The 57671-nt window shown below is 63.8% G+C and carries 47 protein-coding genes and 1 tRNA gene (2 of these 48 running past the window's edge); 24 read left to right on the forward strand and 24 right to left on the reverse strand.

Annotated elements, in window-relative coordinates; all coding sequences use genetic code 11:
* The 3 genes from K8U54_RS05960 to K8U54_RS05970 all read right to left on the reverse strand — a co-directional run.
* Positions 1 to 875: the 5' portion of an AEC family transporter gene (locus K8U54_RS05960; protein WP_075933009.1), read on the reverse strand. 67 nt of this gene lie to the left of the window's left edge; the window shows 875 of its 942 coding nt (coding positions 1-875); the start codon lies at positions 873 to 875; its stop codon lies beyond the left edge, outside the window.
* A 118-nt stretch (positions 876 to 993) separates the two neighbouring features.
* Entirely contained in the window at positions 994 to 1554 is a 561-nt protein-coding gene (locus K8U54_RS05965) for a response regulator transcription factor (protein ID WP_070884366.1), read from the reverse strand.
* Between the two features lie 72 nt (positions 1555 to 1626).
* Positions 1627 to 2886, reverse strand: a complete 1260-nt coding sequence (locus tag K8U54_RS05970; RefSeq protein WP_249909286.1) for an ATP-binding protein — start codon at positions 2884 to 2886, stop codon at positions 1627 to 1629.
* A gap of 423 nt (positions 2887 to 3309) precedes the next feature.
* On the opposite strand from K8U54_RS05970, the gene K8U54_RS05975 reads away from it, so the two are divergent.
* Both K8U54_RS05975 and K8U54_RS05980 read left to right on the forward strand, forming a co-directional pair.
* Positions 3310 to 4014, forward strand: a complete 705-nt coding sequence (locus K8U54_RS05975) for an SIMPL domain-containing protein (protein WP_249909287.1) — start codon at positions 3310 to 3312, stop codon at positions 4012 to 4014.
* A gap of 205 nt (positions 4015 to 4219) precedes the next feature.
* Positions 4220 to 5818, forward strand: coding sequence for an ABC transporter substrate-binding protein (locus K8U54_RS05980; protein ID WP_249909288.1), 1599 nt, complete (start codon positions 4220 to 4222; stop codon positions 5816 to 5818).
* A 266-nt stretch (positions 5819 to 6084) separates the two neighbouring features.
* On the opposite strand, the gene K8U54_RS05985 is transcribed toward K8U54_RS05980, so the two are convergent.
* Positions 6085 to 7314 carry a M24 family metallopeptidase gene (locus tag K8U54_RS05985; protein ID WP_249909289.1) on the reverse strand — a complete coding sequence of 410 codons (1230 nt, stop codon included), beginning with the start codon at positions 7312 to 7314 and terminating at the stop codon, positions 6085 to 6087.
* A gap of 362 nt (positions 7315 to 7676) precedes the next feature.
* Here K8U54_RS05985 and K8U54_RS05990 point away from each other — a divergent pair, with 362 nt between their 5' ends.
* From K8U54_RS05990 to K8U54_RS06025, 8 genes are all read left to right on the forward strand, one after another.
* The gene (locus K8U54_RS05990) at positions 7677 to 8243 is read left to right on the forward strand and encodes a cupin domain-containing protein (protein ID WP_249909290.1); all 567 of its coding nucleotides are present in this window, start codon (positions 7677 to 7679) and stop codon (positions 8241 to 8243) included.
* 170 nt (positions 8244 to 8413) lie between these two features.
* Positions 8414 to 10009, forward strand: a complete 1596-nt coding sequence (locus K8U54_RS05995; protein WP_249909291.1) for an ABC transporter substrate-binding protein — start codon at positions 8414 to 8416, stop codon at positions 10007 to 10009.
* 228 nt (positions 10010 to 10237) lie between these two features.
* The gene (locus K8U54_RS06000) at positions 10238 to 11833 is read left to right on the forward strand and encodes an ABC transporter substrate-binding protein (RefSeq protein WP_249909292.1); all 1596 of its coding nucleotides are present in this window, start codon (positions 10238 to 10240) and stop codon (positions 11831 to 11833) included.
* Between the two features lie 69 nt (positions 11834 to 11902).
* A complete protein-coding gene (locus tag K8U54_RS06005; RefSeq protein ID WP_249909293.1) occupies positions 11903 to 12913 on the forward strand; it encodes an ABC transporter permease subunit in 1011 nt (336 codons plus the stop codon).
* Positions 12914 to 13064: 151 nt separating this feature from the next.
* Positions 13065 to 13277, forward strand: coding sequence for a hypothetical protein (locus K8U54_RS06010; RefSeq protein ID WP_249909294.1), 213 nt, complete (start codon positions 13065 to 13067; stop codon positions 13275 to 13277).
* Positions 13274 to 14182, forward strand: coding sequence for an ABC transporter permease subunit (locus K8U54_RS06015; protein ID WP_070884376.1), 909 nt, complete (start codon positions 13274 to 13276; stop codon positions 14180 to 14182). The genes K8U54_RS06010 and K8U54_RS06015 overlap by 4 nt, the downstream gene beginning before the upstream one ends.
* Before the next feature lie 63 nt (positions 14183 to 14245).
* Complete coding sequence (locus K8U54_RS06020) at positions 14246 to 15220, forward strand: ABC transporter ATP-binding protein (RefSeq protein ID WP_074881440.1); 975 nt, start codon at positions 14246 to 14248, stop codon at positions 15218 to 15220.
* Positions 15220 to 16188: a peptide ABC transporter ATP-binding protein gene (locus tag K8U54_RS06025; RefSeq protein ID WP_249909295.1), complete on the forward strand. Its 969-nt coding sequence runs from the start codon at positions 15220 to 15222 to the stop codon at positions 16186 to 16188. The genes K8U54_RS06020 and K8U54_RS06025 overlap by 1 nt, the downstream gene beginning before the upstream one ends.
* A 170-nt stretch (positions 16189 to 16358) precedes the next feature.
* Here K8U54_RS06025 and K8U54_RS06030 read toward each other — a convergent pair whose 3' ends face one another.
* From K8U54_RS06030 to K8U54_RS06050, 5 genes are all read right to left on the reverse strand, one after another.
* Positions 16359 to 18878 (reverse strand): PepSY domain-containing protein, encoded by a 2520-nt coding sequence (locus K8U54_RS06030; protein WP_249909296.1) that lies wholly within the window; start codon positions 18876 to 18878, stop codon positions 16359 to 16361.
* Between the two features lie 241 nt (positions 18879 to 19119).
* Complete coding sequence (locus K8U54_RS06035; RefSeq protein WP_249909297.1) at positions 19120 to 19584, reverse strand: hypothetical protein; 465 nt, start codon at positions 19582 to 19584, stop codon at positions 19120 to 19122.
* A 183-nt stretch (positions 19585 to 19767) separates the two neighbouring features.
* On the reverse strand, positions 19768 to 21102 hold the full coding sequence (gene gdhA / locus K8U54_RS06040) for an NADP-specific glutamate dehydrogenase (RefSeq protein ID WP_249909298.1): 1335 nt from the start codon (positions 21100 to 21102) through the stop codon (positions 19768 to 19770).
* Between the two features lie 195 nt (positions 21103 to 21297).
* On the reverse strand, positions 21298 to 22896 hold the full coding sequence (gene rtcR / locus K8U54_RS06045; RefSeq protein ID WP_249909299.1) for an RNA repair transcriptional activator RtcR: 1599 nt from the start codon (positions 22894 to 22896) through the stop codon (positions 21298 to 21300).
* A gap of 2 nt (positions 22897 to 22898) precedes the next feature.
* Complete coding sequence (locus K8U54_RS06050; protein WP_249909300.1) at positions 22899 to 23492, reverse strand: YiiX family permuted papain-like enzyme; 594 nt, start codon at positions 23490 to 23492, stop codon at positions 22899 to 22901.
* A 496-nt stretch (positions 23493 to 23988) separates the two neighbouring features.
* Here K8U54_RS06050 and K8U54_RS06055 point away from each other — a divergent pair, with 496 nt between their 5' ends.
* From K8U54_RS06055 to rtcA, 4 genes are all read left to right on the forward strand, one after another.
* Positions 23989 to 25215, forward strand: a complete 1227-nt coding sequence (locus K8U54_RS06055; RefSeq protein ID WP_249910406.1) for an RtcB family protein — start codon at positions 23989 to 23991, stop codon at positions 25213 to 25215.
* A gap of 9 nt (positions 25216 to 25224) precedes the next feature.
* Positions 25225 to 25803 (forward strand): hypothetical protein, encoded by a 579-nt coding sequence (locus K8U54_RS06060; protein ID WP_249909301.1) that lies wholly within the window; start codon positions 25225 to 25227, stop codon positions 25801 to 25803.
* A 15-nt stretch (positions 25804 to 25818) separates the two neighbouring features.
* Positions 25819 to 26607 (forward strand): nucleotidyltransferase domain-containing protein, encoded by a 789-nt coding sequence (locus tag K8U54_RS06065; RefSeq protein WP_249909302.1) that lies wholly within the window; start codon positions 25819 to 25821, stop codon positions 26605 to 26607.
* Between the two features lie 134 nt (positions 26608 to 26741).
* The gene (gene rtcA, locus K8U54_RS06070) at positions 26742 to 27767 is read left to right on the forward strand and encodes an RNA 3'-terminal phosphate cyclase (RefSeq protein WP_249909303.1); all 1026 of its coding nucleotides are present in this window, start codon (positions 26742 to 26744) and stop codon (positions 27765 to 27767) included.
* Positions 27768 to 28033: 266 nt separating this feature from the next.
* Here rtcA and ettA read toward each other — a convergent pair whose 3' ends face one another.
* A complete protein-coding gene (gene ettA, locus K8U54_RS06075; RefSeq protein ID WP_070884387.1) occupies positions 28034 to 29698 on the reverse strand; it encodes an energy-dependent translational throttle protein EttA in 1665 nt (554 codons plus the stop codon).
* Positions 29699 to 30091: 393 nt separating this feature from the next.
* Here ettA and K8U54_RS06080 point away from each other — a divergent pair, with 393 nt between their 5' ends.
* On the forward strand, positions 30092 to 34258 hold the full coding sequence (locus tag K8U54_RS06080; protein ID WP_249909304.1) for a sensor domain-containing protein: 4167 nt from the start codon (positions 30092 to 30094) through the stop codon (positions 34256 to 34258).
* Positions 34259 to 34381: 123 nt separating this feature from the next.
* The gene (gene glyA, locus K8U54_RS06085) at positions 34382 to 35635 is read left to right on the forward strand and encodes a serine hydroxymethyltransferase (RefSeq protein WP_249909305.1); all 1254 of its coding nucleotides are present in this window, start codon (positions 34382 to 34384) and stop codon (positions 35633 to 35635) included.
* Between the two features lie 878 nt (positions 35636 to 36513).
* Here the strand turns inward: glyA and K8U54_RS06090 are convergent.
* Entirely contained in the window at positions 36514 to 36897 is a 384-nt protein-coding gene (locus tag K8U54_RS06090) for a hypothetical protein (protein WP_075929268.1), read from the reverse strand.
* 188 nt (positions 36898 to 37085) lie between these two features.
* Here K8U54_RS06090 and K8U54_RS06095 point away from each other — a divergent pair, with 188 nt between their 5' ends.
* Complete coding sequence (locus K8U54_RS06095; RefSeq protein WP_249909306.1) at positions 37086 to 38717, forward strand: ATP-binding response regulator; 1632 nt, start codon at positions 37086 to 37088, stop codon at positions 38715 to 38717.
* Here the strand turns inward: K8U54_RS06095 and K8U54_RS06100 are convergent.
* The 5 genes from K8U54_RS06100 to K8U54_RS06120 all read right to left on the reverse strand — a co-directional run bounded on the left by K8U54_RS06100 (position 38714) and on the right by K8U54_RS06120 (position 43247).
* A complete protein-coding gene (locus K8U54_RS06100) occupies positions 38714 to 39367 on the reverse strand; it encodes a LuxR C-terminal-related transcriptional regulator (RefSeq protein WP_249909307.1) in 654 nt (217 codons plus the stop codon). The two genes, K8U54_RS06095 and K8U54_RS06100, sit on opposite strands and share 4 nt — an antisense overlap.
* 153 nt (positions 39368 to 39520) lie before the next feature.
* Positions 39521 to 40111, reverse strand: a complete 591-nt coding sequence (locus K8U54_RS06105; protein WP_249909308.1) for an acyltransferase — start codon at positions 40109 to 40111, stop codon at positions 39521 to 39523.
* Positions 40112 to 40225: 114 nt separating this feature from the next.
* A complete protein-coding gene (egtD, locus tag K8U54_RS06110) occupies positions 40226 to 41188 on the reverse strand; it encodes an L-histidine N(alpha)-methyltransferase (protein WP_249909309.1) in 963 nt (320 codons plus the stop codon).
* A 2-nt stretch (positions 41189 to 41190) separates the two neighbouring features.
* Positions 41191 to 42474, reverse strand: a complete 1284-nt coding sequence (egtB, locus tag K8U54_RS06115; protein ID WP_249909310.1) for an ergothioneine biosynthesis protein EgtB — start codon at positions 42472 to 42474, stop codon at positions 41191 to 41193.
* 245 nt (positions 42475 to 42719) lie between these two features.
* Positions 42720 to 43247: a BRO-N domain-containing protein gene (locus tag K8U54_RS06120; RefSeq protein WP_249909311.1), complete on the reverse strand. Its 528-nt coding sequence runs from the start codon at positions 43245 to 43247 to the stop codon at positions 42720 to 42722.
* A 95-nt stretch (positions 43248 to 43342) separates the two neighbouring features.
* Here K8U54_RS06120 and K8U54_RS06125 point away from each other — a divergent pair, with 95 nt between their 5' ends.
* Entirely contained in the window at positions 43343 to 43615 is a 273-nt protein-coding gene (locus K8U54_RS06125; protein ID WP_249909312.1) for a helix-turn-helix domain-containing protein, read from the forward strand.
* A gap of 149 nt (positions 43616 to 43764) precedes the next feature.
* On the opposite strand, the gene K8U54_RS06130 is transcribed toward K8U54_RS06125, so the two are convergent.
* From K8U54_RS06130 to K8U54_RS06160, 7 genes are all read right to left on the reverse strand, one after another.
* Positions 43765 to 45804 carry a hypothetical protein gene (locus tag K8U54_RS06130; protein WP_249909313.1) on the reverse strand — a complete coding sequence of 680 codons (2040 nt, stop codon included), beginning with the start codon at positions 45802 to 45804 and terminating at the stop codon, positions 43765 to 43767.
* 193 nt (positions 45805 to 45997) lie between these two features.
* Positions 45998 to 46768: a nuclease-related domain-containing protein gene (locus K8U54_RS06135; protein ID WP_249910407.1), complete on the reverse strand. Its 771-nt coding sequence runs from the start codon at positions 46766 to 46768 to the stop codon at positions 45998 to 46000.
* Between the two features lie 306 nt (positions 46769 to 47074).
* The gene (locus K8U54_RS06140) at positions 47075 to 47707 is read right to left on the reverse strand and encodes a CHAP domain-containing protein (protein WP_249909314.1); all 633 of its coding nucleotides are present in this window, start codon (positions 47705 to 47707) and stop codon (positions 47075 to 47077) included.
* A gap of 37 nt (positions 47708 to 47744) precedes the next feature.
* Positions 47745 to 48251: a hypothetical protein gene (locus K8U54_RS06145; RefSeq protein WP_249909315.1), complete on the reverse strand. Its 507-nt coding sequence runs from the start codon at positions 48249 to 48251 to the stop codon at positions 47745 to 47747.
* Between the two features lie 74 nt (positions 48252 to 48325).
* Positions 48326 to 49357: a hypothetical protein gene (locus K8U54_RS06150; protein ID WP_249909316.1), complete on the reverse strand. Its 1032-nt coding sequence runs from the start codon at positions 49355 to 49357 to the stop codon at positions 48326 to 48328.
* An 11-nt stretch (positions 49358 to 49368) separates the two neighbouring features.
* A complete protein-coding gene (locus K8U54_RS06155; protein ID WP_249909317.1) occupies positions 49369 to 49896 on the reverse strand; it encodes a PAAR domain-containing protein in 528 nt (175 codons plus the stop codon).
* 306 nt (positions 49897 to 50202) lie between these two features.
* Positions 50203 to 50279: transfer RNA gene (locus tag K8U54_RS06160), tRNA-Ile, on the reverse strand.
* Positions 50280 to 50563: 284 nt separating this feature from the next.
* Here K8U54_RS06160 and K8U54_RS06165 point away from each other — a divergent pair.
* The 5 genes from K8U54_RS06165 to argE all read left to right on the forward strand — a co-directional run bounded on the left by K8U54_RS06165 (position 50564) and on the right by argE (position 55790).
* The gene (locus K8U54_RS06165) at positions 50564 to 52051 is read left to right on the forward strand and encodes a GGDEF domain-containing protein (RefSeq protein WP_249909318.1); all 1488 of its coding nucleotides are present in this window, start codon (positions 50564 to 50566) and stop codon (positions 52049 to 52051) included.
* 168 nt (positions 52052 to 52219) lie between these two features.
* Positions 52220 to 53521 (forward strand): flavin-containing monooxygenase, encoded by a 1302-nt coding sequence (locus K8U54_RS06170; RefSeq protein WP_249909319.1) that lies wholly within the window; start codon positions 52220 to 52222, stop codon positions 53519 to 53521.
* A complete protein-coding gene (locus K8U54_RS06175; protein WP_070884426.1) occupies positions 53521 to 53946 on the forward strand; it encodes a RidA family protein in 426 nt (141 codons plus the stop codon). Before K8U54_RS06170 ends, K8U54_RS06175 begins: the two co-directional genes overlap by 1 nt.
* Positions 53947 to 53956: 10 nt before the next feature.
* A complete protein-coding gene (locus tag K8U54_RS06180) occupies positions 53957 to 54634 on the forward strand; it encodes a DUF1028 domain-containing protein (protein ID WP_249909320.1) in 678 nt (225 codons plus the stop codon).
* Complete coding sequence (argE, locus tag K8U54_RS06185) at positions 54627 to 55790, forward strand: acetylornithine deacetylase (protein WP_249909321.1); 1164 nt, start codon at positions 54627 to 54629, stop codon at positions 55788 to 55790. The genes K8U54_RS06180 and argE overlap by 8 nt, the downstream gene beginning before the upstream one ends.
* Before the next feature lie 104 nt (positions 55791 to 55894).
* Here the strand turns inward: argE and K8U54_RS06190 are convergent, their stop codons facing one another.
* A complete protein-coding gene (locus K8U54_RS06190; RefSeq protein WP_249909322.1) occupies positions 55895 to 56728 on the reverse strand; it encodes a MurR/RpiR family transcriptional regulator in 834 nt (277 codons plus the stop codon).
* A 229-nt stretch (positions 56729 to 56957) separates the two neighbouring features.
* Between K8U54_RS06190 and K8U54_RS06195 the strand changes: the two genes are divergently transcribed.
* Positions 56958 to 57671, forward strand: the 5' portion of a protein-coding gene (locus K8U54_RS06195; RefSeq protein WP_249909323.1) for a polyamine ABC transporter substrate-binding protein. The gene runs 324 nt beyond the window's last position; only the first 714 of its 1038 coding nucleotides appear in the window; it begins with the start codon at positions 56958 to 56960; the stop codon falls past the right edge of the window.

Here is a 57671-nt window from a genome sequence, read left to right on the forward strand (position 1 = left end):
GTGATGACGATGATCGCCGCGGCAAGCCGGTAATTGCCGTTGACCGCCTTGGCCATGACGAAGCTGGAGGCGGCCGTGGGGCTGACGAAGTACAGGAACAGGATCGCCAGGTCCGCGCCGCGAAAGCCGACGGCCCAGGCGCCGAGGGTGGAGAGCAGCGGCAGCCAGACCATCTTCATCAGGCTGGAGCTGATGGCCACGCCGCTGCTCTCGCGCAACGAGGCCAGCGACAGGGTGCCGCCGATGCAGATCAGCGCCAGCGGCAGGGTCATCTGCGCAAAGTATTCGGCCGACACCATGGTCCAGTGCGGCAGCGGGATCTGCCAGTAGGCGAAGGGGATGGCCGACAGCACGCCGATGATCAGCGGGTTGGTGAAGATGCTCTTGCACAGCGTCCAGGGGTCGGCCTTCATGTCTGGCGCGTAGATGGCCAGCACGATGGCCGACAGCACGTTGTAGCAGAGGATCACCACGCCGCCGAGCACCGCGCCTACCGACAGGCCGTAGTCGCCATACATGCTGGTGGCCAGCGCCAGGCCGACGATGCCATTGTTGCCGCGAAAGGCACCCTGGGTGTAGATGCCGCGGTCGACCTTGGGGCAGCGCCAGATCGCCCAGCCCCAGGCCAGGGCGAAGCTCACCAGGGTGGCGAACACGAAGTAGCCGATCAGCGCCGGCTGCAGTGCGGCGCTCAGGTCCGCCTGGACGATGCTGATGAACAGCAGCGTCGGCATGGTGCCGCGAAACACCAGGGACGAGGCGGTATCGATGAAGGGGTCGTCGATCCAGCGCAGCCGCTTGAGCAGCACGCCGAGAAACAGCATGGCGAAGACGGGCGCGGTGATCGCGAGCGTCTGCTGGAGTACAGCGAGCATGAGAGCCCCGGGAGGTGGAAGTGCCTTAGGACGCGCCGACGTGCCTGGTGCTCAGGCACGTCGATAGCCTGCTAATGATAGCAAGGCTTTGCCCTCCCGGAACGGGCGGCGGCTCCCGTTAGCGACGAACCGGGCGCTTCTGCAGCTTGCGCTGCAAGGTACGGCGGTGCATGCCCAGGGCGCGGGCGGTCGCCGAGATATTGCCCTCGTGCTCGGCCAGCACGCGCTGGATGTGCTCCCATTGCAGGCGGTCCACCGACATGGGATTTTCCGGCACCAGGGTGTCGAGGTCGGCGTGCTGGGTCAGCAGCGCGGCGAGCACGTCGTCGGCGTCGGCCGGCTTGCACAGGTAATTGCAGGCGCCACGCTTGATGGCTTCCACCGCCGTGGCGATGCTCGAATAGCCGGTGAGGATCACCACGCGCATCTCGGCATCCAGCTCCAGCAGCTTGGGCAGCAGCACCAGGCCGGAGTCGCCTTCCATTTTCAAATCGAGCACGGCGTAGTCCGGCAGGTCCTGGGTGGCCAACGCCAGGCCTTCCTCGGCGCTGGCCGCGGTGGACACGCGCAGCCCACGGCTGCTCATGGCGCGGGCCATCACGCGGGTGAAGGTGGGGTCGTCGTCGACCAGCAACAGGTGGGGCTGTTCTTCGCTTTCCAGCAGCGTTTCGTCACTCATGATTCACTCCTCAATACATGCTCGCGGCCTGCCGGCTCGGCAGTGCGCTGCATCGACAAGCCCGCGTCGGGCTCACACCCGGACGTAGGCGCGCGGCAACTTGAGCTCGGTGAGCGTGCCGCCTTCTTCATGGTTATACAGCTTCACCGTGCCGCCGGCGCGGGTCACGCTGGCCTGGCTGAGAAACAGGCCGAGGCCGAAGCCCTTGCCTTTGCCCTTGGTGGTGAAGAACGGCCGGCCCAGTTGCTCGGCGATGGCCAAGGGTACACCCGCGCCGTAGTCGCGGATGCACAGGCGCACCCATTGGTGATCCCAGTCCAGGTTGATTTCCAGGTTGTCCGGGCAGGCATCGGCCGCATTGTTGAGCAGGTTGAGCAGCGCCTGGGTGAGGTCCGCCGGCGGCATCAGTTGCGGCGACTTGCCCACGCCGAGGCATTCGTAACGATAGCTGGCTTCGGGGCGCATCAGGTGCCAGCGATTGAGGGTGGTTTCCAGCCAGCTGACCGCCGGCATCTCCACCACGGCCTGGCGACGATCGGCTTCGGCGGCGCGCACCAGGTGCTGGAGGGTTTCCTTGCACAGCTTGACCTGCTCCTGCAGCAGCGCCAGGTCTTCCTGCAACAACGGATTCTGGTGTTCGCGGCGCAGCTCCTTGATCAGCACGCTCATGGTCGCCAGCGGCGTGCCCAGCTCGTGGGCGGCACCGGCGGCCTGGGTGGCCACGGCCAGCAGCTGCTGGTCGCGCATGCCCTCCTCGCGACGTTCGGCGCGCAGCTTTTCCTGCTGGCGCAGCTCCTCGGCCATCTTGGCAACGAAGAAGGTGATCAGCCCCGCCGCCAGGGCGAAGCTCAGCCACATGCCGTAGACCAGCAGGCTCTCGCGCGGCCCCACCGGCAGTTGCAGCGGGTGCGACCAGACCAGCAACAGGGTGTAGGACGCCAGCGCCATGCCGCCGAGAATCATGGTGAACAGCCACGGCAAGGTCGCCGCGGCGATGGTCAACGGCACCAGGTAATAGGACACGAAGGGGTTGGTCGAGCCGCCCGAGTAATACAACAGCACGCTGTGGATGATCAGGTCGAAGCCCAGGTGGATGCCGTACTCGGCCTCGGTCACCGGCCAGGGCCCGCGCAGGCGCAGGGCGGTCAGCAGGCACAGCACCAGGGAGGCGCCCAGGGTGATGCTCAGTTGCAACCAGGGCAGCGGCAGCAGCTCGGATTTGTAGGCCAGGCCAACCGAACCGGCCTGCGCAGCCAGCACCAGGAAGCGGATAAGGGTCAGCCGCCAGAGGTTCTGGCGGCTGGCCGAAAGCAGTTGTACGGGGGCGAGCATCGATACTCCTCTATGGGCGGCTATAAAAACGTTGGCGAGGCAGTCAGCACAAGGCAAAAACAGGCGAAGAGGCCGAGTTTACGAGTGGTAAATGAGCATTTTGATGGGGGCGCCCAGCCTGGACTCGCATCCGAGCCTGTTTTTAACGCGGTGATGGCAACGCAGGTAGTTTTTAGAGTTGCCCTATGCTCGTTGGCGAGCCCGGCGAGTATAACCAAGGCTGCCGCCGGCCTGATGCGGCAACGCGCCGCAGTCGTACGACGATCGCCCGTCAGGTGCCGGATCAGCGCAGTCACTTGCCTATCCCCGTGGTCAGAGGTGGGGTGAATTTTTTTCGATTCGCTTAACCCGAATACCCAGATCGCCTCGTCCAATCCCATGAACACGGTCTCCATCCGTGCCCGCTATCGATAAGGAATCGCCATGCTGCCACTGTCCCGCCTCGCCACCGCACTGGCTTTCAGCACCGCCGGCCTGCTCAGCATCGCCGCACACGCCGATGAGCCGCGCTACAACCAGATCTCCCTGAGCACCCAGGTCAGCCACGAGGTGGCCCACGACCTGATGCAGGTCACCCTGTACACCGAAGCCCAGCAGAAGGACCCCGCGGCGCTGGCCGCCGAGATCACCCGTACCCTGAATGCCGGCCTGACCCAGGCCCGCGGCGTGAAGGGCGTGACCGTTTCCCAGGGCAGCCGCAACAGCTACCCGGTGTACAGCGAGAAAGGCGAGGAAATCAACGCCTGGCGCGAGCGCGCCGAAATCCGCCTGGAAAGCGCCGACTTCGCTGCGCTGTCCAAGCTCACCGGCGAGATGCTGAAAACCCTGAAGATGGGCGGCATGAGCTTCAGCATCGCCGACGCCACGCGCAAGAAGGAAGAAGACGCGCTGATCAAGGACGCCGTAGCCGCCTTCAAGGAACGCGCCCAGCTGACCACCGAAGCCCTGGGCGGCAAGAGCTACAAGCTGGTCAGCCTGAACCTCAACAGCGGCGGCTTCGTGCGCCCGCCGATGCGCATGGAAGCCATGAAGGCCTCGGCGTTCTCCGACAGCGCAACGCCAGAAGTCGAGGCTGGCACCAGCCAGGTGACGATGAATGCCGATGGGGTGATCGAGGTGCAGCTGTAAGCAGCCTGCCGACACCACAAAAGAGGAGGCTGCGACCCTTGTCGCAGCCTCTTTTTGTTTTTACGGACTGCTCCAAGGTTTTCGGCACAGGCCGTGCATAGCCTCAAACAAGGTCTAGGCTCAAGGCAGGCTCGTCACCATCCGACACGCCCCGCTTTGCCGCAGCAGACCCCTCAGGAAAAATCACAATAGACATGAGGTAACCATGCACAAGAACGCCTTTATCCAGGCTTTTGTCGTCGCCGGCCTGATTGCCAGCGCCCCCTTCGCACAGGCCGCCGGCAATCTGGTGTACTGCTCCGAAGGCAGCCCAGCGGGCTTCGACCCCGGGCTCTACACCACCGGTACCGACTTCGATGCGGGCGCCGAAACGGTCTTCAACCGCCTCTCGCAATTCGAGCGTGGCGGCACCTCGGTGATCCCCGGCCTGGCCAAGAAATGGGACATCAGCGACGACGGCCTGACCTACACCTTCCACCTGCGCGAAGGGGTCAAGTTCCACACCACCGATTACTTCAAGCCGAGCCGCGAATTCAACGCCGACGACGTGCTGTTCACCTTCAACCGCATGCTCAACAAGGACGACCCGTTCCGCAAGGCGTACCCCACCGAGTTCCCGTACTTCACCGACATGGGCATGGACAAGAACATCGCCAAGATCGACAAGGTCGACGAGCACACCGTGCGCTTCACCCTCAACACGGTCGACGCCGCCTTCATCCAGAACATGGCCATGAGCTTCGCCTCGATCCACTCCGCCGAATACGCCGCCCAGCTGCTCAAGGCCGGCAAGGCCTCGGACATCAACCAGAAGCCCATCGGCACCGGCCCGTTCGTGTTCAGCCGTTACCAGAAGGACGCGCAGATCCGCTACAAGGGCAACAAGGAATACTGGAACCCGGATGACGTGAAGATCGACAACCTGATCTTCGCCATCAACACCGACCCCTCGGTACGCATGCAGAAACTGCGCGCCGGCGAATGCCACGTCAGCGTGTTCCCGCGCCCGGCGGACCTGGAAACCCTGAAGAAGGATCCCAAGCTGCAGATGCCCGAGCAGGCCGGCTTCAACGTCGGTTACCTGGCCTACAACACCGAGCACAAACCGTTCGACCAGCTCGAAGTGCGCCAGGCCATGGACATGGCGGTCAACAAGCAGGCGATCATCAACGCCGTGTACCAGGGCGCCGGCCAGGTGGCCGTGAACGGCATGCCGCCGACCCAGTGGTCCTATGACGACACCATCAAGGACACCCCCTACAACCCGGAAAAGGCCAAGGAACTGCTCAAGGCCGCCGGCGTGAAGGAAGGTACCGAGATCACCCTGTGGGCCATGCCGGTGCAGCGTCCCTACAACCCTAACGCCAAGCTGATGGCCGAGATGCTGCAGGCCGACTGGGCGAAGATCGGCATCAAGGCGCGCATCGTCAGCTACGAATGGGGCGAGTACAACAAGCGCGCCAAGGCCGGCGAGCACGATGCCCTGCTGATCGGCTGGACCGGCGACAACGGTGACCCCGACAACTGGCTGAGCGTGCTGTACGGTTGCGACGCCATTGGCGGCAACAACTACAGCCGCCTGTGCAACAAGGAGTTCGACGCGCTGCTGAAGAAGGCCAAGGCGATCAACGACCGCGAAGAGCGCACCGTGCTCTACAAGCAGGCCCAGCAGTTGCTCAAGGCCGACGTGCAGAACACGCCGATCGCCCACTCCACGGTGTACCAGCCGATGAGCACCCGGGTGAAGGACTTCAAGATCAGCCCGTTCGGCATCAACTCCTTCTATGGTGTGAGCATCGAGTAACTTAACCCCTGAATGAAAACGCCCGGCCAATTGGCCGGGCGTTTTCGTTTCCAAGAGCCTGTTCACGATCGTGCGGATCGACTTCAGCGCGTTGCCTGCAAAGTGGCGCAAGTGGCCTTTCGTAGGGTGGACGACGCTTTACCCGTCCACCGCTCTGCGATCGCAATGGTGGACAAAAAGAGCGTTGTCCACCCTACGCTGGGAGCGGCCGCTTCTCCTTGTAGCAGTCTCTTTATGTTGCCTAAAAGATCGACTCCAGGGGCGGCTCAGGCATTCAACCCGAACGGGTCGTCCACCGAATGGCTGGGCTGGGTAAACCAGCGCGGGCCTTCGGCGGTCATGTAGAAGTGATCTTCCAGGCGGATGCCGAACTCGCCCGGCACGCAGATCATCGGCTCGTTGCTGAAGCACATGCCCTCGGCCAGCGGCGTGTCGTCGCCGCCGACCAGATACGGGCCTTCGTGGATGTCCAGGCCGATGCCATGGCCGGTGCGGTGCGGCAGGCCCGGCAATCGGTAGGCAGGCCCCAGGCCCGCGGCTTCCAGGCTGCGCCGTGCGGCGGCATCGACACTGGCGCAGGGCGCGCCAAGCACGGCAGCATCGAAGGCGGCCTGCTGGGCAGCCTTCTCCTTGTTCCAGTACTCGCGCTGGCGCTCGCTCGGCGTGCCAAAGACGTAGCTGCGGGTGATGTCCGACAGGTAGCTGTGCACCTGGCAGCCGGTATCGATCAGCACCATGTCGCCGTCCTTCAGGGTCTGCGCATGCTTGACGCCGTGGGGGAAGGCGCTGGCCGGGCCGAACAGCACGATACAGAAGATCGACCCCGGCGCGCCGACCTTGCGGTGCGCCTGGCGGATGAATTCGGCCACCTCGGTAGTGGTGATGCCTTCATGGAGAATGCTCGCCGCTGCCTTGTGCACTTCCAGGGTCATGTCCTTGGCGCGTTGCATCAGGGCGATTTCGGCCGCCGATTTACGCTGCCGGCAGGTGGTGGTGATCACCCCGGCATCGACGAAACGGTAACCGCCGGTCAGCTTGCGAAGGCCCTCGAACATGAAAAAAGGCAAGGAAGAACAAAGACCTACCTGAGGCGGCGCACCATCATTGGGCGTCACACCGAGGCGGCGCAGGCAGCGCAGCAGCAGCGCATAAGGGCTCTCGTGCTCTTCCCAGGTATTGATGGCGCCAGGTACCACCTGGAAGTCGCGCACCGTGCCCTCCTCGAAGGCCGGCGCCAGGTATTCCACGGCGCCACTGGCCGGCAGGATGGCGCCGACCATGCGCTCGCTGGGGTTCCACTTGACCCCGGTGAAGTACTGCAGGTTGCTGCCCGCGGCGACGAACAGTGCCGTGATGCCCTGTTCGCGCATCAGTGCCTGGGCCCGTTCGATACGCGCCTGATACTCCGCCTCGCCGATCGGCTGCGCGCCGGCGGTCATGTCCTGCAGGCGCGCCAAGGCCTGCTCCGGCGTGCTACCGCCCACTCCCAGTGTCATCTGCACATCCTCGTCTGGCGACGGCAACGGATATCGCTGCCGGGTCACTACTGGGCACCTCTAAAAACTATCTGCGTTGTCAGCGCGGCGTTAAAAACAGGCTCGGATGCGAGTCCAATCAAAATGCTCATTTACAACACGTAAAGTCGAGCGCGACCCCGGTCGCTTTTTCGCCTGTTTTTGCCTTGCGCTGACTGCCTCGCCAACGTTTTTAGAGGTGCCCTACTGCGGCAAAATTTAAGTGCAACTTAAATTACCGTCAAAACTTTTTTCAGTGACACTTAAAAAAGGCCACAATCTTCCGGCTGAAGTCCCTACCCTCCATCGGTATACTGCGCCTATTCGAACAGCGAACCTTTCCCATGACCGCAGATCGCATTGGCGAACGCCTGCGCCGCTACCGGCGGGCCGCCGGCAAGACCCTCAACCAGGTGGCCGCCGACGCCGGCCTGACGGCCAGCTTCCTGTCCCAGGCCGAGCGCAACCTCACCGGTGTGTCGATCTCGTCCCTGGCGAGCATCGCCAAATCCCTCGACGTGCCGCTCAACGCGCTGTTCGATCAACCCGCCCAGGCCCAGCCCGACTCCCACGTCGACCAGCGGGTGCGCTACACCGTCGGGGGCCAGCTGCTGGCCTACGAGCGGCTGTCCAGCTCGTTTCCCGGCAATTCGATCAATGCCGTGAAGATGAACATTCCGGTGGGCTACGAATCGGAACTGATCGCCCATGAGGGCGTGGAGTTCTCCTACGTGCTGGCCGGGCACATCGTCTACACCATCGAGGGCCGCGACTATCCGCTGGGCCCCGGCGACTCGGTGCATTTCGATGCCGGCAAGCTGCACCGGCTGGTCAACGCTGCCGATGAGCCCGCCGAAGTGCTGACCATGACCACCATGGCGTTGTTTGGCGATCAACCCACTACCGAGTGATTTGCGCCCCAATTCAGGGCAAATATGCGCAATGTTAGTGCTGCTTAATTTTTGTTGACCGAAATTTCAGCATGACTTAATTTCGAGCCCGACCCGGTGGGCTATCCGCTTTCACCGCATTCCGAGCTCGCGCTGAACCCAGGCGCGAACAAAAAGAAAAAGAGGTTCGCATGCGCATGTCTCTCCTGTGCAAGGCTCTGCTCACCGCAGGTCTGCTCTCCAGTGTTTCGCTCGCCCAGGCCAGCAATCTGGTGTATTGCTCCGAAGGCAGCCCGGGTGGCTTCGATCCGGGCCAGTACACCACCGGCACCGACTTCGATGCGGCCTCGGAAACCATTTTCAACCGCCTGGCCGAATTCGAGCGCGGCGGCACCAAGGCCCAGCCGGGCCTGGCGACTTCCTGGGACATCAGCGAAGACGGCCTGACCTACACCTTCCACCTGCGTGAAGGGGTCAAGTTCCACACCACCGATTACTTCAAGCCGAGCCGCGAATTCAACGCCGACGACGTGCTGTTCACCTTCCAGCGCATGCTCGATCGCAACCACCCGTTCCGCAAGGCCTACCCCAGCGAGTTCCCGTACTTCACCGACATGGGCCTGGACAAGAACATCGCCAAGGTCGAGAAGACCGACGACCACACCGTGGTCTTCACCCTCAAGGAAGTCGACGCCGCCTTCGTGCAGAACCTGGCGATGAACTTTGCCGCCGTGCACTCGGCCGAGTACGCCGACCAGTTGCTCAAGGCCGGCAAGGCCGCGCAGATCAACCAGCAGCCCATCGGCACCGGCCCGTTCGTGTTCAGCCGCTACCAGAAGGACGCGGCGATTCGCTACAAGGGCAACAAGGAGTACTGGAAGCCGGGTGACGTGAAGATCGACAACCTGATCTTCTCGATCAACACCGACGCCTCGGTACGTGCCCAGAAGCTGCGCGCCGGCGAGTGCCAGATCACCCTCAATCCGCGCCCGGCCGACCTCAAGGGCCTGCAGGCGGACAACAACCTCAACGTGCCGACCGCCCCGGGCTACAACCTGGGCTACATCGCCTACAACGTGACCCGTGCACCGTTCGACAAGCTCGAAGTGCGCCAGGCGCTGGACATGGCGGTGAACAAGCAGGCGATCATCGACGCCGTCTACCAGGGCGCCGGCCAGCTGGCCGTCAACGGCATGCCGCCGACCCAGTGGTCCTACGACGAGTCGATCAAGGACGCCGCCTACAACCCTGAAAAAGCCAAGGAGCTGCTCAAGGCTGCCGGCGTCAAGGAAGGCACCGAGATCACCCTGTGGGCCATGCCCGTGCAGCGTCCGTACAACCCCAACGCCCGCCTGATGGCCGAGATGCTCCAGGCCGACTGGGCCAAGGTCGGCGTCAAGGCACGCATCGTCAGCTACGAGTGGGGCGAGTACATCAAGCGTGCCCACGCCGGCGAACACGACGCCATGCTGATCGGCTGGACTGGCGACAATGGTGACCCCGACAACTGGCTCGGCACCCTGTACGGCTGCGCCTCGGTGGACGGCAACAACTTCTCCAAGTGGTGCAACGCCGAGTACGACAAGCTGGTGGTGGCCGCCAAGCGCGTGACCGACCAGAACGAGCGCAGCGAGCTGTACAAGCAGGCTCAGGTGGTGCTCAAGCGCGAAGTGCCGATCACCCCGATCGCCCACTCCACCGTCTACCAGCCGATGCGCGCCAGCGTGAAGGGCTTCCAGATCAGCCCGTTCGGGCGTAACAGCTTCATCGGTGTCAGCAACGACTGATGGGCGCACCGGCCGTTTCGCGGATCCCCCGCGGGGCGGCCAGCCGGCCGATGAACATGAAGCGGGCCTGGGGGCATGGCGTGAAGCCGTCCACTTCGCCCCCTCGTACCTGTCCACTGGCTGCGCGCCGCCTACCGACAGTGCGCCCGACATTCTCTGAACGACGGCTCGCGGCCTGCCTCTTGCAGGCCGTACGTCTATGCTGACCTGATTCGCGGGGGATATCCGATGAAGACACTACCGCTACGTGCAGCGCTGGCCGCCCTGGTTTTCGGCGCCGCCGGCAACCTCGCAGCCAAGCCGCTGGTGGTGTGTACCGAAGCGAGCCCCGAGGGCTTCGACATCGTTCAGTACACCACCGCGGTGACGGCCGATGCCTCGGCCGAGACGGTATTCAACCGCCTGGTCGACTTCAAGGCCGGCACCACGGACATCCAGCCGGCCCTGGCCGAGCGCTGGGCGGTCAGTGACGACGGCCTGACCTACACCTTCCACCTGCGCCAGGGAGTGAAATTCCACACCACCGACTACTTCACGCCGAGCCGCGACTTCAATGCCGACGACGTGCTGTGGAGCCTCAATCGGCAGCTCGACCCCAAGCACCCCTGGCACGCCAAGGCCAGCGTGGGCTATCCCTATTTCGAGAGCATGGCGTTCCGCCAGTTGCTCAAGTCGGTGACCAAGACCGACGACCACACCGTGGTCATCACCCTGAACCGCCCGGAGGCGCCCTTCCTGCGTGACCTGGCCATGGCCTTCACCTCGATCTACTCCGCCGAGTATGGCGATCAGTTGCTCGCGGCCGGCAAGACCGCCGAGCTCAACAGCAAGCCGATCGGTACCGGGCCCTTCGTCTTTCAGCGTTACAACAAGGATGCCCAGGTTCGCTACAAGGCCAACCCCGACTACTTCCGTGGCAAGCCGCCCAGCGACCCGCTGATCTTCGCCATCACCACCGACAACAACACGCGCCTGCAGAAACTGCGCGCCAACGAATGCCAGGTGGCGCTGTATCCCAAGCCCGACGACGTGCCGGCGATCAAGGCCGACGCCAACCTCAAGGTCGACGAGATCGAAGCCATCGTCACCGGCTACATTGCCATGAACACCGAGCACAGGTACCTGAGCGACGTGCGCGTGCGCCAGGCGATCAACCTCGCCTTCGACCGCCAGCGCCATGTCGAGCAACTGTTCGGCAAGGGCAACGCGCTGGTAGCGGTCAACCCGTACCCGCCGACCCTGATCGGCTACAACGACGACAATCGCAACCCGCCCCGCGACCTCGACAAGGCCCGCGCCCTGCTCAAGGAAGCCGGCGTGGCGGAAGGCACCGTGATCACCCTGTTCACCCGCAGCGGCGGCGGCCAGACCAACCCCAACCCGCGCCTGTCGGCAGAGATGCTTCAGGCCGACCTTGCCGAGGTCGGCCTCAAGGTCGATATCCGCGTGATGGAATGGGGCGAGATGCTGCGCCGTGCCAAGAAGGGCGAAGGCGATCTGGTCTCCTCCGGCTGGGCCGGCGACAACGGCGACCCGGACAATTTCCTGACCCCGCTGCTCAGCTGCGATGCGGCGAAAAACGGCGAGAACTATGCGCGTTGGTGCAACCCTAAGTTCCAGGACCTGATCACCCAGGCCCGCGGCGTGACCGACAACGATCAACGTGCCGGCCTTTACCGCCAGGCTCTGGAGATCTACGCCGAGGATCAACCCTGGATCAACGTGGCCCACCCGAAACTGTTCACCGCCATGCGCAAGAACGTCGAGGGCTATCACATCAGCCCACTGACCAATAACAACTTCGCCACCACCCAGGTGAAGTAGATAAAAACACACCGCCGGCGGTACACACGCCGGCGGGCTGCCTGACCGGCCAATGAGGTACCTCCCACGATGTTGAGTTTTATTGCCCGGCGCCTGGGCCTGCTGATCCCCACGTTCTTCGGGGTTACGCTGCTGACCTTCGCGCTCATCCGCATGATCCCCGGCGACCCCGTGGAAGTGATGATGGGCGAGCGGCGCGTCGACCCGCAGATGCACGCCGAAGCCATGGAGCGTCTGGGTCTGAACAAGCCCCTGTACGCCCAGTATTTCGATTACATCGGCCAGCTGGCCCAGGGCGACCTGGGTGAATCGCTGCGTACCCGCACCCCGGTGTGGACCGAGTTCACCACCCTGTTCCCTGCCACCCTGGAGCTGACCCTGGCCGCGCTGCTGTTTTCCGGCACGCTGGGGCTGATCGCCGGGGTGATCGCCGCGCTCAAGCGGGGCTCGCTGTTCGATCACGGGGTGATGGGCATCTCCCTGACCGGCTATTCGATGCCGATCTTCTGGTGGGGCCTGCTGCTGATCATGTTCTTCTCGGTATGGCTGGGCTGGACGCCGGTATCCGGGCGCATCGACCTGCTCTACGACATCCAGCCGGTGACCGGCTTCATGCTGATCGACACCCTGCTGTCCGACGAGGAAGGCGCCTTCGTCAACGCCCTGCGCCACCTGATCCTGCCGGCCATCGTGCTCGGCACCATTCCGCTGGCGGTGATCGCCCGCATGACCCGCTCGGCGATGCTCGAAGTGCTGCGTGAAGACTACGTGCGCACCGCCCGCGCCAAGGGCCTGTCGCCGACCCGCGTGGTATTCGTGCATGGCCTGCGCAATGCGCTGATTCCGGTGCTCACGGTGTTCGGCCTGCAGGTCGGCACGCTGCTCGCTGGCGCGGTACTGACCGAGACCATCTTTTCCTGGCCGGGCATCGGCAAGTGGCTGATCGAGTCGATCGGTGCCCGCGACTACCCGGTGGTACAGAACGGCATCCTGCTGATCGCCTGCCTGGTGATCCTGGTCAACTTCGTGGTCGACATCCTCTATGGATTGGTGAACCCACGTATTCGCCACCAGCGCTGAGAACCGGCCATGACCTGCTGCGCGTCGGCGATGCCGCGTCAAAATCCCTCTCGAGATGCTCATTGGCTACAGCCAACTCCGCTCTCTCGACGAATTTTTCCTTGCCTCGCGCTAGCTCGCGAGGCCATGAACCGATTCTCCGGAGTCATGAATGGCAACTGATATCAACACAACCGTAGGGTGGATGACGCTTTTCTCATCCACCATGACCGCGCCGCGGGGGACGGATAAAGCGTCGTCCACCCCACAAACTACTTCCGTAGCCTGGGTTGAGCAGCGCGATACCCAGATCGCTCTTTCCCGGGTGTCGCTGCGCTCGACCCGGGCTACGCCAAAATCAGATATCCATGAGGTGCGAGCATGACCTCGACCACTACCACGCCGCTCGACCAGAGCCTGGTCTACCCCTCGCCGCTAAAGGAATTCTGGCGCGCGTTCAGTCACAACAAGGGCGCCGTCGCCGGCCTCGGCTTCATGCTGCTGATGGTGTTCTGCGCACTGTTCGCGCCGTGGATCGCGCCCTACTCGCCCAGCGAGCAGTTCCGTGATGCCCTGCTGACCCCGCCGGTATGGCTGGATGGCGGCCAGTGGCGCTTTATCCTCGGTACCGACGAAGTCGGCCGTGACCTGCTGTCACGCCTGATCCACGGTGCGCGCCTGTCGCTGCTGATCGGCCTGGCCTCGGTGGTCATCTCGCTGATTCCCGGCCTGCTGCTGGGCCTGGTGGCGGGGTTCTTCCCGCGCCTGATGGGCCCGTCGATCATGCGCCTGATGGACATCATGCTGGCCCTGCCCTCGCTGCTGCTGGCGGTGGCCATCGTCGCCATCCTCGGCCCGGGCCTGATCAACACCGTGATCGCCATCGCCATCGTGTCGCTGCCCTCCTACGTGCGCCTGACCCGCGCCGCGGTGATGGGCGAGCTGAACCGCGACTACGTCACCGCCGCCCGCCTGGCCGGCGCCAGCCTGCCGCGGCTGATGTTCATCACCGTACTACCCAACTGCATGGCGCCGCTGATCGTGCAGGCGACCCTGAGCTTTTCCTCGGCGATCCTCGACGCCGCCGCCCTGGGCTTCCTCGGCCTGGGCGTACAACCGCCAACCCCCGAGTGGGGCACCATGCTGGCCTCGGCACGCGACTACATCGAACGTGCCTGGTGGGTGGTGACCCTGCCTGGGCTCGCCATCCTGCTCAGCGTGCTGGCGATCAACCTGATGGGCGACGGCCTGCGCGATGCGCTGGACCCGAAACTCAAGAACGCGATCTGAGGAGGCCGCCATGAACCTGTTCCGCACCACGGCCGCCCCCTGCCATTCGATGGAGGCCGCCCGATGAGCCTGCTGGAAATAGACAACCTGAGCGTGCGCTTCGGCGACGCCAACGCCGTGCCGGTGGTCGATGGCCTCGACCTGAAGGTCGACAAGGGCGAAGTGCTGGCCATCGTCGGCGAGTCCGGCTCCGGCAAATCGGTGACCATGATGGCGCTGATGGGCCTGATCGACGCCCCGGGTATTGTCCGTGCCGACCGCCTGGTCTTCGACGGCACCGACATGCTCAAGCTCAAGGGCCGCCAGCGTCGCCACATCGTCGGCAAGGACCTGTCGATGATCTTCCAGGACCCGATGACCGCCCTGAACCCCAGTTTCACCGTCGGTTTCCAGATCGAGGAAGTGCTGCGCCAGCACCTGGGTCTCAAGGGCAAGGCCGCGCGCCAGCGCGCCCTGCAACTGCTCGAGCGCGTCGAGATCCCGGGCGCGGCGAGCCGCCTTGAGGCCTTCCCGCACCAGCTCTCCGGTGGCATGAGCCAGCGCGTGGCCATCGCCATGGCGATTGCCGCCGAGCCCAAGCTGCTGATCGCCGACGAGCCGACCACCGCCCTGGACGTGACCATCCAGGCGCAGATCATGGAACTGCTGCTCGACCTGCAGCGCGAGCAGAACATGGGCCTGGTGCTGATCACCCACGACCTGGCCGTGGTCGCCGAGACCGCCAACCGGGTCTGCGTGATGTATGCAGGGCAAGCGGTGGAGCTGGGCCAGGTGCCGGCGCTGTTCGACGCGCCGACCCACCCCTACACCGAAGCGCTGATCAAGGCGATTCCCGAGCACAGCCTGGGTGCCACGCGCCTGTCGACCCTGCCCGGCATCGTCCCCGGCCGCTATGACCGGCCCCACGGCTGCCTGCTGTCGCCGCGCTGCCCCTACGTGCAGCCCAAGTGCCGCGAGCAACGCCCGGCCCTGGAACCCCACGAGCGCGGCGCGGTGCGCTGCTATTTCCCGCTCAATCTGAATGCCGAGGTGGCGTGATGACGACTGTCCTGACCGCACGCCAACTGACGCGCCACTACGCCGTGTCCCAGGGGCTGTTCAAGCCCAGCGCCACGGTGCAGGCGCTCAATGGTGTGTCCTTCGAATTACAGGCCGGCAAGACCCTGGCCGTGGTCGGCGAATCCGGCTGCGGTAAATCCACCCTGGCGCGTGCGCTGACGCTGATCGAAGAGCCCTCATCGGGCTCGCTGCAGATCGCCGGCCAGGAAGTGAACGGCGCCAGCGCGCAGACCCGCAAGCAATTGCGCCGCGACGTGCAGATGGTGTTCCAGAACCCCTACGCCTCGCTCAACCCGCGGCAGAAGATCGGCGACCAGCTGGCCGAGCCACTGCTGATCAACACCAGCCTGTCGCGCGCCGAACGCCGCGAAAAGGTACAGGCGATGATGAACCAGGTCGGCCTGCGCCCCGAGCATTACCAGCGCTACCCGCACATGTTCTCCGGCGGCCAGCGCCAGCGCATCGCCCTGGCCCGCGCCATGATGCTCACCCCCAAGGTGCTGGTGGCCGACGAGCCGACCTCGGCGCTGGACGTGTCGATCCAGGCCCAGGTGCTCAATCTGTTCATGGACCTGCAGGAAGAGTTCAGTACCGGCTACGTGTTCATCTCCCACAACCTGTCGGTGGTGCGCCACGTGGCCGACGACGTGCTGGTGATGTACCTCGGCCGCCCGGCGGAGATTGGCCCCAGCGAGCGGCTGTACGAGCGCCCGCTGCACCCCTACACCAAGGCGCTGCTGTCGGCCACGCCGACCATCCATCCGGACCCGAGCAAGCCGAAGATCAAGATCGCCGGCGAGCTGCCCAACCCGCTCAACCCGCCATCGGGCTGCCCCTTCCACAAACGCTGCCCCTACGCCACCGAGCGCTGCCAGACCGAGCTGCCGCTGCTGCGCCCGCTCGATGGCCGTGAAGTGGCCTGCCACCACGCCGAGCAGTTTCTCTGACCGCCCGCCGGGCGCAGCTCAAGCTGCGCTCGGCAACTCAGGCAGCCCGAGTGACGAATCCAGCAGCGGATCGGAAGGTCAGCTGTATTGTGGGAGCGGGCCATGTCCGCGAACTCGGCCGCATAGACCACACAAATCTTTGCACCTGCTCATAAATCCAGTGCAAGCCCTCAGTACACATCCCGCCGATAACGCCCCTGCTCCACCAGCCCCTCGACAACGGCGTCCCCCAGCACCTCGCGCAACACCTGATCCACCCCCGCTGCCATCCCCTGCAGACTGCCGCATACATAAACCGCGGCCCCCTCGGCAATCCACCCCCGCAGCTCATCCGCCGCCTCGCGCAAGCGATCCTGCACATAGAGGCGCTGCGCCTGGTCGCGGGAAAAGGCCAGATCCAGTCGCTCCAACCGGCCGCCGGTGAGCCAGGCCTGCAGCTCGTCCCGGCAGTAGAAATCGTGCTCGGCATTGCGCTCGCCGAACAACAGCCAATTGCGCATATGCCCGGCAGCGATGCGCGCCTTGAGCAGGCTGCGCAGGCCGGCGAGCCCGGTGCCATTGCCGATCAGGATCAGCGGCCGATCATCCTCAGGAGCATGGAAACCACTGTTACGGCGTACCCGCGCCAGCAGTTGCTCGCCAAGCGGCAGGTGCTCGGTCAGCCAGCCGGAACCGGCACCCAGCTCGCCATTGCTTAGGTGCTGCTGCCGCACGATCAGCTCCAGCAGGCCGTCTTCGGGCAGCGAGGCGATCGAGTATTCGCGGCTGGGTAATGGCACCAGCGCCTCGAGCAGCGCCTGGGCATGCAGGCCGACCAGGTGACTGGTGCTGTACGGCAGTTGGCGGGCGGCCAGCGCCTCGCCGAGTGTATGGCCGAGCGGCTCGATGACGACGGACTCCAGCGCCTGCAGGCCATGGGCATGCAACCAGCGCTGCACCTGTGCTTTGCCGTTGCGCGGGAGGATCTCCAGGATATCGCCCGCCTGCCACAGCGCACCGGCCGGTGGCTGCAGGCCGACCAGCCAGGTGCCCGCGCCCTGGCTGCCCGGGTTGAGGCGCGCGCGTGTACGCAGCACCCAGCCGTCGAACGCCACCGGCTGCGCGGCCAGTGGCTGCACGCCGGTCAGCTCGGCCAGTTGCCGCTGCCAATGCTGCAGCGCCTGCTGATCGTCGCCATCGACCTCGATACGCTCACCCAGGCGCTGGGCGCCGCGGCTGGTCAGCCAGTCGTCGAGGCGCCGGGCGAAGCCGCAGAACTGCGTGTACCGGCGATCGCCCAGGGCCAGCACCGCGTAACGCAGGCCGGGCAGATCCAGGGTCGCCGCCAGCCATTGGCGCTCGACCCCGCGCGCGCTGTCCGGCGCCTCACCATCGCCAAAGGTGCTGAGCACCAGCAGCGCCCGGGGCGTGGCGCTGAGCCTGGTGGTGTCGATACGCGCCAGCGGCTGCACTTCCACCGCCATGCCGGCGGCCTGCAACTGTCCGGCGGTTTGCCAGGCCAGCTGTTCGGCAAAGCCGCTCTGGCTGGCGAACCCCACCAGCCAGGACTCACCGCCTTCGCCACCATCGAGCGCCTGACGGGCGGCCAGCGCCGCGCGCTTCCTGCGGCGTCGGTCCAGGTACAGCAGCAGGCCGGTGACGAAGAACAACGGCATCAGCAGGCTGGCGACCATCATCAGGATGCGCCCGGTCATGCCGAAGTACTCGCCGGTGTGCAGGGCATAGACGCTGGCCAGCAGCCGCGCCTTGAACGACTTGTCGGCGTAGCGCTCAACCTGCCTGGCCTCGCCAGTGAGCGGGTCGAGCTGCATCTGGTTGAAGGCGCGCGCGTGTTCGGCATCGCGCAATATGAAGAACACCCGCGCCGGCTCGCCGGCGGCATTGGGCAGTTGCAGGCTGTAGGCGCTGAGCCTGTCGCCCGCCGTGCGCTGGATGCCCTGCCAGAGGTTGGTGTAGTCCACCGCCGGCATGGGCTGGCCTGCTACCGGCGGGCTGCGCCGGCCGCGGCCTTCACCGGCCGCCCGCGGCGCATCGCTGAGCAGGCCTTCCAGCCCGCTGCGATACCAGTCATAGGACCAGTACAGGCCGGTCAGCGCCGCGCACAGATACAGCGGCAGGCACCAGGTGCCGACCACCGAATGCAGATCCCAATTGAACGCGCGGCCCTTCTTGGCCCAGTCGAAGGTCAGCCAGGCGCGCCAGCTCCACACCTGGCGCGGCCAGCGCAGGTACAGCCCGGACAGGCAGAAGAACACCAGGGCGATGGTGCAGGCGCCGGTGATCTGCCGGCCGCTCTGGCCCATGGCGAGGAAGCGGTGCAGCTGCAGCATCAGGCCGAAGAACTGCAGGCCCCGCGGCTCGCCCAGGGACTCCCCCGTATAGGGGTCGACGAAGCGTATCCCGCCACGCCGTTCACCGGGCGGCGGGGTCAGGAACACCCGCGTCGGCTGGGCGCCCTTGGTATCCAGGTAGAAACCGGAAACACTGAGCCCCTGCGCCTGCAAGCGCTCGATCAGCTCGCCCGGCTCGAGCACGGGCCCCGGCTGGCTGAGCACCTGATGCGGATTGATCGCCTGCAGAATCTCGTCCTGGAAGCTGTACAGCGCGCCGGTCACGCCCATCAGGGCCAGCACCAGCCCGGCGCTGATGCCGAACAACCAGTGCAGTTGGAAGAGAACTTTCTTGAACACCGCAATCGACTCTCGGACTACCTGCTGCGAACGGGAGAACCAACTGCGCAGTGGCGCGTGCTTCGACCCTGCCGCCAGGCATGCGCCGCGCGTAGTGCGGGTGGCCTTGCAGGATGAGACGGGCACGGCAGAGCGAGCCGGTGGCGCGGGAGTCTATTCGATAACGATTGTCATGTACTAGTAGTTCGCATCTTTGTCCACGTAACGATGCGAAAGCGAACCAGCTGCGGCGGCGCTGCGCTCAACGCAACCGCCAGACCTCGAACGGCCTGGCCAGCACGAACAGGTCGCGGGCGACGCTTTCCGGGTACTGGTCGACCGGCGGCGCATCGGGCAGGCACAGCGCGGCGGCGTCAAGGGTCGACAGCGAGAACTCCAGTTCCACCCCGGCGGCCTGGAACAGCTGGCTCACCGCCTCGACTTCCGCTGCGCCACTGCAATTGACCCGGCGCCCGGCCAGGAAGGCATTGAGCTGGTCGCAGACCTTGCCAGCGGCCAGGCCGGTCGCTTCGGCTTCGAGCAGCGACAGGCCCAGGTGTTCCTCGCAGGTGGCGTCCAGCGCGACGGGGCTGGCAGCCGGCTTGACGATGGCGGACATGCTCGTGCCCGACACCGCGGCACCGATTTCGATGGGGAAAGGCCCCTGCACGCTCTGGTAGAAGCGAACGGCCATGGCGCCTTCGAGCATTCCTGGAATCTGTTTCATGACACGACTCTCGTTGTTCCGGTGATGTTCCAACACGCGCGGCGCCATCCTGCGCCACGACGGGAGGGCATTGTCGGCACCTTGTGTGTAAGCGTCGTGACAGTGAGAGGGTGTTGCCGACCAGCCGTCGGCAAGACGGCTGGTCGGCGGCGCAGCCGGATTGCCCGGCCGCGCGGGCGGCCGTCAGACCACGCCCTGGGCCAGCATGGCGTCGGCCACCTTGACGAAGCCGGCGATGTTGGCGCCCTTGACGTAGTTGATGCCGCCATTTTCCTCGCCGTGGCGCACGCAGGCGTTGTGGATGGACTGCATGATGCCGTGCAGCTTCTCGTCCACCTCGCCTTCGCTCCAGTGCAGGCGCATGGCGTTCTGCGACATCTCCAGGCCGCTGACCGCCACACCGCCGGCGTTGGAGGCCTTGCCCGGGGCGAACAGGGTGCCGTGCTCGACGAACAGGTCCACCGCGTCCAGGGTGGTCGGCATGTTGGCACCCTCGGCCACGCACACGCAGCCCTGGTCGAGCAGCGCCCGGGCGTCTTCCAGGTTCAGCTCGTTCTGGGTGGCGCAGGGCAGCGCGATATCGCAGCCCAGGCCCCAGGGGCGTTGATCGGCCTGGAAGCGCAGCGCGCCGCCGTCGAGTTCGCTCAGGCGGCCGCGCTGCTGGTTCTTCAGCGCCATCACGTCCTGCCAGTGCTGCTCGCTGAAGCCCTCTTCAGCGTACAAGGTGCCTGCGGAGTCGGAGAAGGAAATCACCTTGCCGCCCAGGTCCATGACCTTGCGTGCGGCGTATTGCGCCACGTTGCCGGAGCCGGAGATGGCCACGCGCTGGCCGTCGAAGGTGCGCCCGCGGGTCTTGAGCATTTCCTCGGCGAAGTACACGCAGCCATAGCCGGTGGCTTCCGGGCGGATCAGGCTGCCGCCGTAGGTCAGGCCCTTGCCGGTCAGCACCGAGGAGAACTCGTTGGCCAGGCGCTTGTACTGGCCGAACATATAGCCGATCTCGCGGCCACCGACACCGATGTCGCCGGCCGGTACGTCCAGGTTGGCGCCGATATGACGGTACAGCTCGGTCATGAACGACTGGCAGAAGCGCATCACCTCGGCGTCGCTCTTGCCCTTGGGGTCGAAGTCCGCGCCGCCCTTGCCGCCGCCCATGGGCAGCGAGGTCAGGGAGTTCTTCAGGGTCTGCTCGAAGGCCAGGAACTTGAGCACGCTGAGGTTCACCGAGGGGTGAAAACGCAGGCCGCCCTTGTACGGGCCGATGGCACTGTTCATCTGGATGCGGAAGCCACGGTTGACCTGCACACGCCCGGCGTCGTCGACCCACGGCACGCGGAACAGCACGGCACGCTCCGGCTCGACCAGGCGCTCGACGATGCCCGCCTCCAGGTAGCGAGGGTTGGCCTGCAGGAACGGCCACAAGCTGCGCAGCACTTCCTCCACCGCCTGGTGGAATTCAGGCTGGTGGGGATCGCGTTGTTTCAGGCGTTCGAGGAAATGGTCGACGGACATGCTCATGGCAGGCTCCCTGGCGTCTTGCTGCGCCGCGCAATGAAAAGTGGCGGGACTCTAGCAAGAACAGAGCGCCCTTAAAAAGGGCAAAATGACGCCTTTATGAAACTTTTTGGTGCTTTACTGTAAATAGACCCTCGGAAACAGGGCTTTCATCAGCCCACGCAACGCACCAAGTCAGCATCTTCTCGCACCAAAACGTCACTCGCGGCGCACGGACTGCCAGCTCAAGCCGAAGCGCGCCAGGTACTTGCGCAGGCGGTCGGCATCGTTGGCCTGCGCCTTGGCCTGACGACTGACATCGAACAGACGCCGGCCCGCCTCGGACAGGCTGCCCGCCTGCCGACAGATGCCGATCACCGCCTGCAGCTGCAGACGGTCGAACAGGTCGATATCACCGGCTGCCTCACCCAGCAGGCTCGACAGCCCATCCGGCACGAAACCCCAGGCGCGCCGCAGCCGCTCGATCTCCTCCTGCACCTGCGCTTCGTCGATACGCCCGCTGTCGGCCAGGGTCGCCATGCGGGTGATCGAGGCGGACAGCTCACGGAAGTTGCCCTGCCAGGCGGCCTCGCTGGAACTGGCGAAGGCCAGGTAGCGGCGCCGCGCCTCCAGGTTGAAGCGCACCATCCGCCCCTGCTCGCGGGCGTGGCGCTCCAACTCGAAATCGATGTTCGGCTCGATGTCCTCGCGGCGCCCGGCCAACCCCGGCAGCTCGAAAGTCCACAGGTTGATGCGCGCATACAGGTCTTCACGAAACAGCCCTTCGGCGACCCGTGCACGCAGGTCGCGGTGGGTACCGGCAATCAGCAGGAAGTCGCTGCTCACCTCCTTGTCCGCGCCCATGGGAAAGAAGCGCTTCTCCTCGATGGCCTTGAGCAGCATGGCCTGCTCGTCCAGGCCCAGCTCGCCGATCTCGTCGAGAAACAGCATGCCGCCATCGGCGGCGCGCAGCAGGCCATCGCGGGCGTTCTGGGCACCGGTGAAGGCGCCCTTGATATGCCCGAACAACGCCGACATGGCGCCGTCGCCGCGCAGGGTCGCGCAGTTGACCTCGACGAAGCGGCCATCGACCAGATGACGGCTGCGCTTGAGCTCGTAAACGCGGCGGGCCAGGAACGACTTGCCCGCACCGGTCGGGCCGATCAGCAGCATCGGCGCCGAGGAGCGGACGGCGACCCGCTCGATCTGCTCGATGGAACGGTTGAACGCCGCGTTGCGCGTGGCGATGCCGGACTTGAGAAACGCCAGCCCCTCCAGCCGCTCATGCTGGAAGCGCGTGGCGATACGGTCGTAGCGCGACAGGTCGAGGTCGATCAGCGCGTGGGTGCCGGTCACCGGCGCCTGCTCATCACGCTTGCGCGCCGGCGAGGTCTGCACCAGCCGCGCCGGCAGGTAGCGCGCCTCGGTGAGCAGGAACCAGCAGATCTGCGCCACATGGGTACCGGTGGTGATGTGCACCAGGTAGTCCTCGCGCTCGGTATCGAAGGCATAGCCGCTGGTGAAGTCATGCAGCGCGCCGTACACCTCCTCGAAATCCCAGGGATTGCGCAGGTGCAGCGGCTGCAGGCGCACTTCGGTCTCCGGGGAAATCTGCTCGATATCGGCACGAATGCGCTCGGCCAGGCTGATATCCCGTGCATCGACGCCATGGATCAGCTCCAAGCGATCGATCAGCAAGTCCGGCTGCTGGCACAGGCCGATGCTCGGCCGCCATTTGTTCCAGCGATTGGCGCCCTTGCCGACCCGATCCAGGGTGGCGCCGATAAAGCCGATGGCGACGGTACGCTTGCGGGTCATGTTCAGCGCTCCCGTACGGTGAACAGCAGCGGTGATTCGAACATCGCCAGCGGCGAGATCACCGGTTCATCCAGTGGCACCTTGTCGCCATAACGCTCACGCATCTTGACGCGCACCGCCGGCGCCGCCAGGTTGAAGTCACGCACCCGCTGCAAGGCGCCGATCTCCACGCCCAGTGCGCGCTGGTAAGCCTTCCAGACCAGTTCGGAGCAATACAGGCGGCTGTCCGACCACTCGAAGGTCAGATCATAACGGGCTCCGCTGAACCGTTCGGCCTCATGCTGCAGCTTGATCAGCCCCGCATCATCGATACCAGCATGCAGGCGTTTGACCACGTAATGACCACCCTCGCCCCGCGCCACCCATTGCGGCAAAGGCGTGTAGCGTACCGTGGCGCTGGCTTCGAACACCTGTAGCTGGCCGTCCTTGCGCAGCAGCATGCCCATATGGCTGTAGCGCGAGCCGGTGGCCAACTGCACGGCCAGGCTTTGCGAGGAGCGCGATTGATGGAAGATCAGGTCGCCTTCACGCAGCGACGGCTCGGCATGGGCAAAAGCCGCCCACAGCATGGCGAGCAGGACCGACAGAACACGCATGGCTCCTCCTTGAGGCGCTGTCTGATTTATCCAAAAAGATAAATAACGATATCAAAAAATATACATTTTCTTGAAGCTGTTCACCTTAGGCTGCCCGGGAGATGCCCGGATAAAATTTAAAATCCTTTAAATTCAATAACTTATAATTATTTTGAAACCTCGAATAAAAACCTGGCATAACCGCTGCAATTGCTCTGGTAACAACGGACAACACAGCGAGACGCCACGATGGCCAACTTCAACCTGTTCACGATTACGGCTGTAGCGCAATTGGTAGAGCAAATGTGCCCATCCACTCATCGCTGCACGGGGGCCTGCCCCTGCCTTTTTGATCGACCCGGCGAGCGCCGGTGGAACTACAGGACGTGAAGGTTGCGGGTTCGACTCCCGCCCCGGCGACGGGTAGCTCAACTGGATAGAGCAACGCATGTTCCACCAACGATTGTCGCCGCACTGCAAACGCTGGCACGGCCAGCCCGAATACGAGTGAATGATGATGCAAACCAAAACCTACAACCTGCTGGAAGTCGCCAACGGCAAGCCGATCAAACTGTGGACGCAAGGCGTTCCGGTCGAGGAAGACGCCAAGCAGCAGTTGATGAACACCGCGAAGATGCCCTTCATCTTCAAGCACCTGGCCGTGATGCCGGACGTGCACCTGGGCAAGGGTTCGACCATCGGCAGCGTGATCCCCACGGTCGGTGCGATCATCCCGGCAGCGGTCGGGGTGGATATCGGCTGCGGAATGATCGCTGCGCGCACCTCGCTGATGGCCCATGACCTGCCGGATAGCCTGGCCGGCCTGCGCGCCGCCATCGAGAAGGCGGTACCGCACGGGCGTAGCAATACCCGCGGCGGCCGAGACAAGGGCGCCTGGGAAAACGTGCCGGACATGACCGACCACGCCTGGTCGGCCTTGAGTGGTCGCTTCAAGGCAATCACCGACAAGTACCCGCGGCTGGAAAAGACCAACAACCGCAAGCACCTGGGAACCCTGGGGACCGGCAACCACTTCGTCGAGGTGTGCCTGGACGAGGCGAACCGGGTCTGGTTCATGTTGCACAGCGGATCGCGCGGTGTGGGTAACGCCATCGGCAACCTGTTCATCGAACTGGCCCAGGCCGATATGCGCCAGCACATCGCCAACCTGCCGGACCGCGACCTGGCCTATTTCGAAGAAGGCAGCCAGCACTTCGCCGACTACGTGGAAGCGGTGGGCTGGGCCCAGGACTTCGCCAAGCAGAACCGCGCGCTGATGATGCACGCGGTGATCGCGGCGGCCCGCGGGGTAATCGCCAAGCCGTTCGAGGTCGCGCTGGAAGCGGTGAATTGCCACCACAACTACGTGCAGAAGGAACGTCACTTCGGTGAAGAGGTGCTGGTAACCCGCAAAGGCGCGGTGTCGGCGAAGAAAGGCGAGCTGGGCATCATCCCCGGCTCCATGGGCGCCAAGAGTTTCATCGTGCGCGGCCTGGGTAACGAGGAGGCGTTCTGCTCCTGCAGCCATGGCGCCGGGCGCACCATGAGCAGAACCCGCGCCAAGAAGCTGTTCACCGTGGAAGACCAGATCAAGGCCACCGCCCACGTCGAATGCCGCAAGGACGCCGACGTCATCGACGAGATCCCGATGGCCTACAAAGATATCGACCAGGTCATGGACGCCCAGCGCGAGCTGGTGGAAGTGGTGCACACCCTGCGTCAGGTGGTGTGCGTTAAAGGATGAGGTGAGGCCATGCTGCAACCGATGCAAAGCCAGCGACTCGATGAACTGCGCACCCGCCTGGAGGAGGCTGGCTGCGTGTTCGATTTCGTGGTGACCACGCTCGACTCGACCGCCACGCCTGGCGAGGCGGAGCATCGCCAGGCGCTGGGGTTGCTGTTCGAGAGCATTCAGGAGCGCGCACGGATCTGGCAACAGAAGCTGATCGCCCAGGATGCCCGTTACGCGAAACATCGCTGGCCCGAACTGACTGCCGATCTGGCTCAGGCCCGTCCGCAGCCACTTAGCGCCGATGCCGTTCGGGAGCTGGCCAGCGAGGACGGTCTGCTGTGCCGCGCCTTCTGCGCCCCGCCCTACGGCACCCAGTTGCAGGCGGCGGACTTTCGCGAATGGTTACAGACGCTGCGGCTGTATCCAGACGAAGGCATGCAGGTGCTCGATTGGGTCGGCAATGCAGACGCCGAGCCACAGCGCAGCACCTGGAGCAGCTACTTCGACGACGGCAAGCAATGGTGGGGTATCTGGTGCCTCACCCTGTACAACCCGCGTCGCCGGACATTGTCCGCGCTGACCGCCAGCGCGACAGACTAGACAAGGATGGAAGACATGGACATGCAACAACGCCACCCCCTCAGCGACGCCATGCGCGCACGGGTGCTGGCTGAACTCGAGCGGGTCGAACGCGAGCGCAACGTCAAGGTGCTGTATGCCTGCGAGTCGGGCAGCCGCGCCTGGGGCTTCGCCTCGACGGACAGCGACAACGACGTGCGCTTCGTCTACGTGGAAAAGCCGGACTGGTTCGTCCAGGTCGATACGGGGCGCGATGTGATCGAGCGGCCGCTGGATGACGAGTTGGACGTCAGTGGCTGGGAGCTGCGCAAGACCCTGGGCCTGCTGCGCAAATCCAACCCGACGCTGCTGGAGTGGCTCGACTCGCCCCTGGTGTACCGCCAGGAAGATCAGGCCACGGCGCGCCTGCGCGAGCTGGCCGAGCACTTCTACAGTCCGCCGGCGGCGCGCAATCATTATCTGTCGATGGCCAGGAAAAATTTCCGTGGCTACCTGCAGGACGAGACGGTGCGCTTGAAGAAGTACTTCTACGTGCTGCGCCCGCTGCTCGCCGTGCTGTGGATCGACCAGGGCCGTGGCCGGCCGCCGATGACCTTCGCCGACCTGCTGCAGACGGTGGACGACCAGTCGTTACTGGCCGAAGTTGACCAACTGCTGGCCCTCAAGCGCAGCGCCGACGAGTCCGCCTATGGCCCGCGCCGCCCTGCCCTGCACGCCTTTATCGAGGCGCAGCTGGAACGGCCGGTGCCGGCGCTGCCACGCACCCAGGCGGACAGCGGCCTGCTCGACGATTACCTGCGTGAGATGGTCGGCCGTTACGCCTGAGCCGCATTCGTAGCCCGGGTCGAGCGAAGCGACACCTGGGCTACGAATGCGGGCCACAGTCAAGAGGGACGCGGAGCGCCCTGATGGACATTCCCACGCAGCGCGTGGGAACGATCACGATCAAAGGATTCACCATGAACAAGGACATTCTCGAACTGGACGGCGCCATCGGCGGCGGCCAAGTGCTGCGCACGGCGCTGAGCCTGTCGATGATCACCGGCACGCCGTTTCGCATCGTCAACATTCGCGCCAGGCGCAGCCGGCCGGGCCTGTTGCGCCAGCACCTGACCGCGGTACTGGCCGCGGCCGAAATCAGCGGCGCCGAAACCGAGGGCGCCGAGATGCATGCGACCACCCTGGTGTTTCGCCCCGGCACGATCCGTGGCGGCGAGTACCGCTTCGCCATTGGCTCGGCGGGTAGCTGCACCCTGGTGTTGCAGACCATTCTGCCGGCCCTGCTGCAGGCCGCCGAGCCGAGTCGCGTACAGATCAGCGGCGGCACCCACAACCCGGCCGCGCCGCCCTTCGACTTTCTCGACCGGGCCTGGCTACCGTTGCTGCGGCGCATGGGTGGGCAGATGGAGCTGCAACTGCACCGCCCCGGCTTCGTGCCTGCCGGTGGCGGCGCGCTGGAGGCATTCATCCAGCCCTCGCGGTTGACGCCCCTGCACCTGCCCGAGCGCGGCACCGTGATCGAGCAGCGTGCCGAGGTGCTGCTGGCCGGTATTCCCGGCCACGTCGGCGAACGCGAGCTGGCGCGGGTCGGCAAACGCCTGCAGTGGCCGGACGACCAGTTGCACTGCACCTGGCTGAATCAGGAACATGGCCCGGGCAATATCCTGATGCTGACGGTGGCCTGCGAGCACCTGACGGAACAGTTCTGTGCCTTTGGGCAGAGCAGCGTGCGGGCCGAAGCGGTCGCCGACCAAGCCATCGAGCCGCTGCAACGGTGGCTGGCCAGTGGCGCGGCAGTGGCCGAGCACCTGGCCGACCAGTTGCTGCTGCCGATGGCCCTGGCAGGCGGAGGCAGCTTCACCACCACGCACCTGAGCGAACACCTGCAGAGCAACATCCAGGTGATCGAAGCCTTCTGCCCGGTGGCCGTGCGCTGCACGCCCATGGGCAAGGGATTGCGGGTCGAGGTGGGTGGCAGGGCCTGAGACCTGATCGCGATCGTTGTGTACCAGCGAACGCGTATCTCATGAACCGGCGGCAATAAGGCAGAAGCGGCCTTTCGTAGGGTGGACGACGCTTCACCCGTCCACCACCTGAGGATCGCAATGGTGGATGAGAAAGGCGTCATCCACCCTACGGCCGCTTGCGCCCCTTCGCAGTCATCGAAATGCAAGCAATCCGAAAGCTCGCAAAGGAAAAAACAGCCATAAAAAAACGGAGCCCTGAGGCTCCGTTTTTTCTACAGCAGCGCTTACTGCGCCAGCTTCTTGTGCCGTACCCGGTGCGGCTGGGCGGCGGCGTCGCCGAGGCGCTTCTTGCGGTCGGCTTCGTACTCGGTGTAGTTGCCTTCGAAGAAGATCACGCCGTCGTCCTCGTAGGAGAGGATGTGGGTCGCCACGCGGTCCAGGAACCAGCGATCGTGAGAGATCACGATGGCGGCGCCGGGGAAGTCCAGCAGCGCGTCTTCCAGCGAACGCAGGGTTTCCACGTCGAGGTCGTTGGACGGTTCGTCGAGCAGCAGGACGTTGGCGCCCTCCTTCAGGGTCAGGGCCAGGTGCAGACGGCCACGCTCACCACCGGAGAGGTCCTTGACGAACTTCTGCTGGTCGGCGCCCTTGAAGTTGAAGCGGCCCACGTAACCCCGGGACGGGACTTCGTAGTTGCCGATCTTGATCATGTCCAGGCCATCGGACACCGCTTCCCAGACGGTCTTGCTGCCGTCCAGGTCCTCGCGGCTCTGGTCGACGCAGGCCAGCTGCACGGTTTCACCGATCTCGATGCTGCCCGAGTCCGGGGTTTCCTTGCCCATCAGCATGCGGAACAGGGTCGACTTACCGGCACCGTTACCGCCGATCACGCCGACGATGGCGCCCTTCGGCACGCTGAACGACAAATCTTCGACCAGTACGCGGTCGCCGTAGCCCTTGGTGACGTTCTTGAACTCGATGACCTTGTCGCCCAGGCGCGCGCCGGCCGGGATGTAGATCTCGTTGGTCTCGGCACGTTTCTGGAATTCCTGGGACTGCATTTCCTCGAAGCGCTGCAGACGCGCCTTGGACTTGGACTGGCGGGCCTTGGCGCCCTTGCGCACCCACTCCAGTTCTTCCTTCATGGCCTTCTCGTGGGCCGACTGCTGCTTGGACTCCTGGGCCAGGCGCGCCGACTTGGCCTCCAGCCAACCCGAGTAGTTGCCCTCGTACGGGATGCCCGCGCCGCGGTCGAGTTCGAGAATCCAGCCGGCGACGTTGTCGAGGAAGTAACGGTCGTGGGTGATGGCCACCACGGTACCGGGGAAGTCGTGCAGGAAGCGCTCCAGCCAGGCAACCGAGTCGGCGTCCAGGTGGTTGGTCGGCTCGTCGAGCAGCAGCATGTCGGGGGCCGACAGCAGCAGGCGGCACAGCGCCACGCGGCGCTTCTCGCCACCGGACAGGTGCTCGATCCTGGCATCCCAGGCCGGCAGGCGCAGGGCGTCGGCGGCGACTTCCAGCTGACGCTCCAGGTTGTGACCGTCGCTGGCCTGCAGGATGGCTTCGAGCTTGGCCTGCTCGGCGGCCAGCTTGTCGAAGTCGGCATCGGGCTCGGCGTAGGCGGCGTAGACCTCGTCCAGGCGCGCCTGGGCGTCCTTGACCACGCTGACCGCCTCTTCGACCACTTCACGCACGGTCTTGGCCGGATCCAGCTGCGGCTCCTGGGGCAGGTAGCCGACGTTGATGTCCGGCATCGGCCGGGCTTCACCGTCGAATTCCTTGTCCACGCCCGCCATGATGCGCAGCAGGGTCGATTTACCGGCACCGTTGAGGCCCAGCACACCGATCTTGGCGCCCGGGAAGAACGACAGGGAGATGTTCTTGAGGATCTCGCGCTTCGGCGGCACGACCTTGCTCAGCCGATGCATGGTGTAGACGTATTGAGCCAAAATTCAGACCTCACTAATAAATGGCGACGATGGCGCGCACCCTATGCCAAGACGCCGCCTCACGCAAACGGATAAATGCCGCGCCCGCAGGTGCGCCAGGCCATACCGCACGCCCGTACTTAACAGAGATGAGCTGCCCGGGTGAGGGTACAGCGCTGACCGGGCATTTTCGGCGATCTGCGCCAGACTAGGAAGAGTAGCAAGTGTGCGACATTCGTCGCCTGGGCTGGCACTTCGCCACATTTGTGGCATGCTAGCCGCCCTGGGAAGCGGACGCCCCTGAACACCCTTTTTTGCAGCACCACCTGCCTACTCGACCCCGCCGTTGCAGGACGTCATCACGTGTCAGCCGCCGAAACCAATCGCCCCCAGCGCGATACCACGATCATTCCCATGCGTCGTTCCCTCAAGGGCGCGCTGGTCGTGCTGGTACTCGGGTTACTGGTGCTGCTGTTCTGGCAACTGCAATTCGAGTTCCGCCAGTTGAAGGACGACCAGCGCGCCCTCAACCTGGCGGTCAGCGAACAACTGGCCAAGCAACTGAGCCTGAGCATGGCCTCGATGGCCAACGCCGGCTCAGCGGTGCTGCACGCCACCCGCGAGCCGCTGGATTCCGTCGACCAGCAGCAACGCTACCTGGACAACCTGCGCGTGGTGTTCCCGACCCTGCGGGGCCTCGCCCATCTGGATGCCAGCGGGCAGCCGCGGCCAGGCAGCAGCCTGGCGCAAGCCGAACAGGCGCTGCTCGCCGAGTTGATCGGCCGCAGCAGCAAGCACAGCTATTACTACGTATTCGACCCGATCGATGGCGGCCATCTCGACCTGCTGCTGCGCGTCGACGACGGCTACTGGGCGCTTCAGCTCGATGCCAGCGCCCTTAGCGGCTGGCTGCTCAAGGCGCCTCAGGAAGACGTTTCCTGGCAACTCGAGGACGCCACCAATCAGCGGGTGATCGCCGACTCGCGCGGCGTCAGCGCCGAGGAGCGCAATTACCCGTCGGTCACCGCGGCCAACCAGGCGCAGACCATCGTGCTGCAAGACCTGCCCGGCTCCGACTGGCAACTGCGCGCGATGCTCGATGAAAGCAAGGTGCAGGCCCAGGTGCTGCCGGAGATGCTCGGCAAGATCCTGCTGTTCACCCTGTGCAGCCTGCTCACCCTGTTCGCCCTCTACCGCCTGGTGCGTGAACAGGGCCAGTTGCACGCCCTCAACGCCGCCTCGCGGCGTTCGCTGCATCAGGCCGCCAGCGCCTTGAGCGCCATCGAGGAGCGGGTGCTGGTCACCGACGCGACCGGCCGCCTGACCTATCTCAACCCCCAGGCCGAAGCGATGTTCGGCCTGACCACCCAGCACGCCCGCCAGTGGCACCTGCTCGAACTGCTGCCAGGCCTCGACCCGCTGCTGCTGCACGCCACGGCCTTTCACAGCGACCAGGGCCCGGACGTGGTGGAAATCCGCCAGAATGGCCAGACCCGCCTGTTCACCATCACCCGCAGCGACCTGCGCGACGCCTCCCGCCAGCTGGGTTTCGTCTGGGTGCTGCGCGACGTCACCGAGCAGCAGCAGGCCACCCGCGTGCTGCAGGAAACCCGTCGCCGCTACCAGGACATCTTCGACGGCACCGGCACGGCGCTGTGCGTGCTCGACCTCGCCAGCCTCTATCACTTCCTGCGCGATCAGGGCCTGAACAGCGGCGCCGAACTGAAACCCTGGCTGGACGCCAACCCGCAGCGCCATGGTGAGCTGCTGCAGCACATGCGCTTCACCGAAACCAACCAGATCGCCCTGCGCCTGCTCGGCGTGAGCACCACCGAACAGGCCTGGGAGCAACTGATCAACCGCGGCGCGGTGCGCGCCGACGGCTTCCGCGCCCAGCTCAGCGCGGCCTTGCTCGATGGCGGCGGCCACCTGGAACTGGAAAGCCACATCGAAGGCGCCAACGGCATCACCCGCCACCTGTGGCTGGTGATGCGCCTACCGGAAAGCCCCGAGGACCTGCACGCGGTCGCCCTGAGCATCAGCGATATCACCAGCCGCAAGCGCATGGAGCTGTCGCTGGTCGAACGCGAGCGTTTCTGGTCCGAGGTGGTGCGTGCGGTGCCGGACACCCTGTACGTCACCGACCTGCCCACCCGCACGCTGCTGTTCAGCAACCACGACTTCGCCAGCCGCCTGGGCTATGACGACAACTCCGTACGCGGCAAGGGCGACGACTGGTGGAGGCTGATCGTCCACCCCGATGACCACGACCTGCACGAGCGCGTGCGCAACCAGCAGCGCGTGCTGGGCAACGGCGTGCTGCTCGAATCGCAGCTGCGCGTGCGCCACAGTGACGGCTCCTGGCGCTGGTTCAGCATCACCGAGCAGGCCCTGGCGCGTGACGCCAACGGCTGGGTGAGCCGCCTGATCAGCGTGGCCAAGGACATCACCGGGCAGATCGCCCGCAACGAATCGCTGCGCGAGAACGAACACCGCTACCGCATGCTCGCCGAGAGCATCAGCGATGTGATCTTCTCCACCGACAGCCAGTTGAACCTCAACTACGTCAGCCCCTCGGTGCAGACCGTGCTGGGTTACTCAGCCGCCTGGGTGCAGACCCACGGCTTCGGCGGCCTGGCCACCAACCCGCAGCAACTCGCCGCGGTGTACGCCCTGCTCGAACGCATCCGTGGCGCCCTCGGCGTGCACCAGCAAATGCACGAGCTGCGCCAGACCCTCACCCCGCAGTTGTTCATCCTCGACTTCCTGCGTGCCGACGGCCGCAAGATTCCCGTGGAGCTGCGCCTGGTGCCGATGTGGGACGACAACGGCAAGTTCGAAGGCCTGCTCGGCGTGGGCCGCGACGTGGCCCAGCAGCGGCGCGCCGAGAAGGACCTGCGCATGGCCGCCACGGTGTTCGAGCACTCCACGGCGGCGATCCTGGTCACCGACCCGGCGGGCTACATCGTGCAGGTCAACAATGCCTTCAGCCGGGTCAGCGGCTACAGCGCCGAGCAGGTGCTCGACCAACTGCCGGGCATGCTCACTGCCGACAGCCAGCAGAGCACGCACCTGCATTACGTGCTCAACCAGCTGCACCAGCGCGGCACCTGGGAAGGCGAAATCTGGCTCAAGCGCCGCGACGGCGAGAACTTCCCGGCGTGGGTCGGCATCACCGCCGTGCACGATGAGGAAGGCGACCTGGTCAGCTACGTGTGCTTCTTCAGCGACATCAGCGAGCGCAAGGCCAGCGAGCAGCGCATCCATCGCCTGGCCTACTACGACGCCCTGACCCAGCTGCCCAACCGCACGCTGTTCCAGGACCGCCTGCACACCGCCCTGCAGCACGCCGAGCGGCACCGCGAGTGGGTGGTGCTGATGTTCCTCGACCTCGACCGCTTCAAGCCGATCAACGATTCCCTCGGCCACGCCGCCGGCGACCGCATGCTCAAGGACGTGGCCGTGCGCCTGGCCGCCTGCGTGGGCGAAGACGACACCGTGGCACGCATGGGCGGCGACGAGTTCACCCTGCTGCTGCGCTCCAGCGCCAGCCGCGACACGGCCCTGCACCGCGCCATCCACGTCGCCGAGCAGATTCTCGCCAGCCTGGCCCAGGCCTTCGTGCTCGAAGGCCGCGAGTTCTTCGTCACCGCCAGCATAGGCATCGCTCTCGGCCCGCAGGACGGCAACGAGCCGAGCCAGCTGATGAAGAACGCCGACACCGCCATGTACCACGCCAAGGAGCGCGGCAAGAACAACTTCCAGTTCTACCAGGCGGACATGAACGCCAGCGCCCTCGAGCGCCTGGAGCTCGAAGGCGACCTGCGCCACGCGCTGGAACAGGGCCAATTCCTGCTCCACTACCAGCCGCAGTTCTCCGGCAACGGCAAGCGCCTGACCGGCGTCGAGGCGCTGCTGCGCTGGCAGCATCCCACGCGCGGCCTGGTGGCGCCCGATGCGTTCATCCCGGTGCTCGAAGAACTCGGCCTGGTGGTGCAGGTCGGCGACTGGGTGCTGGCCGAAGCCTGCCGCCAGCTGAGCATCTGGCACCACAACAAGATCCGCGTGCCGAAAGTGTCGGTGAACCTCTCGGCCCGCCAGTTCAGCGACGGCGACCTGCGCCAGCGCATCGAACGCATCCTCACCGACAGCCGCATCCCGGCGGCGTGCCTGGAGCTGGAACTGACCGAAAGCATCCTCATGCAGGACGTCGGCGCCGCGCTGCAGACCCTCACCGACCTGAAGAACCTCGGGGTGTGCATCGCCATCGACGATTTCGGCACCGGCTACTCGTCGCTCAACTACCTCAAGCAGTTCCCCATCGACGTGCTGAAGATCGACCGCAGCTTCGTCGACGGCCTGCCCCAGGGCGAGCAGGACGGACAGATCGCCCGGGCCATCATCGCCATGGCCCACAGCCTGAACATGTCGGTGATCGCCGAGGGCGTGGAGACCCAGGAGCAGCTCGACTTCCTGCGTACCCACGACTGCGACGAGGTGCAGGGCTACCTGCTGGGCCGGCCGATGGCCGCTCACCGCTTCGAGGCGCAATTCTGCGGGCGCAGCCTGTTCACGGTTTAGCGAGGCGCGCGTCGTGAGCGCCACTTGTCCCGCTCATGATCACGCTTCATATGCCTGGTCAGCTCGGATGCGGTAGAATCCGCCCCCTATTTCTTCCGCCCAGCTGACTTTCAGGGGATTGCCATGTTCAGCCGTGATTTGACCATTGCCAAGTACGACGCCGAGCTCTTCGAAGCCATGCAGCAAGAAGCTCTGCGCCAGGAAGAGCACATCGAGCTGATCGCCTCGGAAAACTACACCAGCCCAGCGGTGATGGAAGCCCAGGGCAGCGTACTGACCAACAAGTACGCCGAAGGCTACCCGGGCAAGCGTTACTACGGTGGCTGCGAGTACGTCGACGTGGTCGAGCAACTGGCCATCGACCGCGCCAAGGAACTGTTCGGCGCCGATTACGCCAACGTTCAGCCACACGCCGGTTCGCAAGCCAACGCCGCCGTCTACCTGGCCCTGCTGAGCGCCGGTGACACCATCCTGGGCATGAGCCTGGCCCACGGCGGCCACCTGACCCACGGCGCCAGCGTTTCCTCCTCCGGCAAGCTGTACAACGCCATCCAGTACGGCATCGACGCCAACGGCCTGATCGACTACGACGAAGTCGAGCGCCTGGCCGTCGAGCACAAGCCGAAGATGATCGTCGCCGGTTTCTCCGCCTATTCCCAGGTGCTGGACTTCCCGCGCTTCCGCGCCATCGCCGACAAGGTTGGTGCTTACCTGTTCGTCGACATGGCCCACGTGGCCGGCCTGGTTGCCGCTGGCGTGTACCCCAACCCGGTGCCGTTCGCCGACGTGGTCACCACCACCACCCACAAGACCCTGCGCGGCCCGCGCGGCGGCCTGATCCTCGCCCGCGCCAATGCCGACATCGAGAAGAAGCTGAACTCCGCCGTTTTCCCGGGTGCCCAGGGCGGCCCGCTGGAGCACGTCATCGCCGCCAAGGCAATCTGCTTCAAGGAAGCCCTGCAGCCCGAGTTCAAGGCTTACCAGCAGCAAGTGGTGAAGAACGCCCAGGCCATGGCCGAAGTGTTCATCGAGCGCGGCTTCGACGTGGTGTCCGGCGGCACCCAGAACCACCTGTTCCTGCTCTCGCTGATCAAGCAGGAAATCTCCGGTAAGGACGCCGACGCTGCTCTGGGCAAGGCCTACATCACCGTCAACAAGAACTCGGTCCCGAACGACCCGCGCTCGCCGTTCGTCACCTCGGGCCTGCGTTTCGGCACCCCGGCCGTCACCACCCGTGGTTTCAAGGAAGCCGAGTGCCGCGAACTGGCCGGCTGGATCTGCGACATCCTCGCCGACCTGAACAACGAAGCGGTGATCGACGCCGTTCGCGAGAAGGTCAAGGCCATCTGCGCCAAGCTGCCGGTCTACGGCAAGTAAGCGTCAGCGCAGCAATGAAGAGCCCGGCTGATGCCGGGCTTTTTTTATGCCTGCGGGAAAATGTGCTGGCGACAAGCCCGCTCCCGCGTAGAAGCCCCGACCATGGACGAAAGGCAGTCACGCCACAATATCCCTGCGTACCAACCATCGCTTCGTGCCGCGGGCGACGCTCCCACAAGGGCCGCGACAACCACACCCATGTGGGAGCCCCGACCCTGGGCGAATGGCAGCCACGCCACAATATCCCTGCGTACCAACCATCGCTTGGCGCCGCGGGCGACGCTCCCACAAAAGCAGCGGCGACACCCCCTCGCGTAGGAGCCCCGACCCGGGGCGAATGGCGGCCGCGCCGCAATATCCCTGCGTACCAACCATCGCTTCGCGCCGCGGGCGACGCTCCCACAAAAGCAGCGGCGACACCCCCTCGCGTAGGAGCCCCGACCCGGGGCGAATGGTGGCCGCGCCGCAATATCCCTGCGCGCCAACCATCGCTTCGCGCCGGGGGCGACGCTCCCACAAAAAGCGGCTATACCCACCATCGCGTAGGAGCCCCGACCCGGGGCGAATGGCAGCCACACCGCAACATCCCTGCGCGCCAACCATCGCTTCGCGCCGGGGGCGGCGCTCCCACAAAAAAGCGGCTACATCCACGATCGCGTAGGAGCCCCGACGCGGGGCGAATGGCAGCCACGCCACACTATCCCTGCGTACCAACCATCGCTTCGCGCCGGGGCGGCGCTCCCACAAAAGCCGCGCTAACCGCCCTCGCGTAGAAGCCCCGATCCGGGACGAATGTCGGCCGCAACGAAAAAACCGCGCAATGGCGCGGCTTCTTCGGCGGGTCTTTCCAACGGGGTTGCGCGGCTAGGCCGCTTCCATCAACGCGATGCCGCGGCCGGTGCAACTGCCGCGGTGCAAGGCGAACCTGCGCCCAGGCCGGCGGTCATGCTTTCGACGTTGTTGAGCACGTCGTTGCCCTGGTTGACGCGCTGAGCCTTCTCGGCGGCATCCATACGCTGGGCATAGGTAGTGGAGTTGCCCTGCATGCTCTGCTGGGTTTCCAGCACGGAGTTGGCGATGCTCAGCAGGCTGCGGCCCGTGGAGATCAGGCTGTCGGAGGTGCTCGGCGTGCACGGTGCGGCGCCATTGGCCACCTGGGAGCTATGCAGCCCCTGGCTTTGCGTGTTCTGCGGCAGGCACCCGGCGAGTGTGGCCAGTACTGGGACAAAAAGCAGAGCCCCAAGCGTTCCTTTGATACTCATGTCTGTTCCCTCGATCACTGGGCTCCGGCCTGGTGCCGAAGCGATGGCGGGGATTCTAGGAAGCGTGCCTGCGCGGCGGAATAGTACGGGTGTGCTAGAGGCACTTTGCACCCCACGCGCGCCTTGCACCACCGAGCGGCGGCGGCCTATGGTGGGCGGATATCCGCGTTAGCGCACAGGGAACCGTCATGCTGGCCACCGCATCTCCACAATACGATGTCGAACGCGCCCAGGCGGTGGTACGCCTGATCATCGCGCCGATCGCCATCGGCTACACCCTGCTGATGCACCTGCGCTCGGCCATAGACCCCACGCTGGCCGGTTGGATCCTGCTGCTCGAGTGCCTGTTCCTGGCCGCGTCCCTGGCCCTGTGGATCGATATCCGCCGGCGCCCCGGCAACCACCCGGTGCGCCGCGTGCTGACCATGCTCAGCGACTACACCTGCATCACCCTGACGATCGGTATCGGCGGCGAACCGATGCTGCCGGTCTACGCCATCCTGATCTGGGTCACGGTGGGCTACGGCCTGCGCTACGGCTCCAGCTACCTGCTGCTGGCGACCGTGCTGGCCACCCTGTCGCTGCTGATCATTGCCAGCATCTCGGCCTACTGGCAGTCGCAGCCTTACCTGATCGTCACCTTGCTGCTCACCACCCTGATGGTGCCGGCTTACATGCACGCCCTGCTCAAGCGCTCGCGCCTGGCCGCCGAAGCCGAGCAGGCGGCCAACCGCGCCAAGTCGCAGTTCCTCGCCCAGGCCAGCCATGACCTGCGCCAGCCCATCCACTCCATCAGCCTGTTCACCGCCTGCCTGCGCGACAGCAGCCTGGACGGCGAGCAGCACCGCCTGGTGGAGAACATCGACAAGTCCCTGAACAGCGTCGCCCGGCTGTTCCGCACCATCCTCGACATGTACTCGCTGGACAGCGGCAAGGTGGTCGCCCATATGGAGCCCCTGCCGCTGCAGGGCCTGCTGCGCCAGTTGATCCAGCAGAACCTCGAGGCCGCGCGCTGGGCCGGCGTGGAGATCCGCCTGCACTGCCCGGACGTCCATGTGCACGCCGACCAGGGCCTGTTGACCACCATGCTGCAGAACCTGCTCACCAACGCCCTCAAGTACGCGCCGGGAAAGCCCATGCTGATCGGCTGCCGGCGGCGCGGCGCGCATCTCTCCATCGAGCTCTACGACAAGGGCCGTGGCATCGCCGAGGCGCACTTGGACAACATCTTCGAGGAGTTCTACCGGGTACGCCAGGCCCGCGACAGCGACGTGGAAGGCATGGGCCTGGGGCTGACCATCGTGCGCCGCCTGGGCACGCTGATGAACCTGCAGGTGCGCATCCGCTCGGTGGAGGGCAAAGGCACCCTGGCCGCCATCGACGGCCTGCAGCTGGTCAGCGCGCCCGCCCGGCAGACAGCAGCACCACCGACCAGGTCCCAGGCGCCGAGCATGCTCGACGGCCTGCGCGTGTGCCTGATCGAGGATGACCACAACGTGCTGCTGGCCACCGCCACCCTGCTGAAGAAATGGGGCTGCGTGGTCGACACCCATACCTCGCTGCCCGACGTGGCGGCGGATATCGACCTGGTGGTGACCGACTTCGACCTCGGCCTGGAGGCCTCCGGCGCCGACTGCATCGCCCATGTGCGCGCCCTCGCCGCCCGCCAGGTGCAAGCCATCATCATGACCGGCCACGACGTGCGCCGGGTGCAGGAAGCAGTGGGCGACGAGCAGATCCCGATCCTCTCCAAACCCGTGCAACCGGCCGAACTGCGCTCCCTGCTGGTAGCGCTGAAACTCAAGGCGCGGGCGGCCTAGCGCAGCCCCGCCTTGGCCGCCATGGCCGCCGCCGCGGCGCGGCTGCTGACATCCAGCGTGCGCATCAGCGCCGACACATGGATGCGCACGGTAAAGGGCGAGATATCCAGCTCGCGGGCGATTTCCTTGTTGGCCAGGCCGCGCACCAGCAGGCGCAGCACGTCCTGCTGCCGCGGCGTCAGCTGCTCCAGCAGGTGCCGAGACTCGGCAAAAGCCGGCACGCCGGCCGGCCCCAGGGTCAGCACGAATTCCCCGTCACGCACCGCCTGCAACGCCTCGGCGATCTCGTCGGGCGGCGTCGCCTTGCCGATAAAGCCATCGGCCCCCGCCGCCATCACCTCGTCGATCAACCCGCGGTTGTCGACCATCGACACGATCACGATGGAGCTGCGCGTGAAGCGCTGACGCAAGGCACCGATGGCCTCCGGCGATTGCCCGGGGAACAGCAGGTCGAGCATGAACAGGCTCGGTGGCGCCCCGGCAGCGGCGAGGGTCAGCACCTCGTCCATATCCCCGGCCTCGAGAATGCAGGCATGGGGAAACACCCGCTGCGCGATACGGCTCAAGCCGTCGCGGAACACCGGGTGATCATCGGCCACGATGATGCGTTCTTGCGCGGATCGTTCGAGGATGGGAGGCGTGTGGGTCATGGGCTCAGACTAAGGTCATCTAGCCAAGCGCGCCAGCACTGGTTCACAGACTGGCGCGATAAGGCGCGGGACCGTTCGCTGCGGGCGTAGTGCTGGCGGCCTGGATACGCCCCGGCGAACCATGGCAGCGACGCCCCCGGTTCACTGGCCGCCTTACCAGCCCATATTGAAATGGATACCCGGGCTGAAGCTGAACCTCGGATCGGCGACGATCAGCTCGTCCTTGCCCTTCTCCCTGGCCACGCGCACGTTGAAAGATTGCGGTTCGACAATTTTCTCAAGCGACGCACGGCTCGCCGCCTCGATGATCGCCGGGTTCTTGACCCACTCATCGACGCTGGCCGGGGCCAGGGTGAAGCTCACGGTCCAGGCGCCGGACAGGGCCGGCGGCAGGTCGCCCTCGGCATCTTCGCCGATGACCTCGATGTCGCTGATCTGGTAGCTGTCCGTGTAGCAGAAGCCGGAGCGTTCGGCGTCGTACTCGGCCTGGCCCTTCTCGGTCAGCTGGTAGCCATCGGCGCTCTGCGCGATAAAGCCGATGTCCTCGAATGGCCGGGTAATAGCGCCGTTGCTGCTGGCCAGGGAGGGCGGAATCGGGAAGCTCTTGAACAGTGTCGAGGTGGCGCAGCCTTTGCGGGAAATGCTGTCGGCCAAGGTTTTGGATATTTCCGACTCCGACGGCGCGCTTTGCCCACAGGCGGCGATCAGGGCGGACAGGGTGACGAGGGTTAGCAAGCGTTGCAAAGTTGGCATCCTTTTCGAGTGTATGTGCAGTCGGCGCAGCGCCCGAAGGTGACCGGGCCCGCCGTGCCGATGCTTACAGACACCATCGCCGCGCATTGGTTGCCGACGCGCCCCTCACTCGCGACGCAGAAAATGCACGCTGAACAGCTGCGCCGGGTCGCGCCACATGGCCACCGAGGCAAAGCCGCATTCGCCTGCCAAGGCACAGAAGCCGCTCGGCGTGTACTTGTAGGAGTTCTCGGTGTGCAGGGTTTCGCCGGCGGCGAAGTCGAACACCTGATCCTCGATGCGCACCTGCTGCGCCTGCCGGCTGACCAGGTGCATCTCGATGCGCGAGGCCTGCTCGTTGTAGAACGCCCGGTGCTCGAAGCGCCGCGGGTCGATATCGCTGTCCAGCTCGGTGCGGATGCGCTCGAGCAGGTTGAGGTTGAACAGCGCGGTGACCCCGGCCGCATCGTTATAGGCACGCTCCAGCACCTCGCGGCTCTTCACCAGATCCACGCCGATCAGCAAGCCACTGCCGGCCGGCAACGCCTGGTGCAGATTGCGCAGAAAGCCGCGCGCCTCATCCGGGTCGAAATTGCCGATGCTGGAACCCGGAAAGAACGCCAGCGGCCGCTGCCCCAGCGCCTCGGCGGGCAGCTTCAGCGGCTGGCTGAAGTCGGCGCACAGCGCATGCACGTCCAGCCAGCGGTAGTCGGCGGCCAGGCGCCGCGTGCAGATATCCAGAAACTCGCGGGAAATATCGATGCCCAGGTAGCGCGCCGGGCGCAGGGCCTCGAGCAGCAGGCGAATCTTGCGGCTGGCGCCACTGCCCAACTCCACCAGGCTGGCGTTGCGCCCGGCCAGTTCGGCGATGGCGCCTGCCGACAGGCGCAGGATGATTTCCTCGGTGCGCGTCGGGTAGTACTCCGGCTGCTGGCAGATCAGCTCGAACAGCTGGGAGCCGCGGTGATCGTAGAAGAACTTCGGCGACATCGCCTTCGGGCTGGCCGCGAAGCCGCGCAGGGCTTCCTCGCGCAGCGCCTGTGTTTCCGGGCTCAGGGATTGTGCTTGGGTACGGATTGCCAGTGCCATGCTCAGAGCTCCTTGGCCAGGCGCAGGCCGGAGAACTGCCAGCGCATGGTGGGGTAGAAGAAGTTGCGATAGGTGGGCCGCACATGGTCTTCCGGCGTGGCGCAGCAGCCGCCGCGCAACACCATCTGCCCGGACATGAACTTGCCGTTGTACTCGCCCAGGCTGCCGCCCAGCGGACGAAAGCCGGGGTACGGCCGGTAGGCGCTGGCGGTCCATTCCCACACATCGCCATACAGCTGCTGCAGGCCATCGCCCTGCCCCGCCGCCACCGGCTGCAGGTGATCGTTCTCGACGAAATTGCCCCACAGCGGCTCGTCCTGGGCGGCGACTTCCCACTCCTCCTCGCGGGGCAAGCGCGCCTGGGCCCAAGTGGCGAAGGCCTCGGCCTCGAAGTAGCTGAGGTGGCAGACCGGCGCAGCCAGATCCAGCTCGCGGGGCCCGCCCAGGGTCAGTTCCAGCCAGTCATCACCCTCGCGCTGCCAATACAGCGGCGCCTGCCAGCCGGCGCGCTGGATATGATCCCAGCCGTCCGCCAGCCACAGCGCCGTGCTGCGATAACCACCGTCGCGGATGAACTCCAGATACTCGCCATTGCTCACCGGCCGATTAGCCAGCTGAAACGCCTCGAGGAACACCCGATGCTGCGGCCGCTCGCAGTCGAAGGCGAAGCCCTCACCGCTAAAACCGACCTGACGCAGCCCGGCGGGAAACTCGGTCCAGCGCAGCTCGCTGGCCGCCGCGCCGCCCGGTTTGAGGTCATGCCGGTAAACCGGCCGCAGCGGGTTCTGCGCCAGGATGTGCTTGATATCCATCAGCAGCAGCTCCTGATGCTGCTGCTCGTGCTCCAGCCCCAGCGCGACCCGCTGCAGCACCTCGTCGGGCAGCTCACCTCCGCGCTCGCTGAACAGCTGCTCCATGGCCAGATCGACATGGCTGCGATAGGCATACACCTCGCTCACCGTCGGCCGCGACAACAGCCCCCGCCGCGCCCGCTCGAAGGGCGTGCCGTGGGTCTTGTAGTAGGAGTTGAAAAGATGGTCGTAGCGCTCGTCCAGTGGGCGGTAGCCCGGCAGGAACGGCTGCAGCACGAAGGCCTCGAAGAACCAGGTGACATGGGCCAGATGCCACTTGGGCGGGCTCACGTCCGGCATGCTCTGGATCACATAATCCTCGGCCTCCAGCGGCTCGCAGAGCCGCTCACTGGCGGCGCGTACGCGCTGGTAACGCTGCCATAACTGTTCGACGTGCAGTGGTGAGGTGGCGATCCTGCTGGTGCGGTCTCGCATAACACGCATCCTGTGTCGGCGCCGCGAAACGCGACGGTTCTAGAGCCGACTGGATGGGGGTGGGAAAGGTTCAGGGAAACTGACGTGCTCGATGGCGAGCACGAAAACGATCAGCAAATGCATGTCGATCTGTTGACGGCTATAAGGCGTGCGGCTGAAGAACTGTCCACGGTTCGGCTAACGAACCGGTGCCTATCTGTATGCAGGCGAGAGGTAATCGAGGCCCATGCCCCGATAGGTGGCTGTCAGCCCGCCGTCCTGGCTCGGAAACGTCCACGCCACCAGCGCGCCAACCATGATGGAAACTCGCGTGGCGCTAGGTGTGCCTGCCGATGAAAGCGAGGTAACTCGTGCAGCGCGATCCACAACTGCCCCTGCCACTCCAGCAGATTGACCTGCTGGTTCCCCCAGACCATCAGGCATCGGGATGGCCCTTGATCCGCCCTCGCCTCACTGTCGCGCAGCGCCGGTAACGCCACCTGGCTAAGCCAACGGCGTAGGTGCCGATTTTCCGGATGCGAAAAGCGCCACAACGCCCGGTACATACCCGACTCGCTAAGCACCTCCACCGCCTCCAGCTGCCCACTGGCCAGCTGAAAATGCACCACCCGCACTTGGTCGGCATCCATCAACCGACAGATCCGTTCCGGGTGGCGATGCCCCAGCAACCGCGCGAACTCGCGGGCACAGACCCAGGGCTGGCGATCGATCATCACACCGCGCAATGGGCGGCGATGGCGCATCAGTACAGTGGGGGTAAGGGCTTCTTCCATAAGGCCTCCATTGGCTAAAGCTAAATATCTGAAAATCAGATAACTGAAGATTAGATATACCGTACCTGTCCTGTCAACGGACGGATGCGCCTCCTGTGGAAAAGTCGGTTTACCGAGACGAAAACCTAGTTTTCTTGAAATTGCTCAAACAGTGCCGGGTCGAGGCGGGGCTGACCCAGGGCGACTTCGCCAAAGCGCTTGACCGCCCACAGTCGTTTGTCAGCGACGTAGAGCGCGGGCTGCGCCGGTTGGACCTGATACAGCTGCGGGATGTTTGTCAGGTGCTGGGCACTAGCTTGAGCAGCTTTGTGCAGCGCTTTGAGGATGAGTTGTCTGATGATAGTGATGGGGACAAAGGGAAGAGCTAAGGCATCGGGAAGTGGCGCATCCAGAGCGGTGTAGCACTACCAGAGGAAAATAAATCTGTTTCTCGATTCCGCTGATTGTCGATGGATAGACCACAGCTTACGGCCGTAAACCGTGGTCTGTCCCTGATTATTCCTGATTATTCTAATGACTATAGCAGACCTGGAACTTTACTCAGCCTCGTGTAGAACCATGAATAGCTATTCAGGAACTCGTCTCTATCTATTACAGGTACGGGTTTAGCGTGCGCTTCATAACGCCTAGCGATATTTATAGTGTCCATATTCATATCAAATCGATCTAGTTTTTTTTCGAAAGTTGGACCAAAGTCTTCCCAGTTAGCCTTGAAAATAGGTTTAAGATCCGATAGAAAAAGCTCGTTTATTGCATCTTGAGGCCTCCGGCCTACAAAAAGCTGGCTGTTGTCCAGCTTTCCGGGGCGCGTCTTCAAACAGGAAATTATTCGATCGGAGATAAGCTTGTCATCAAATCCATACTTAAAGCCTAAGAGCATTAATATAAATTTTCTGAGCCCAACTTCGATTTCGGTTCGCTTTTCGAAGAGTAGCGAAAGATCTTCCAGGTTTGCTTGTTCAGGTAAGGCTTCTAACGGCAAATCCCCTCTTTTGAATGGGGAAATTGCTTTTTTATACTCATCACCATAGGTGACCAAAAAGTCTTTGAGGTCACGAATGGCAAATTCGCCGCTATGTTGATGAACCAGGCCGTACCTCACAAAAGGTATAGCTTTTTCAGGTGTTTCTTTAAGGAAATCCAAAAAGAATTCCTTATTACCTTCAGCTAGAAGATGTAGTAAATCATACTCGTCGGTGTGCCACCATACGAGTGACAATAATATATCTTTTATCGGCTGGGAAATTCTATTTCGGATGGTTTCATGTTGCGTCTTAAAGTTATCTTCCGTGACTTCTATTTTTTTATCAACGGGGACGTCTCCTAGGCTTCTTTCAACCTCGCTACATGCTAGCCGTATTAAATAAGGATGACCGCCATAAATTTGCTGCAGATGATCATAGCAACTTTCATTAAATGTGAGACCAGAGTATTTTCCTATTGATCGCACCATATCCCTTACATCTGGTCGGCCGAGAGCTTCAAGATAATAGGGGACTGCTAGCTGAAATATAGGGTTTTGAATGTGGTCAAAATGGGAGTGTTCGACACTTGAAGGGTTAACCCCGGCAACAATAAAGACTAGAGCCCCTTCAGTTTCCTGAGATACAGAGCGAATCGTTTGCCAGAACGGGACAAAATCTTCATCCCAGTGCTGGCCAAGGCTATTGCTAAGTCCGGGAGTTATAAATTCAACCTCATCAAAAAGAAAAGTAATCTGGCTGAATAGCTTGAATCCAAAAAGTCGCTTAATCAATCTATTAAAATCATTGGCCGCAAAGTTTTTAGTGTAACCTCCTTCGTCTATTATTTTTTTGCCATATATTGATAGCATGCTTTGACATAGGCGATAAGATAACTCTTGTAAAAGCTGCCACCAGCGCATTCCATATATACCAGGCCCATGGCAGTCGATGTACTCCACTAAATAATCTTTTCCGGCAAGTCTTCTTTGAAGAGCGTAGAGAACAGACGTTTTCCCTGTCTTGCGAAGACCGAAAATACCTGAATTTTCTCTTCGCGATATGCGTTGCACCACTTCTTGAACAAGCGGGTCTCTGCCATAGAAATACTTATCATTCTTTATTGGGGACGACATGCCGAAAAGATCGAAGGTACCTATTCTCTCAGCCAGCCTTGACCTAATAAAGAAATCTCCACGCTGTGGGTTTTTAAGCTCCTCTGCCTGAATCGCTACAATAATCCAATCGTTCGTCTGCTTCAAAAGATCAGCAGTCGCTTCAGAGTCACCCTCATGGATAATTAACGCTACAACTTTGTCAACCCTGTGGCGAAAGTCTGGGGACTTTGAGATATTCTCAAGATTTGTTAATGTTCGAGCATCGGTTTTAGAGTGAGGAGAATACAGAAGAATAACTTCTTTTTGTAGACCGAAACGCTCGCCTACACTTTTTTTTGCAGCACAGAGCCACATATATTGGCCGCCATGCTGATTTCCAAAAGTGATGTCGAATGCTTCATTTAGTGCATTAGCTAGTTTTTGCTGCTCAGGATATTGAACAAAAAAGCGCTCCTGCGCTTCAGTCTTTATGCTCATGCCATAATCCTTTAATAGAAGTAAACAAAGTCGAATGGTGGCTCTTAATTCCCAGCATGAGTGGGACGCCATCTGGCGCTAAATTCCATAACACTGTTATGACTCTCGTGCAGTTAGATTTTGGCTTATCAGGAAATGGGGGGCAGATTTATTTACGAGCGCGTGCTTAACGCTGGTCCCTTGATTCTATCTCTCAAAGACTTTGCATCGTCCGACACTTTGGAAACCCCGAACACTCCCAAAGCTGCTGTCCCGACTTCGGCCCCGTCTTCACCGTGCCAATCCGCAGAGTATTACCGCATTTCGGGCATTGCCGCTCGGCATTCAGGTCGTTACGACGCTTCAGGCTCTGCACGTGCTCGCGGTGCGTTGCGAGCGTCGGCACGCGGCGGCCGGTTTGCAGGGCTTGCAGCATGGCGTCGACTTCAGCCTCGCTGAATAGCGGCTGCTGGAATGACTTGATATAGCGGATAAAGCCGATGCCCTGGGTCACGTTAGCCGGAATTTCGGTTTTGAAGCTGCTGCCGCCAACGAAAGTGATGACCGAGTGCAGATGCTCGGGGCTGACGCCTAGGGTGGCTTCCAGTGCTTTGAGGTGTTTGTAGTTCTGCCGCAGTGGGTTCTGGAATTTGAAGCTGCGCTTGCGAAATCTCTGCGTCCACTGCGCCTGCTTCTCGCTACCGAAGATCCAGCCGCTCATGTTCTTCGTTTCCAGCACGAAGATGCCGTAGGGCGAGAGAAAGACGTGGTCGATCTGCGTGGTGCCGTCAGGCGTATTCAGGGTGACGTTATGCAGGCGGCGGTAGGTGCGCTCATCCAGTTGCCTGTGGGCGAAGAAACGCACCAGCAGCTCGCCGATATGGCCCTTGGCCCATGGCGATTTGAGCAGGCCGATCAGCAGGGCCGCGGGGATGAACCAGGCCAGCATGCCCCAGACCTGGCCGATAATAGGGCTGTAATCCATTTTCTTCCTTGAGCCGAGCGACTTGCAGAGCGCCCGGTTGCAGGGCGTGCAGCTGTGCCGAAATCCAAAAGCCTGGCACTGGCGCGGATAATGGCTAATTGCCGTCAATGACTCAAGGGGGTTGCGACCATAGTTCTAGGGTCGATGGCTCCGGCTCTATCACTGCATGAGCCGATTAGGCGCGTTATTCGGCTCATTCAATGAGCCGAAGAAACCAACACGCAGCAACAAAGGGAGACATTAGGCGCCCCGTCAAGGTGACGTAGCCCCAATGGTGCTGCTCGACTCGTTATTAAGCGTTTGGGTTCACAGAGATGTAGGCAGTACTGCTTGCTCTGCGGGTGGCAGGCGTAGCCAGCCGAGTACCCGTGCCTGTTCGATATACCAGCGGCCGTCACGCTGGACCAACGGTAAGTCTTCCCTTGAGCTGGCAAAGGGGCCAGGGTTTTGTTGGGCGATTTGCAGGGTGCCGCTGCCGACGCTGGCGATGATCGCGACGTGGCCGTAACGGTTAAGCAATGACGGAGCGAATACCAGCAGGTCTTCAGCCTGTGGTGGTTCGCTGCTGCCATTATGGAACTGCTGCATGGCGCGTTTGGCGTTCAGGCTGCCATCGTCAAGGCGGGGGTCGAAAAAGTCCTTGGCGTGGCCGTAGGTGTCGGGCATACGGTGGCCGTGGCGCTCGAAGTAGTAGCGTTTGACGAACTCGACACACTGGTAACGCAGGCCGAGATTGTAACCGTCCGCGCTCAGGTTTCGGCCTTGGACGCTATTGACCCCGCCGTTGTAGTAAATGGCCACGCCATTGAGCGCATCCAGTTGCTCGCCGACTGCATGTTGGCTGTTAGGATTTACGCGAGTGCCTGCGGCATACAGTGACAGGGCTAGCAGCGGTAGCAATGCGGCGATAGCGAGCAGCGTAAGTCGGCGTTTGTTCATGCTGAGCCCTGTCCCTGGGTGATGGTGCTGAGTGCGGTCAGCGCGCTTTACGTTCGCGCGCGTCTATCTCGGCAAAGGCTTGCCGGTGTATGGCCTGCGAAGCGTAATCGCCGACTATTTCCTTGGCACTCTTGCCGGTGAGATTGCCGCCCGTCTGGGCGTCGCGCGAAAACGTGATGGCAAAGCGTCTGCCCGCTAGCTCCAGATAGAGGTAGTAGTAGTCCTCGGGCTTGTTGGGTTCGGCGAATGCACTGAAGGCATAGCGAATGCGCTGGCTGAGGTCGGGAGGATTCAGTATCAGTGCTTGGGTATCTATGCCCTCAAGATGGCCTTGGTCAAAGGCCTCGGCTGCAGCATAAGGAAGCTCGGCCACCTGTTCGCGAGTGAAGGGCTTAGGCTGACTGCGCAGCATGGTGACATTGCTGGCGCTGCCATCTGCTTCGATATTGCGCGGTTTGTACATACCACTAAGAAACCACTGGCTAGCGTCGAACATTTCTTCGATTTCAAAACCACCGTAATACATCTGGATTTTCTTGGGCATTTCGCCCTCCTTGGCATGTAGATAGAACCCGGTCGCCAGGCTCGCGAGCAGGACCATGCTCCATATCACACGCTTCATTGCGGTTTGTATTCCAACAGAGTGGCCGGCACACCAGTGGGTGAGTCGCCAGCTCGCACGGGGCGGACCGCGCCCTCTGCATCCAATGGGTAGCCGATGGACTGAGCATACTCATCACGACTATTGGCGTGGCGTGTAAGTGCCTCATCTTCCTTACTGGCAGTTTTGATAGGTGGTGTGGGAGCGGGCTCATTCGGAAGCTGAGCGCTAGCATTATTGCTGGCCTGCCGGTGTGCGACCAAACGTCTGTGATAGTCGTTTAGCCTGTGCCTGTATGCTCTCATTGCCTGCGCGTCGGCGTTTACTTTGTTGCGGGCGTTAGTTAGCCCTGCCCGATCATTAGCATCTCCATAGGTCTGGTCATAGTTGCTGCGCCGTGGGAACGCCCACACCGTGGCCCTGCTCGTGTTGGCGATAAGTTGAGCCAGGCTTTGTTCGTAACATGGGTCTTCACCCTCAGCCACATAGACGTCTGCATTGATGCCGAGGCCGGTCCGGCAAGCGTATGAGTAGATCTTGGCCCTCAGGTCGAAGGCTTCGGGGTTGAGCATTCGGGCCTGAGCATCGCGCATACGATAGCTGTCGGCCTTGCCCAACTCATAACCAAACTCGATGGCGCCCACCAGACCATGGGCAAACAGGTCGAGCTGCTTGATCTCGCGATTTTTGCTGATGCGTAAGTTGATGAAGTCGATCAAGTGGGCGATGGAGTCCAGCTCGCGATATTTAGCGCCATAGCGTGTTTCAACCAACTCTTTTACGGCATCGAGCAAGGAACGTTCGTAGTCATCGGTGAAAATCAGAAAAATACGCTGGATGGCGTCGTTTGCGCTTGCGGGTGGGTAGTGGCGAATTTGCCGAATACCCTGGTTGATAAAGCGCATCTTGTTGCCTTTCTGGCCACGCAGCTTCTCCATCAGGGTCATGTGCGAGGCGCCGACTACGGTAATGAAGTCTTGCTGAAGAGCAACCGGGATTTGCTGTATTCCATGTTGGGCGCTGGTCTGGCCCTGGTGGGGTGCTGTCATCGCATCTGTCCTTAGAAGCTAATGCCCTTTTGCCTGAGGTAGGTGGCTGCGTCTCGGCCCCAGCGAACGGTCACGGCTTGCGGGTCTTGGGTGAATACCCGCTCGGTGTTGCCGTAAGCATTCGTATACCCCACGAATCGTTGGCCATCGGCGCACTCCACACAGTAGAGCGCATCCTCTACAGGCTGACCGCTATTGCTGTCTACCAGTTGGTACTGCTCACTGTGCCTCGGCAGGATTTCAGGCGCGACGAACGGGGCACTGCCCCACTGTGTGCCAACTAGGACATCGCCCGAGCCGGTGATGATGATCCCGCCGTGAGCGGTGGCGCTGCCTAAAAAGGCAATGGGTTTGCCGTTGACCAGAATGTTTGCGATGCCTTCGGTCACCGTATCACCGCAGGCGGTACTATCGCCGACTCTCAACGCGGGTAGATTGTTGATCAGCACGTCGGGTGAGCCGCTGGTGGTTGGGTTGGTGCCATGCCCTGGGCGCGGGCATGCATTCAAATCGCTAAGGCGCGAGGCAGGTTTAGCCATTTCAAACATCCTTGTAAATCGGAGCAGGATAGTGTGCCTCAGAGGAGATTTTCCTACTGTGGTTAAGTTCACTGTTGACTAAGACCAAAGCAGTGAATGGGTGCAGGCCTTCTATCGTCTATGGGCCCGCTATCGTTTGCCAGCTCACTCCAGAGGCCTGACAGGATAGGAACGCACAGAGTCTGAAGGCTCAGGAGGCAGTTGACCGGCGTTGAGCATCCGGGCGCTGTGAGCGTAGAAGCGCTGGAGAATGCCGGTAATCCCGCATCCAGACGGACAAAGCCGCGCAATGCGCGGCTTTAGAGGTGGTGGGCCCACACGGACTCGAACCGTGGACCAAAGGATTATGAGTCCTCTGCTCTAACCAACTGAGCTATAGGCCCCCAGAAGGCTGGCGGAGTATACCGATGCACTCTGCCGAGTGCCAATCCGATGCGCCGCGGCTTGTTCGGAGGGCGGAACGGAGACTGCCGGTGGCAAACGATTGCGTGCCCGCGCGCAGCAAAACCACGTGCAATCCCCCCGTCGCTTTGTTCATAATTTGCACGACGTTCCTATCCGCCGTGCCCGCTCACGCTGACGATACGGGCCCAATCAGCCTAGCCAGGCCCGTACCTTGACGAGTCAGACCTCCAAGATCGCTCACCTAAGACGCCTGGTCGCGATCATGACCAGTGTGGTGGGTGTGGCCGTGTTGCTGCTCACCTACCTGCAGGTGGAGTGGGACAGGCGCGAGGCGCTGCGCCAGAACGTGGCCGATATGGAGAACCTGTCGGCGGCGCTGACCCGGCAGGCGGAGTCGACCATCCGTGATGCCCATACGGTGCTGATCGGCATCCAGCGCAAGCTGCAGATTTCCGGCTATGGCGCCGAGAACCTGCACGAAGTGCTCGAGGTGGCGCGCGCCCAGTCGGCGATCCTGGCCGACGTGGAGGGCTTCACCGTACTCGATGCCGGCGGTCGCCCGCTGCTCACCACGGTGCCCAACGCCACCCTCCGTTTTACGGCGCAGGACCGCGACTACTTCAGGGTACACAGCACCGATCAGGTGACCGGCCTGTACATCGGCGCCCCCATCCAGAGCCGCCTGAGTGGCGATTGGGTGATTGCCCTGACGCTGCGCCTGAGCGACGCCAACGGCGAGTTTCGTGGCGTGGTGCTGGCCACCCTGCTGGTCCAGCACTTCGTGGACTTCTACCGCAGCATCGATGTCGGCAGCCAGGGCGTGATCGGCATGGTCAAGCGTGACGGCACCCTGCTGGTCAGGTCGCGAGAATCCGCCCAGAACGCTGGCCTGGACATGTCCCGCAGCCCGGTGCTGCGCGCGGTCAATGAAGACGGGGTGAAGCGCGGCAGCATGGTGCTCACGGCGATGATCGACGGCGTGAAGCGCATCTACGGCTTCGATACCAGCGCCGAATACCCGATCCTGGTAGGCGCCTCGCTGGGCGAGGAGCAGGCGATGGCCGCCTGGCGCACCCGTGCGCTGCAGACCTGGTCGCTGAGCGGCGGCGTGCTGGTGATCCTGCTCTCCATGGGCTGGCTGATCTGGCGCGCACTGGGTCGCCAGGGGCGGATGGAAGCGCGTCTGCAGAGCATGCACCGCGACCTGGCGCTGGCCAACCACGCGCTGCAGATCATCGCTGGCGAGGATGCCCTGACCGGCCTGGCCAACCGCCGGCGCCTGGACGAAGCGCTGCGCGCGGCCTTCCAGTTCGCCGCCGCTCAGCGCCAACCGCTGTCGTTCGTGCTGCTGGACGTCGACCATTTCAAGCGTTTCAACGACCAGTACGGCCACCCGGCCGGCGACGAGGCGCTCAAACAGGTAGCCGCGGTGCTCAAGCAGCATGCCCGGCGCAGCGCGGACACCACCGCACGTTACGGCGGGGAGGAGCTGGCGCTGATTCTGCCGGGTGCCGAAAGCGCCTCGGCCATGGCGGTTGCCGAACGCATTCGCGCCGATGTCGAAGCGTTGGCGATCGCCAACCAGGGCTCGCCCTACGCCACCCTGACCCTGAGCGTCGGCGTCGCCTCGTGCATGCCCGGGCAGACGATGCAGACGCCTGCCGACCTGGTCGCCGCCGCGGATGTCGCCCTGTACGCCGCCAAGAGCGAAGGCCGCAACCGCGTGAAGCTGAGCGAACAGCCCGCCTGATCCGCCCGGTGGCGATGCCCAGCTTTTTGCTGGGCAACGACTACAAAAACGCTAATTTCGCTATCCCCCACCTCTGAACACAATGGCCACAACGCACGAACGGCTCGTGCGCCCGGCCAGGGCCATCCCTGGGCGAGGGCGCCCGGCCTCCTTCAGAGGGACGCAACGATGGCTGTCGAAACAACCCGAACAGACACCCTGGTGGTGGGCGCCGGCCAGGCCGGCGTGGCGATGAGCGAGCACCTGACCAAACTCGGTGTGCCGCACCTGGTGCTGGAACGCGAACGCATCGCCGAGCGCTGGCGCAGCATGCGCTGGGATTCGCTGGTGGCCAACGGCCCGGCCTGGCATGACCGCTTCCCCGGCCTGGAATTCGACATCGACGACGACGCCTTTCCGGGCAAGGAACAGGTGGCCGCCTACTTCGAAGCTTATGCGCGCCGCTTCGATGCGCCGATCCGCACCGGCGTGGAAGTGTACAAGGTTCGTCGCAACGCCAATCGCCCCGGCTTTACCGTGGAAACCTCCGAGGGCTTGATCGAGGCCAACCGCGTGGTGGCCGCCACCGGCCCCTTCCAGCGCCCGGTGATTCCGGCCATCGCCCCGCAGGATGCGCGCCTCACGCAGATCCACTCCGCCGACTACCGCAACCCGCAGCAATTGCCCGCCGGCGCCGTGCTGGTGGTGGGCGCCGGCTCCTCGGGCACGCAGATCGCCGATGAGCTGATGCAGTCCGGCCGCCAGGTGTACCTCTCCGTCGGCGCCCACGACCGGCCACCGCGCAGCTACCGCAACCGGGATTTCTGCTGGTGGCTCGGCGTGCTCGGCGAATGGGACCTGGAGACGCCGAAGGCCGGCCGCGAGCACGTGACCATCGCGGTCAGCGGCGCCCATGGCGGCAAGACCATCGACTTCCGCCGCCTGGCCCACCAGGGCATGACCCTGGTCGGCCTGACCCGCTCGTTCGACGACGGGGTGGTGCAGTTCGCCGACGACCTGGCCGACAACATCCGCCGCGGCGACGAGAACTACCTGGCGCTGCTCGATGCGGCGGACGCCTATGTGAAACGTAACGGCCTGGACCTGCCGGAAGAACCCGAGGCGCGCGTGATCCCGGCCGATCCGGCGTGCATGAGCGAGCCGCTGCGCGAACTGGACCTGATCGCGGCCGGGGTTACCTCGATCATCTGGGCGACCGGTTTCGCCACCGATTTCAGCTGGCTGGAAGCCGACACCTTCGACGCCAACGGCAAGCCCCAGCACCAGCGCGGCGTGTCCCGCGAGCCGGGCATCTATTTCCTCGGCCTGCCGTGGCTGTCGCGCCGCGGCTCGTCGTTCATCTGGGGCGTGTGGCACGACGCCAAGCACGTTGCCGACCATATCGCCACACAGCGCAAGTACAGCGCCTATCGCGATGCCGAACAGCGTCACGCGGACGCGACCATCACCCGCCTGCAGGGAGTCAACTGATGCCCACCCATACCCGTATCCGCATGTTCAACACCAAGGACACCTACCCCAACCAGGCCCTGGACAACGACCTCTGCCAGGCCGTGCGTGCCGGGAACACGGTGTACGTGCGTGGCCAGGTCGGCACCGATTTCGACGGCAACCTGGTCGGCCTCGGCGACCCGCAGGCGCAGACCGAACAGGCGATGAAGAACCTCAAGCAGCTGCTCGAAGAAGCCGGCAGCGACCTGTCCCATATCGTCAAGACCACCACCTACATCATCGACCCGCGCTACCGCGAGCCGGTGTACAAGGAGGTCGGCAAATGGCTCAAGGGCGTGTTCCCGATCTCCACCGGGCTGGTGGTCTCGGCCCTCGGCCAGCCGCAGTGGCTGATGGAGATCGACGTGATCGCGGTGATCCCGGACGACTGGCCGGCCCAGTAAGGAGGCGTGCATGACCTTTTCCATCGTCGGGCGCTGCCCGGACACCGGCCAGCTGGGCATCGCCATCAGCTCGTCGAGCATTGCCGTCGGCGCGCGCTGCCCCTGGCTGCGGGCCGGCGTCGGCGCGGTGGCCACCCAGAACGTCACCCTGCCCGCCCTCGGCCCGCAGATTCTCGACCTGCTCGAGCAGCAGGCGCTGGAACCGGGCGATGCCCTGCAGCGCGCCCTGAGTGCCAATGGCTGGAGCCAGTATCGCCAGGTGACGGTGATCGACAGCCAGGGCCGCACCGCCCTGTTCAGCGGCAAGGAGGCGTTGGGGCTGTATAACGCGGTGGCCGGCGAGCAGTGCGTGGCGGCGGGCAACCTGCTGGCGGGCGAGGCGGTGATCCAGGCCATGGTGGATGCCTTCGAAAGCGCCAGCGGGCAACTGGCCGATCGCCTGCTCGCCGCCATGCACGGGGCGATGGCCGCCGGCGGCGAGGCCGGCCCGGTGCATTCGGCGGCGCTCAAGGTGGTGGGCGATCTGGTCTGGCCGATCATCGACCTGCGCGTCGACTGGGCGGACGAAGATCCCATCGCCCAGCTCGACGGCCTGTGGCAAGCCTATCGGCCGCAGCTGCAGGATTACCTGACCCGCGCCCTCGACCCGACTGCCGCGCCAAGCTACGGAGTGCCGGGTGATGAATGAGCCCACCAGCCGCGCCCTGCTCGAGCGGCTGATCGGCTTTGCCACGGTCAGCCGGGATTCCAACCTCGAGCTGATCGACTTCATCCGCGAGTACCTGGCGGGTTTTGGCGTGGACAGCGAGCTGTTCCATAACGCCGAAGGCACCAAGGCCAACCTGTTCGCCACCATCGGCCCGCAGGATCGCGGCGGCGTGGTGCTGTCCGGGCATACCGACGTGGTGCCGGTGGACGGCCAGGCCTGGACGGTCGAGCCGTTCCAGCTCAGCGAGCGCGACGGGCGCCTGTACGGCCGCGGCACCGCAGACATGAAGGGCTTTATCGCCTGTGTGCTGGCGGCGGTACCGAGCCTGGTGCAACGCCCGCTGCAGGTGCCGGTGCACCTGGCGTTTTCCTACGACGAGGAAGTCGGCTGCCTGGGCGTGCGCTCGATGCTCGCCGAGCTGGAAAAGCGCCTGCACAAGCCAACCCTGTGCCTGATCGGCGAACCCACCGAACTCAAGCCCGTGCTCGGCCACAAGGGCAAGCTGGCGATGCGCTGCGAAGTGCACGGCGCCGCCTGCCACTCGGCGTACGCGCCCTATGGCGTGAACGCCATCGAATACGCGGCGCGGCTGATCGGCCACCTGGGCGACATCGGCGCGCGCCTGGCCCAACCCGAGCACCACGACCCACGCTTCGACCCGCCCTTTTCCACCGTGCAGACCGGCCTGGTCAAGGGCGGCCGCGCCCTGAATATCGTGCCGGCGGAATGCGAATTCGATTTCGAGGTGCGCGCCTTGCCGGGCTTCGACGCGCAAAGCGTGGCGGACGAGTTGCAGCGCTACGCCGCCGAGCAGCTGCTGCCGAAGATGCAGGCGGTGAGCGCCACCAGCGATATCCACCTGCACCCCCTAAGCGCCTACCCCGGGCTGGCCACGCCACCGGACAGCGAGGCGGCGCGGTTGCTGGCCAGGCTCTGCGGCTCGAACGATTTCGGCACCGTGGCGTTCGGCACCGAAGGCGGCCTGTTCGACGGCGCCGGCATCCCCACCGTGGTCTGCGGCCCCGGCAGCATGGACCAGGGCCACAAGCCCGACGAGTTCGTCAGCCTGGAACAGCTGCAAGGCTGTGATGCGCTGCTCCAGCGGTTAGCGGATTACCTCTGCGAGCCGGGCTGAACGCCATCCGAAGCCTGGGTCGAGCAATGCGATACCCAGGGCATTTTCCCGGGTGTCGCTACGCTCGCCCCGGGCTACCTCCAATGGCTGAACAGCCGTGCGCCTCAGCTGCGGTAAAGCTTGAGGCTTTCCACCCGCGCACGATAGGCGCCGAGGCGCTCCTTGAGCTGATCCTTGCGGGCACTGGCCACGCAGTGCAGCAGCACGTTCAGGGCGCTGGTCAGGCCGCCGGTGGATTCGAGGATCAGCCCGGTCTTGGTCTTCATGGTGACGATATGCGGCGTGTCGATATGCCTGGCGATGCCGTATTCGTCGGTGAACACCACCAGGTCGGTGTTCTGCTGCAGGCAGTTGTTGGCGAAGGCGATACCGGCGTCGGCGTAGGGCGCGATGTCGATGAGGATCACGCAGCAGCGCTGGTTGTGGCTGTCCAGCCACTGGCCCAGCACGCCACTGTAGAGGTCGAGAAACTCCACCCCCGAGCGCACCAGGGCCAGGCGATTGGCGAAGTCCTCGGCCAGCCCGCGAATGGTCTGGAAGCCGCAGACGAATACCCGCTCGGCATCGCCCACGCGCGCCACGATGTCACGCCAGTGCTGGCTGCCGAGCAGCTCGGCGAACGCACGCAGGGCTTCGATTTCCTCGTTGAGGTGGGCCACCAGGTCTTCCGGCTGCTCGACCCGTTCGATCAGCGCCGGATTGAGCAACGACTGCACGCGCACTTCGTCGCGCAATTCGTCCTTCAGGCTTTTCAGGCCCTTGTAGCCAAGCCGGCGCAGGAAACGGCTGACGGTATTGGGGCTGACCCCGCTCTTGGCCGCCAGGCTGGCACCGTTCTCGAACGCCAGGGTTTCCAGGTTGGCCTGGATGTAGGCCCACAGGGTGCGCTCGGCCGGCGTCAGCTTGCCTTCCAGGTGGTGCATCTTGCCATCGAGCATGTTCGTTTCCCTTTCATGCCAAATCGTTCTGACATTTAAATGTCAGGATATTGATCTTTGGAATAAATATACTCTACTCTCCAGCCGTAACGCAAAGAGCCGCCGATTGGCCGTTGCCTGGGTGAAGAGAGCCGCCAGAAGCCTTCCGCCCCGCAGTCGACGCTCGCGCTTCCTGCCGCAATAAGCAAGTGCCGCGCCCGGCGCGGCCCTAACAGTGGAGAACAGGAATATGCTCACATCGCGTCATATCGCCCTGTGTGTCGCTCTCGGCAGCAGCTTCGTCACCGGTGCCGTCCAGGCCGCCGAAACACTGCGTCTGTACAACTGGGGCGACTACATCAATCCCGAGGTACTGACCCGCTTCACCGCCGAGACCGGCATCCAGGTGTCGCTCGACACCTACGGCAGCAACGAGGAGATGCTCGCCAAGCTGCAGGCCGGCGCCCGCGGCTACGACATCGTTTTCCCCTCGGTGCACATGCACGACACCATGGCCGCCCTTGGTCTGTTGGAGAAGACCGACATCAACCAGGATGCCGCCTTCGCCAACATCGACCCGGCCTTTCTGCGCGCCAGGTCCGACCCCAAGGGCGAGTACTGCATGCCCTACGCCTGGGGCAGCGTGGGCATTCTCTACAACAAGAACAAGGTCTCCAAGCCGATCGAGAGCTGGGACGATTTCTTCGCCGAGGCCAAGGCCGGCAACAAGGTGATCATGCTCGACGACATGCGCGAAACCCTCGGCGTCGGCCTGATCAAGGGCGGCAAGTCGGTCAACAGCACCGAGCCAGGCGAGCTCAAGCAGGCCGCCGACTGGCTGATCGAGCGCAAGCCGCTGATCGCCGCCTTCACCTACGACAGCGTGCCGATGGTGCAGTCCGGCGACGCCGCCGCCGCGCACTACTTCGTCGGCGCCATGATGTACGTGAAGCAGGACCCGCAG

The sequence above is a fragment of the Pseudomonas fulva genome, assembly GCF_023517795.1.
GTDB lineage: Bacteria > Pseudomonadota > Gammaproteobacteria > Pseudomonadales > Pseudomonadaceae > Aquipseudomonas > Aquipseudomonas fulva_D.

Bases quoted from the DNA above. Each gene is read 5' to 3' on its own strand.
- K8U54_RS06000 (WP_249909292.1), top strand. From the start codon at position 10,238: ATGAAGACACTACCGCTACGTGCAGCGCTGGCCGCCCTGGTTTTCGGC.
- K8U54_RS05975 (WP_249909287.1), top strand. From the start codon at position 3,310: ATGCTGCCACTGTCCCGCCTCGCCACCGCACTGGCTTTCAGCACCGCC.
- K8U54_RS06180 (WP_249909320.1), top strand. From the start codon at position 53,957: ATGACCTTTTCCATCGTCGGGCGCTGCCCGGACACCGGCCAGCTGGGC.
- K8U54_RS06050 (WP_249909300.1), bottom strand. From the start codon at position 23,492: ATGCGTGTTCTGTCGGTCCTGCTCGCCATGCTGTGGGCGGCTTTTGCC.
- K8U54_RS06010 (WP_249909294.1), top strand. From the start codon at position 13,065: ATGGCAACTGATATCAACACAACCGTAGGGTGGATGACGCTTTTCTCA.
- K8U54_RS06135 (WP_249910407.1), bottom strand. From the start codon at position 46,768: ATGGATTACAGCCCTATTATCGGCCAGGTCTGGGGCATGCTGGCCTGG.
- K8U54_RS05980 (WP_249909288.1), top strand. From the start codon at position 4,220: ATGCACAAGAACGCCTTTATCCAGGCTTTTGTCGTCGCCGGCCTGATT.
- argE (WP_249909321.1), top strand. From the start codon at position 54,627: ATGAATGAGCCCACCAGCCGCGCCCTGCTCGAGCGGCTGATCGGCTTT.
- K8U54_RS06120 (WP_249909311.1), bottom strand. From the start codon at position 43,247: ATGGAAGAAGCCCTTACCCCCACTGTACTGATGCGCCATCGCCGCCCA.
- K8U54_RS06005 (WP_249909293.1), top strand. From the start codon at position 11,903: ATGTTGAGTTTTATTGCCCGGCGCCTGGGCCTGCTGATCCCCACGTTC.
- K8U54_RS05985 (WP_249909289.1), bottom strand. From the start codon at position 7,314: ATGACACTGGGAGTGGGCGGTAGCACGCCGGAGCAGGCCTTGGCGCGC.
- K8U54_RS06130 (WP_249909313.1), bottom strand. From the start codon at position 45,804: ATGAGCATAAAGACTGAAGCGCAGGAGCGCTTTTTTGTTCAATATCCT.
- K8U54_RS06150 (WP_249909316.1), bottom strand. From the start codon at position 49,357: ATGACAGCACCCCACCAGGGCCAGACCAGCGCCCAACATGGAATACAG.
- K8U54_RS06175 (WP_070884426.1), top strand. From the start codon at position 53,521: ATGCCCACCCATACCCGTATCCGCATGTTCAACACCAAGGACACCTAC.
- K8U54_RS06090 (WP_075929268.1), bottom strand. From the start codon at position 36,897: ATGAGTATCAAAGGAACGCTTGGGGCTCTGCTTTTTGTCCCAGTACTG.
- egtD (WP_249909309.1), bottom strand. From the start codon at position 41,188: ATGGCACTGGCAATCCGTACCCAAGCACAATCCCTGAGCCCGGAAACA.
- K8U54_RS06020 (WP_074881440.1), top strand. From the start codon at position 14,246: ATGAGCCTGCTGGAAATAGACAACCTGAGCGTGCGCTTCGGCGACGCC.
- K8U54_RS06035 (WP_249909297.1), bottom strand. From the start codon at position 19,584: ATGAAACAGATTCCAGGAATGCTCGAAGGCGCCATGGCCGTTCGCTTC.
- K8U54_RS06165 (WP_249909318.1), top strand. From the start codon at position 50,564: ATGACCAGTGTGGTGGGTGTGGCCGTGTTGCTGCTCACCTACCTGCAG.
- K8U54_RS05965 (WP_070884366.1), bottom strand. From the start codon at position 1,554: ATGAGTGACGAAACGCTGCTGGAAAGCGAAGAACAGCCCCACCTGTTG.
- K8U54_RS05995 (WP_249909291.1), top strand. From the start codon at position 8,414: ATGCGCATGTCTCTCCTGTGCAAGGCTCTGCTCACCGCAGGTCTGCTC.
- K8U54_RS05990 (WP_249909290.1), top strand. From the start codon at position 7,677: ATGACCGCAGATCGCATTGGCGAACGCCTGCGCCGCTACCGGCGGGCC.
- K8U54_RS06065 (WP_249909302.1), top strand. From the start codon at position 25,819: ATGGACATGCAACAACGCCACCCCCTCAGCGACGCCATGCGCGCACGG.
- K8U54_RS06190 (WP_249909322.1), bottom strand. From the start codon at position 56,728: ATGCTCGATGGCAAGATGCACCACCTGGAAGGCAAGCTGACGCCGGCC.
- rtcR (WP_249909299.1), bottom strand. From the start codon at position 22,896: ATGACCCGCAAGCGTACCGTCGCCATCGGCTTTATCGGCGCCACCCTG.
- K8U54_RS06170 (WP_249909319.1), top strand. From the start codon at position 52,220: ATGGCTGTCGAAACAACCCGAACAGACACCCTGGTGGTGGGCGCCGGC.
- rtcA (WP_249909303.1), top strand. From the start codon at position 26,742: ATGAACAAGGACATTCTCGAACTGGACGGCGCCATCGGCGGCGGCCAA.
- egtB (WP_249909310.1), bottom strand. From the start codon at position 42,474: ATGCGAGACCGCACCAGCAGGATCGCCACCTCACCACTGCACGTCGAA.
- K8U54_RS06060 (WP_249909301.1), top strand. From the start codon at position 25,225: ATGCTGCAACCGATGCAAAGCCAGCGACTCGATGAACTGCGCACCCGC.
- K8U54_RS06025 (WP_249909295.1), top strand. From the start codon at position 15,220: ATGACGACTGTCCTGACCGCACGCCAACTGACGCGCCACTACGCCGTG.
- K8U54_RS06100 (WP_249909307.1), bottom strand. From the start codon at position 39,367: ATGACCCACACGCCTCCCATCCTCGAACGATCCGCGCAAGAACGCATC.
- K8U54_RS06055 (WP_249910406.1), top strand. From the start codon at position 23,989: ATGCAAACCAAAACCTACAACCTGCTGGAAGTCGCCAACGGCAAGCCG.
- K8U54_RS06015 (WP_070884376.1), top strand. From the start codon at position 13,274: ATGACCTCGACCACTACCACGCCGCTCGACCAGAGCCTGGTCTACCCC.
- K8U54_RS06140 (WP_249909314.1), bottom strand. From the start codon at position 47,707: ATGAACAAACGCCGACTTACGCTGCTCGCTATCGCCGCATTGCTACCG.
- K8U54_RS06155 (WP_249909317.1), bottom strand. From the start codon at position 49,896: ATGGCTAAACCTGCCTCGCGCCTTAGCGATTTGAATGCATGCCCGCGC.
- gdhA (WP_249909298.1), bottom strand. From the start codon at position 21,102: ATGAGCATGTCCGTCGACCATTTCCTCGAACGCCTGAAACAACGCGAT.
- glyA (WP_249909305.1), top strand. From the start codon at position 34,382: ATGTTCAGCCGTGATTTGACCATTGCCAAGTACGACGCCGAGCTCTTC.
- K8U54_RS06095 (WP_249909306.1), top strand. From the start codon at position 37,086: ATGCTGGCCACCGCATCTCCACAATACGATGTCGAACGCGCCCAGGCG.
- K8U54_RS06080 (WP_249909304.1), top strand. From the start codon at position 30,092: ATGCGTCGTTCCCTCAAGGGCGCGCTGGTCGTGCTGGTACTCGGGTTA.
- K8U54_RS06145 (WP_249909315.1), bottom strand. From the start codon at position 48,251: ATGCCCAAGAAAATCCAGATGTATTACGGTGGTTTTGAAATCGAAGAA.
- K8U54_RS05970 (WP_249909286.1), bottom strand. From the start codon at position 2,886: ATGCTCGCCCCCGTACAACTGCTTTCGGCCAGCCGCCAGAACCTCTGG.